General features: G+C 69.5%; 52 protein-coding genes. 21 read left to right on the top strand and 31 right to left on the bottom strand.

All coding sequences use genetic code 11. The features are described 5' to 3' along the window. The 6 genes from kdpB to ACTICP_RS07875 all read left to right on the top strand — a co-directional run. The coding region (gene kdpB / locus ACTICP_RS07900) for a potassium-transporting ATPase subunit KdpB (RefSeq protein WP_441891128.1) at positions 1–1,279 on the top strand (1,279 nt) is incomplete at its 5' end. A gap of 18 nt (positions 1,280–1,297) precedes the next feature. Beyond that, positions 1,298–1,912 carry a potassium-transporting ATPase subunit KdpC gene (gene kdpC / locus ACTICP_RS07895; RefSeq protein ID WP_070500673.1) on the top strand — a complete coding sequence of 205 codons (615 nt, stop codon included), beginning with the start codon at positions 1,298–1,300 and terminating at the stop codon, positions 1,910–1,912. A gap of 2 nt (positions 1,913–1,914) precedes the next feature. Continuing rightward, complete coding sequence (locus ACTICP_RS07890; RefSeq protein ID WP_441891126.1) at positions 1,915–4,416, top strand: DUF4118 domain-containing protein; 2,502 nt, start codon at positions 1,915–1,917, stop codon at positions 4,414–4,416. Beyond that, on the top strand, positions 4,413–5,144 hold the full coding sequence (locus ACTICP_RS07885; protein ID WP_070500215.1) for a response regulator: 732 nt from the start codon (positions 4,413–4,415) through the stop codon (positions 5,142–5,144). Before ACTICP_RS07890 ends, ACTICP_RS07885 begins: the two co-directional genes overlap by 4 nt. Before the next feature lie 217 nt (positions 5,145–5,361). Then, the gene (locus ACTICP_RS07880; RefSeq protein ID WP_441891124.1) at positions 5,362–6,198 is read left to right on the top strand and encodes a hypothetical protein; all 837 of its coding nucleotides are present in this window, start codon (positions 5,362–5,364) and stop codon (positions 6,196–6,198) included. Positions 6,199–6,250: 52 nt separating this feature from the next. After that, a complete protein-coding gene (locus tag ACTICP_RS07875; protein ID WP_168165390.1) occupies positions 6,251–6,817 on the top strand; it encodes a TetR family transcriptional regulator in 567 nt (188 codons plus the stop codon). 705 nt (positions 6,818–7,522) lie between these two features. Here the strand turns inward: ACTICP_RS07875 and ACTICP_RS07870 are convergent. From ACTICP_RS07870 to ACTICP_RS07790, 17 genes are all read right to left on the bottom strand, one after another. Continuing rightward, positions 7,523–8,221: a hypothetical protein gene (locus ACTICP_RS07870; protein ID WP_070500220.1), complete on the bottom strand. Its 699-nt coding sequence runs from the start codon at positions 8,219–8,221 to the stop codon at positions 7,523–7,525. Positions 8,222–8,227: 6 nt separating this feature from the next. Beyond that, a complete protein-coding gene (locus ACTICP_RS07865) occupies positions 8,228–8,761 on the bottom strand; it encodes a thermonuclease family protein (protein ID WP_070500223.1) in 534 nt (177 codons plus the stop codon). Between the two features lie 82 nt (positions 8,762–8,843). Beyond that, on the bottom strand, positions 8,844–9,509 hold the full coding sequence (locus tag ACTICP_RS07860) for a DNA-processing protein DprA (RefSeq protein ID WP_070500225.1): 666 nt from the start codon (positions 9,507–9,509) through the stop codon (positions 8,844–8,846). Between the two features lie 23 nt (positions 9,510–9,532). Next, the gene (locus ACTICP_RS07855; protein WP_157998685.1) at positions 9,533–9,679 is read right to left on the bottom strand and encodes a hypothetical protein; all 147 of its coding nucleotides are present in this window, start codon (positions 9,677–9,679) and stop codon (positions 9,533–9,535) included. Between the two features lie 407 nt (positions 9,680–10,086). Next, positions 10,087–10,422 (bottom strand): hypothetical protein, encoded by a 336-nt coding sequence (locus tag ACTICP_RS07850; protein ID WP_070500226.1) that lies wholly within the window; start codon positions 10,420–10,422, stop codon positions 10,087–10,089. Between the two features lie 548 nt (positions 10,423–10,970). Continuing rightward, positions 10,971–12,014 (bottom strand): hypothetical protein, encoded by a 1,044-nt coding sequence (locus ACTICP_RS07845; protein WP_441891121.1) that lies wholly within the window; start codon positions 12,012–12,014, stop codon positions 10,971–10,973. Further along, complete coding sequence (locus ACTICP_RS07840) at positions 11,995–13,029, bottom strand: IS30 family transposase (protein ID WP_441891119.1); 1,035 nt, start codon at positions 13,027–13,029, stop codon at positions 11,995–11,997. The genes ACTICP_RS07845 and ACTICP_RS07840 overlap by 20 nt, the downstream gene beginning before the upstream one ends. 16 nt (positions 13,030–13,045) lie before the next feature. After that, a complete protein-coding gene (locus ACTICP_RS07835) occupies positions 13,046–13,390 on the bottom strand; it encodes a ParB N-terminal domain-containing protein (RefSeq protein WP_441891117.1) in 345 nt (114 codons plus the stop codon). A 435-nt stretch (positions 13,391–13,825) separates the two neighbouring features. Further along, on the bottom strand, positions 13,826–14,248 hold the full coding sequence (locus ACTICP_RS07830; RefSeq protein ID WP_070500672.1) for a hypothetical protein: 423 nt from the start codon (positions 14,246–14,248) through the stop codon (positions 13,826–13,828). Positions 14,249–14,818: 570 nt separating this feature from the next. Beyond that, a complete protein-coding gene (locus ACTICP_RS07825) occupies positions 14,819–15,742 on the bottom strand; it encodes a hypothetical protein (protein WP_070499109.1) in 924 nt (307 codons plus the stop codon). Between the two features lie 515 nt (positions 15,743–16,257). Beyond that, on the bottom strand, positions 16,258–16,401 hold the full coding sequence (locus ACTICP_RS07820) for a hypothetical protein (protein ID WP_168165356.1): 144 nt from the start codon (positions 16,399–16,401) through the stop codon (positions 16,258–16,260). Then, positions 16,398–16,997, bottom strand: a complete 600-nt coding sequence (locus ACTICP_RS07815) for a hypothetical protein (RefSeq protein ID WP_441891114.1) — start codon at positions 16,995–16,997, stop codon at positions 16,398–16,400. Before ACTICP_RS07815 ends, ACTICP_RS07820 begins: the two co-directional genes overlap by 4 nt. Further along, positions 16,997–17,767: a ParA family protein gene (locus tag ACTICP_RS07810; protein ID WP_070499111.1), complete on the bottom strand. Its 771-nt coding sequence runs from the start codon at positions 17,765–17,767 to the stop codon at positions 16,997–16,999. The genes ACTICP_RS07815 and ACTICP_RS07810 overlap by 1 nt, the downstream gene beginning before the upstream one ends. 155 nt (positions 17,768–17,922) lie before the next feature. Then, on the bottom strand, positions 17,923–18,489 hold the full coding sequence (locus ACTICP_RS07805) for a hypothetical protein (RefSeq protein WP_070499112.1): 567 nt from the start codon (positions 18,487–18,489) through the stop codon (positions 17,923–17,925). 111 nt (positions 18,490–18,600) lie between these two features. After that, on the bottom strand, positions 18,601–20,583 hold the full coding sequence (locus ACTICP_RS07800; RefSeq protein WP_441891111.1) for a hypothetical protein: 1,983 nt from the start codon (positions 20,581–20,583) through the stop codon (positions 18,601–18,603). 108 nt (positions 20,584–20,691) lie between these two features. Further along, positions 20,692–20,934, bottom strand: a complete 243-nt coding sequence (locus ACTICP_RS07795; protein ID WP_141748008.1) for a hypothetical protein — start codon at positions 20,932–20,934, stop codon at positions 20,692–20,694. A 56-nt stretch (positions 20,935–20,990) separates the two neighbouring features. Further along, positions 20,991–21,344, bottom strand: coding sequence for a hypothetical protein (locus ACTICP_RS07790; protein WP_070499114.1), 354 nt, complete (start codon positions 21,342–21,344; stop codon positions 20,991–20,993). 338 nt (positions 21,345–21,682) lie between these two features. Between ACTICP_RS07790 and ACTICP_RS07785 the strand changes: the two genes are divergently transcribed. Next, a complete protein-coding gene (locus ACTICP_RS07785; RefSeq protein ID WP_070499594.1) occupies positions 21,683–21,916 on the top strand; it encodes a glutaredoxin domain-containing protein in 234 nt (77 codons plus the stop codon). Between the two features lie 62 nt (positions 21,917–21,978). Here ACTICP_RS07785 and ACTICP_RS07780 read toward each other — a convergent pair whose 3' ends face one another. From ACTICP_RS07780 to ACTICP_RS07765, 4 genes are read right to left on the bottom strand one after another with little or no spacing between them, the layout of a single operon-like run. Continuing rightward, complete coding sequence (locus ACTICP_RS07780) at positions 21,979–23,697, bottom strand: MinD/ParA family ATP-binding protein (RefSeq protein WP_070499595.1); 1,719 nt, start codon at positions 23,695–23,697, stop codon at positions 21,979–21,981. A gap of 16 nt (positions 23,698–23,713) precedes the next feature. Next, positions 23,714–24,256, bottom strand: a complete 543-nt coding sequence (locus ACTICP_RS07775) for a hypothetical protein (protein WP_070499596.1) — start codon at positions 24,254–24,256, stop codon at positions 23,714–23,716. Beyond that, complete coding sequence (locus tag ACTICP_RS07770) at positions 24,253–25,404, bottom strand: C40 family peptidase (protein WP_070499597.1); 1,152 nt, start codon at positions 25,402–25,404, stop codon at positions 24,253–24,255. The genes ACTICP_RS07775 and ACTICP_RS07770 overlap by 4 nt, the downstream gene beginning before the upstream one ends. Before the next feature lie 7 nt (positions 25,405–25,411). Further along, complete coding sequence (locus ACTICP_RS07765) at positions 25,412–25,657, bottom strand: hypothetical protein (protein WP_141748040.1); 246 nt, start codon at positions 25,655–25,657, stop codon at positions 25,412–25,414. Between the two features lie 273 nt (positions 25,658–25,930). Here ACTICP_RS07765 and ACTICP_RS07760 point away from each other — a divergent pair, with 273 nt between their 5' ends. The 9 genes from ACTICP_RS07760 (at position 25,931) to ACTICP_RS07720 (ending at position 35,950) form a co-directional block, all read left to right on the top strand. Next, complete coding sequence (locus ACTICP_RS07760) at positions 25,931–26,932, top strand: MinD/ParA family ATP-binding protein (protein ID WP_441891107.1); 1,002 nt, start codon at positions 25,931–25,933, stop codon at positions 26,930–26,932. A 1-nt stretch (position 26,933) separates the two neighbouring features. After that, positions 26,934–27,224 carry a hypothetical protein gene (locus tag ACTICP_RS07755; protein WP_010552463.1) on the top strand — a complete coding sequence of 97 codons (291 nt, stop codon included), beginning with the start codon at positions 26,934–26,936 and terminating at the stop codon, positions 27,222–27,224. Next, positions 27,224–27,994 (top strand): hypothetical protein, encoded by a 771-nt coding sequence (locus ACTICP_RS07750; RefSeq protein ID WP_070499600.1) that lies wholly within the window; start codon positions 27,224–27,226, stop codon positions 27,992–27,994. Before ACTICP_RS07755 ends, ACTICP_RS07750 begins: the two co-directional genes overlap by 1 nt. After that, on the top strand, positions 27,978–29,723 hold the full coding sequence (locus ACTICP_RS07745; protein ID WP_441891105.1) for a hypothetical protein: 1,746 nt from the start codon (positions 27,978–27,980) through the stop codon (positions 29,721–29,723). Before ACTICP_RS07750 ends, ACTICP_RS07745 begins: the two co-directional genes overlap by 17 nt. Beyond that, entirely contained in the window at positions 29,723–31,294 is a 1,572-nt protein-coding gene (locus tag ACTICP_RS07740; protein WP_441891103.1) for an SCO6880 family protein, read from the top strand. The genes ACTICP_RS07745 and ACTICP_RS07740 overlap by 1 nt, the downstream gene beginning before the upstream one ends. 67 nt (positions 31,295–31,361) lie before the next feature. Beyond that, on the top strand, positions 31,362–32,861 hold the full coding sequence (locus tag ACTICP_RS07735; RefSeq protein ID WP_441891101.1) for an ATP-binding protein: 1,500 nt from the start codon (positions 31,362–31,364) through the stop codon (positions 32,859–32,861). Then, positions 32,858–33,487 carry a hypothetical protein gene (locus ACTICP_RS07730; protein ID WP_070501154.1) on the top strand — a complete coding sequence of 210 codons (630 nt, stop codon included), beginning with the start codon at positions 32,858–32,860 and terminating at the stop codon, positions 33,485–33,487. Before ACTICP_RS07735 ends, ACTICP_RS07730 begins: the two co-directional genes overlap by 4 nt. Continuing rightward, entirely contained in the window at positions 33,487–35,295 is a 1,809-nt protein-coding gene (locus tag ACTICP_RS07725) for a type IV secretory system conjugative DNA transfer family protein (RefSeq protein WP_441891099.1), read from the top strand. Before ACTICP_RS07730 ends, ACTICP_RS07725 begins: the two co-directional genes overlap by 1 nt. A 13-nt stretch (positions 35,296–35,308) precedes the next feature. Then, positions 35,309–35,950, top strand: a complete 642-nt coding sequence (locus ACTICP_RS07720) for a hypothetical protein (protein WP_441891097.1) — start codon at positions 35,309–35,311, stop codon at positions 35,948–35,950. A gap of 77 nt (positions 35,951–36,027) precedes the next feature. Here the strand turns inward: ACTICP_RS07720 and ACTICP_RS07715 are convergent, their stop codons facing one another. After that, entirely contained in the window at positions 36,028–37,755 is a 1,728-nt protein-coding gene (locus ACTICP_RS07715; RefSeq protein ID WP_070501151.1) for a helix-turn-helix domain-containing protein, read from the bottom strand. A 544-nt stretch (positions 37,756–38,299) separates the two neighbouring features. On the opposite strand from ACTICP_RS07715, the gene ACTICP_RS07710 reads away from it, so the two are divergent. Next, on the top strand, positions 38,300–39,469 hold the full coding sequence (locus ACTICP_RS07710; RefSeq protein ID WP_441891132.1) for an IS30 family transposase: 1,170 nt from the start codon (positions 38,300–38,302) through the stop codon (positions 39,467–39,469). Positions 39,470–39,472: 3 nt separating this feature from the next. On the opposite strand, the gene ACTICP_RS07705 is transcribed toward ACTICP_RS07710, so the two are convergent. Next, positions 39,473–40,417, bottom strand: a complete 945-nt coding sequence (locus ACTICP_RS07705) for a hypothetical protein (protein WP_441891095.1) — start codon at positions 40,415–40,417, stop codon at positions 39,473–39,475. Then, positions 40,414–44,859: a MobF family relaxase gene (mobF, locus tag ACTICP_RS07700; RefSeq protein WP_070501149.1), complete on the bottom strand. Its 4,446-nt coding sequence runs from the start codon at positions 44,857–44,859 to the stop codon at positions 40,414–40,416. Before mobF ends, ACTICP_RS07705 begins: the two co-directional genes overlap by 4 nt. 418 nt (positions 44,860–45,277) lie before the next feature. Between mobF and ACTICP_RS07695 the strand changes: the two genes are divergently transcribed. The 3 genes from ACTICP_RS07695 (at position 45,278) to ACTICP_RS07685 (ending at position 46,992) form a co-directional block, all read left to right on the top strand. Continuing rightward, positions 45,278–45,442 (top strand): hypothetical protein, encoded by a 165-nt coding sequence (locus tag ACTICP_RS07695; protein ID WP_168165427.1) that lies wholly within the window; start codon positions 45,278–45,280, stop codon positions 45,440–45,442. A 516-nt stretch (positions 45,443–45,958) separates the two neighbouring features. Next, entirely contained in the window at positions 45,959–46,522 is a 564-nt protein-coding gene (locus tag ACTICP_RS07690; RefSeq protein ID WP_070501148.1) for a hypothetical protein, read from the top strand. Between the two features lie 11 nt (positions 46,523–46,533). Beyond that, positions 46,534–46,992 carry a hypothetical protein gene (locus ACTICP_RS07685; protein ID WP_441891092.1) on the top strand — a complete coding sequence of 153 codons (459 nt, stop codon included), beginning with the start codon at positions 46,534–46,536 and terminating at the stop codon, positions 46,990–46,992. A gap of 52 nt (positions 46,993–47,044) precedes the next feature. Here ACTICP_RS07685 and ACTICP_RS07680 read toward each other — a convergent pair whose 3' ends face one another. The 4 genes from ACTICP_RS07680 to ACTICP_RS07665 form a co-directional block, all read right to left on the bottom strand. Beyond that, entirely contained in the window at positions 47,045–47,476 is a 432-nt protein-coding gene (locus ACTICP_RS07680; RefSeq protein ID WP_070501146.1) for a single-stranded DNA-binding protein, read from the bottom strand. 113 nt (positions 47,477–47,589) lie between these two features. Beyond that, a complete protein-coding gene (gene nrdH, locus ACTICP_RS07675) occupies positions 47,590–47,808 on the bottom strand; it encodes a glutaredoxin-like protein NrdH (RefSeq protein WP_070501145.1) in 219 nt (72 codons plus the stop codon). A gap of 453 nt (positions 47,809–48,261) precedes the next feature. Then, positions 48,262–48,669 (bottom strand): hypothetical protein, encoded by a 408-nt coding sequence (locus ACTICP_RS07670; RefSeq protein ID WP_070500691.1) that lies wholly within the window; start codon positions 48,667–48,669, stop codon positions 48,262–48,264. Between the two features lie 45 nt (positions 48,670–48,714). Then, a complete protein-coding gene (locus ACTICP_RS07665; protein WP_441891089.1) occupies positions 48,715–49,377 on the bottom strand; it encodes an SOS response-associated peptidase in 663 nt (220 codons plus the stop codon). Positions 49,378–49,576: 199 nt separating this feature from the next. On the opposite strand from ACTICP_RS07665, the gene ACTICP_RS07660 reads away from it, so the two are divergent. After that, positions 49,577–50,257: a metal-dependent transcriptional regulator gene (locus ACTICP_RS07660; protein ID WP_441891087.1), complete on the top strand. Its 681-nt coding sequence runs from the start codon at positions 49,577–49,579 to the stop codon at positions 50,255–50,257. On the opposite strand, the gene ACTICP_RS07655 is transcribed toward ACTICP_RS07660, so the two are convergent. The 3 genes from ACTICP_RS07655 to ACTICP_RS07645 are packed head-to-tail and all read right to left on the bottom strand — an operon-like array spanning position 50,233 to position 52,804. Beyond that, entirely contained in the window at positions 50,233–51,135 is a 903-nt protein-coding gene (locus ACTICP_RS07655; protein ID WP_441891085.1) for a metal ABC transporter permease, read from the bottom strand. The genes ACTICP_RS07660 and ACTICP_RS07655 overlap by 25 nt on opposite strands. Continuing rightward, positions 51,132–51,875 (bottom strand): metal ABC transporter ATP-binding protein, encoded by a 744-nt coding sequence (locus ACTICP_RS07650; protein ID WP_102237453.1) that lies wholly within the window; start codon positions 51,873–51,875, stop codon positions 51,132–51,134. The genes ACTICP_RS07655 and ACTICP_RS07650 overlap by 4 nt, the downstream gene beginning before the upstream one ends. Beyond that, on the bottom strand, positions 51,872–52,804 hold the full coding sequence (locus tag ACTICP_RS07645) for a metal ABC transporter substrate-binding protein (RefSeq protein ID WP_441891130.1): 933 nt from the start codon (positions 52,802–52,804) through the stop codon (positions 51,872–51,874). Before ACTICP_RS07645 ends, ACTICP_RS07650 begins: the two co-directional genes overlap by 4 nt. Positions 52,805–53,139 lie beyond the last annotated feature (335 nt).

Below are 53,139 nucleotides of genomic sequence, written 5' to 3'. Positions count from 1 at the left end.
CACCACCATCGGCGCCCTGCTCTCCGCGATCGGCATCGCGGGGATGGACCGGCTCGTCCAGCGGAACGTCCTGGCCATATCCGGGCGCGCGGTGGAGGCGGCGGGCGACGTGACCACCCTGCTGCTGGACAAGACCGGCACCATCACCTACGGCAACCGACGGGCGACGGACTTCGTCCGCGTCGGTGACGCGGGGATGCAGGAGCTCGTGGAGGCGGCTGCGCTGTCCTCCCTCGCCGACCCCACGCCCGAGGGCAGCTCCGTTCTCGAGCTCGCTCGGGAACGGGGCGTCGACGTCGGCACCGCGCCGCGGGGCGAGGTCGTGCCCTTCACCGCTCAGTCCCGCATGTCGGGCCTGGACCTGCCGGGCGGCGTCCGTCTCCGCAAGGGAGCGGGCTCCGCGATCCTCGCCTGGCTCGAGTCCGAGGGGGCCCTGCCCTCGGCGACCGACCGGGCGACGCTCGAGGAGCACGTCGAGCGCATGTCGTCCTCGGGCGGCACTCCGCTGGTCGTGGCCCGCGTTGCCGGGACCGGGGACGGGGCCGTGCTCGGCGTCATCCACCTCAAGGACGTCGTCAAGGAAGGACTTTCCGCCCGCTTCGCCGAGCTGCGCGCCATGGGCATCCGGACCGTGATGGTCACCGGCGACAACCCGCTGACCGCCGCGGCGATCGCGAAGGAGGCGGGGGTCGATGACTTCCTCGCCGAGGCCACGCCCGAGCAGAAGCTCGAGTACATCCGTGCGGAGCAGGAGGGCGGGCGACTCGTCGCGATGACCGGAGACGGCACGAACGATGCACCGGCCCTCGCCCAGGCCGACGTCGGCGTCGCGATGAACACCGGCACCTCCGCCGCGAAGGAGGCCGGCAACATGGTCGACCTCGACTCCGACCCGACCAAGCTCATCGACATCGTCGCGATCGGGAAGCAGCTGCTCATCACGCGCGGTGCGCTGACCACGTTCTCGATCGCGAACGACATCGCGAAGTACTTCGCGATCATTCCCGCGATCTTCATGGGCGTCTTCCCCGGGCTCTCCGCGCTGAACGTCATGGGGCTTAGCTCGCCCGCCTCGGCCGTGCTGTCCGCGGTGATCTTCAACGCGATCGTGATCATCGCCCTGGTGCCGCTGGCCCTGCGGGGCGTCGCGTACCGACCGATGATCGCCTCGAAGATCCTCGGACGCAACCTCGCGGTCTACGGGATCGGCGGGATTGTGACGCCCTTCGTTGGCATCTGGCTCATCGACCTGCTGATCCGGCTCATCCCCGGCTTCTGACCCCTGAGAGGAACACCTGTGAACACCACCCTCCGCAGCAGTCTGCGCACCCTCTCCGTCTCCGTGCGGACCCTGCTCCTGTGCACGCTCGTGCTGGGTCTGGGGTACACCCTGCTCGTCACCGGAATCGGGCAGCTGCTGATGCCCGCCCGTGCCGACGGCTCACCTCTGCGCGACGGCGACGGGCAGATCGTGGGCTCGACCCTGATCGGCCAGTCCTTCCTGGACAAGGACGGCGAACCGCTGGCCGAGTACTTCCAGTCCCGTCCCTCCGCGGCCGGCGACGGCTACGACGGCCGCTCCTCCTCCGGCACGAACCACGGGCCGGAGAACCCCGAGCTGATCGCCGCGATCAGCGAGCGCCGCACCGAGATCGCCGCCTTCAACGGCGTGCCCGAGGAGGACGTCCCGGCCGACGCCCTGACTGCCTCGGCCTCGGGACTGGACCCCCACATCAGCCCCGAGTACGCCGCGCTCCAGACGGCGCGGGTCGCCGAGGCTCGCGATCTGCCGCTGGACCGGGTGGAGGACCTCGTGGCTGAATACTCCCAGGGCCGCGATCTGGGCTACCTCGGCGAGCCGACGGTGAACGTCGCCTCGCTCAACCTGGCGCTGGACGAACTGGAGGACTGAGGATGACGGCACGGGGGCGGCTCCGGGTGCTGCTGGGGGCCGCTCCCGGCGTCGGCAAGACCTGCACCATGCTCGAGGAGGGCCACCGCCTCGCCGCCGAGGGCCGGGACGTGGTGATTGCCGTCGTGGAGGCCCACCGTCGCGCGGACACGGCGCGGCGCGTCGAGGGACTGGCCAGGCTGCCGCTGCGCCGGCACGAGCACCGCGGGGTGACTCTCGAGGAGATGGATCTCGAGGCCGTGCTCGAGCGCGCACCCGACGTCGCGCTCGTCGACGAGCTCGCCCACACCAATGCCCCCGGCGCCGCCCACGCCAAGCGCTGGCAGGACGTGGAGGATCTGCTCGCCGCCGGGATCGACGTGATCTCCACGGTGAACATCCAGCACATCGAGTCCCTCCACGACGTGGTCGAGCAGATCACCGGGGTGCCGCAGCGCGAGACCGTCCCCGACGGGTTCCTGCGCCGGGCCGATCAGATCGAGGTGATCGACCTGGCGCCGCAGGCGCTGCGGGACCGGCTCCGCAGCGGCCTGGTCTACCCCGCCGAGAGAGTGGACGCGGCGCTGTCGAACTACTTCCGCCTCGGGAACCTCACCGCACTGCGCGAGCTGGCCCTGCTGTGGCTCGCCGACGAGGTCGACCAGGCACTGAAGGACTACCGCTCCGAGCACTCGATCGACAGCCGCTGGGAGGCCCGCGAGCGGGTGGTCGTGGCGCTGACCGGCGGGTCCGAGGGGGAGGCGCTGCTGCGCCGCGGCGCCCGTGTCGCGGCGCGCTCCGCCGGTGGCGACCTGATCGCCGTGCACGTCACCAGCCAAGACGGGCTGCTGCACAGCAGCCCCGGGGCGCTCACCCGGCAGCGCGCCCTGGTCGAAGAGCTCGGCGGCACCTACCACCAGGTGGTCGGCGAGGACATTCCCACCTCCCTGGTGGGCTTCGCTCGCTCCGTCGACGCGACCCAGCTCGTGATCGGGGTGAGTCGGCGTGGTCGTCTCGCTGCCGCACTCACAGGACCCGGCATCGGGGCGACTGTGGTGCGCGAGTCCGGGGACATCGACGTGCACATCGTGACCCACTCCGCCGCTGGCGGCCGCCTCGCATTGCCGCGGATCGGAGGGGCGCTCACCCCCGCCCGCCGTCTGGCGGGTTTCGTCCTTGCGCTGCTGGGCGGTCCGTTGCTGACCGCCGCGCTGCTGGCCCTGCGCACCGAGGAGTCGATCACCTCCGACGTGCTCAGCTACCAGCTGCTCGTTGTCGTGGTCGCCCTGACCGGCGGGATTTGGCCCGCGCTCTTCGCCGCGCTGCTCTCCGGTCTCACCCTCGACTTCTTCTTCATCGACCCGCTGCACACGATCTCCATCGCCGAGCCGCATCACCTCCTCGCGCTGCTGCTGTACGTGACGATCGCGGTGCTGGTGAGCGTGGTCGTAGACCGTGCGGCACGACGCACCCGAGCCGCCCGACGGGCCGAAGCGGAGTCCGAGCTGCTCCAGACCGTGGCCGGCAGCGTGCTGCGCGGGGACGATGCGATCCAGGCACTCGTGGACCGCACCCGCGAGGCCTTCCAGCTGGACGCGGTCGAGGTCCGCGACGAGGACGGCACCGTGCACGCCTCCTCTGGCGCCCCCCTGCCGGAGTCCGGGACCACGGGCCTCCCGCTCGCCCAGGACGCCCGTCTCGTGCTGCACGGCGGGGACCTCCGGGCCTCTGAACGGCGCCTCCTCAGCGTCGTCGCCGCGCAGATCGACGCCGCGATCGAGCATCGCCGGCTCGCCGCGACCGCGGAGGAGATCATCCCGATCGCGGCCTCCGACAGGGTGCGCGGTGCGCTGCTTTCGGCGCTCAGCCACGACCTGCGCCGCCCCCTCGCCGCGGCGGCGACGGCCGTGGGCGGGCTCCGCACCGCCGACGGTCACCTCTCCCCGGAGGACACGCGGGAGCTCCTACTCACGGCCGAGGAGAGCTTGGACTCGCTCGCCGCCCTGGTGGGCGACCTGCTCGACGTCAGCCGCCTGCAGGCCGGAGTCCTGACCATCACGAGCCTCCCCACGGATCCCGCCTCGGCGATCGCCCAGGCGCTCGACGAGCTGGAGCTCGGCCCCACCGCGGTGCGTCTCGCCCTCGCCCATGACGAGCACACCGCCGAGGCCGACCCGGTGCTGCTCAAGCGGGCCCTCGTGAACCTGCTGGCCAACGCCGCCCGCTACTCTCCACCTGACCGACCGGTGACCCTTACTACCAGTACCTTCGGCTCCCGGCTGGAAATCCGGATCATCGACCACGGGCCAGGCATCCCCGAAAACCGCCACAACGATGTCTTCGTCCCCTTCCAACGCCTCGGCGACACCGACAACACCAGCGGTCTAGGCCTCGGACTCGCCCTGTCCCGCGGCTTCGTCGAGGCGATGCACGGCACTCTGAACCCTGAGGACACCCCGGGCGGTGGATTGACCATGGTCGTCTCCCTCCCTCTCTCCCCTCCGACGCCGCAGGAGACCCCATGAAGATCCTCATCGCGGACGACGATCCACAGCTCCTGCGCGCCCTGCGAATTACACTCACAGCCAAGGGATACTCCGTGGTCACCGCGAGCGACGGCGCCGACGCGATCAGCACCGCGATCGACGAGCACCCGGACCTCTATCTCCTGGACCTGGGCATGCCGCACTTCGACGGAGTCGAGGTGATCCAGGCCCTGCGCGGCTGGACGCAGGCTCCGATCCTGGTGGTCTCCGGGCGCACCGGCGCGCCCGACAAGGTCGACGCCCTGGACGCGGGCGCCGACGACTACGTGACCAAGCCGTTCTCCGTCGAGGAGCTGCTCGCCCGGATCCGCGCCCTCACCCGACGGGTCCCGCAGGACGAGGAAGTGATGGTCGTCCGCCTCGGCGACGTCACGATCGACCTCGCCGCCCGCAGCGTGGTGCGTCATCTACCCTCCGCCCGCCGCCAGATCCGACTCACACCCACCGAGTGGCAGGTGATCGATACCCTGGTCCGCCACCGCGGGAAGCTCGTCTCGCGCCGGACCCTGCTCACCCGGATCTGGGGCACCGAGCACGTCGAGGACACCGGCTACCTGCGCCTGTACATCTCGCAGCTGCGCAAGAAGCTCGAGGACGACCCGTCCAGCCCGCGCCATCTCCTCACCGAGCCCGGGATGGGATACCGCCTCGAGGATGCCGTTCTGGAACGGTCGGGAGGCATCGACGGGGCCGCATCGCCCTCCTGACCCTCTTCGCCTTCGACCCCGACGGGGAGACACCAGATTGACACGAGGCGCACCGAGCCAAGTAGCGCCGCAAGTGCCCCGCCATCAACCGTGCACATCCACAAAAAAACAGCCAATCTGACACACATCTGCTCACTCGGGTATACCCCAGAGTTGCACCTGCAGGCAGTTCGGGGAACGCCAAGTGGACCCGTGGCCGACGATGCAGACTCGGGGCATGACGATTCCCCCTTCGATCCCGGACCCCGCCGCCGCGCTTCGGTCAGCGCTCAAGAGCTTTGACCCGCTCGCCTATACGCGCAACGCGCTTAGGGGCTTCGATCCCACTGCCGCGGCCCGCGCCGTGATGTCTGACTTCGACCCGGCCGCCGCTACACAGGCGACCTTGCGGAACTTCGATCTGACGGCTGCTACGCACATCTCGGCGCAAAGCATCGACGTCACTGCCTTGACTCAAGCTGCGCTGAGAACGCTTGACCCATCGGCTGCGCTGAAGCGCGCGTTGGCCTCGTTCGCTCCGACCGCGATCGGGCAGGTGGAGCTAAGGACGATGTCGTTCCAGACAGGAGTCGACGTCCTAGGCATCCTCAAGAGGATGAGCCTGACGACCGACCAGGTGCCGGCAGTGCCGGTTCCGGGATTCGATGCGGCGGTCAGGGATGCTCTCACTTCTGCCGCGGCTGCCGTCGGGGCGAACATCGACCTCCCCGAGGGCGAGATCGAGTATGCGGCGATGCCCGACCCGGCGATCTCTCTCAGCCCTGAGTTTGAGGAGCTAGCGGCCTCCGCGGCTGAGCGACACCAAAGCGCAGATTGGCCGCAGACAGCGCGCACCACGATCACCTGGATCTCCTACATCATTCTCATCCTCAGCCTCACCCAGCAGGCCGCGCCCACGATCCACGAGAATGATCCGACAGGCATGACGGATGTTGTCGCAGAGCACTGGCCCGAGCAGGCCCAGCTCCCTGACTGGTTCGTGGATATCTACCTGCTGGCCTACGCCATCAAGTCCGCACGCCCTCGGTCGACGGAAGACTCTGAGAGCGACTGACCGAGAGCGTCCTGCCGGCCACGAGTCGTGTGCGACGGTGGGACGATGCGGTGTGGCCACGAGATCGAAGAACATGCGCGAACGGGACGCTCGAGTGGTCGCGGCTGCCTGGCGGTTGATCGCCCGCGAAGGTCTCGGTGCTCTCACCGTGAAGGCCCTTGCCGACGAGGCCGGCGTCGCGCCGAGCTCGATGCTGTACACGATGCCGAATCACGCGGTAGTCCGGGAGCGTGCCCTCGCGGCGATCGCACCGGCCATCCGGAAGCGGATCAACGCGCTGCCGGCCGAGCCGGCGGAGGGGTCTGAGCGGGCACGGATGCTGCTCGAGGCGATGCTGCCGCTCGACGCCGAGCGCCGTCTCGAGGCATCCGTCTTGCAGGTGCTCAGCGCGAGCGCGCTCACGGAGTCCGGCCTGCAGCCGATCTGGCGGGAGGTCGACGGGACGATCCGCGACGTGTGCGCCCAGGCGCTCCGCTCTCAGGGCATCCGCGGCGACGTCGTCGCCCTGGATCACCTCCACACGGTCATGACCGGGCTGATCGCCCAGCTCATGAACCGGGGCGAGTCCCGCTCGACCAGGTGGGCTCACGCGGTCCTCGAGCGAGCATTGGCCGGGTAGCTGCTCGACGCTCTCGTGGGCTCACCGGTTATGAGACTCGGCTCGGCCGCAAGGCGCGAGGGTGGCCCGCACCCTCGCCGCCGGGGGAAAGCGCTGGGGTGCGGGCCACGTCGAACACGCTACCTGGGCGTGGGCGGCGGGCCGCTGCTGGGCAGCGGCTCATCCCCGCCCGGAGCGCCGACGCGGTGCAGGCATCCGGCCGGCACTCCCGGACCTCAGCCGTCGGCGCCGGCGACCTGTCCCGTATAGCGGCAACGAGTGCTGGGCCGGTGTCGCTTGATCGGGTCACGGTCAGTGAACTGACACATGGGTGATCCTTTCCGCCCCGCCAGCCGGACGCTTCGCGTCCGATCGACCGGAGGGACATACCGCCCAGTGGGCGGGTCTCACCGTCATGTGTGCCGCACCGGCCGACGACGGCGCGGAGAGGATCTGCGACCCCTAGGGGGAGGCCGTCCGGATCGTCAGGGCTCGCGCGTAGGCTGGCGCGCCCACTCGGCGGGAGGAGGTGAGTCGGGAGATCGCGGAGGCGCTGGTCATGGCGGTGGCACTGGTGACGGCGATGCTCAATCTCGGCGCGGCTGTGCGGCGGCTGCTCGAGGCGGCGCGGGGTCGACCTCGTCGGGGTCGTGGCGGCCGGCACCGGGGGTGAGTCGGCGGGTGGGGTCGGCTGGCGAGCCGGCCCCTCCCGCTGCTGGGTCCGGGCTACGGGGCGGGGTCGCGATTCGGGACGATGTAGAAGAGCTGGCGGCCGCGGGCCGGGGTGAATCCGTGGCGCATGTACTTCGTGTGCAGCTCGGTCGTGTGAGCAACAGCGGTGACGACGACGCGAGGGGGAATGACGGTGCGAAGGAGAGTCCGGGCGAGCCGCGCTGCAGCCGGTTCGGTGTCCGGGAGCTGCGCGAGCATCATCAGGTCCCAGCGCTCCCCTGCTGGGATCTTGCGCCGGAGCGGGCGCAGCCGCTTCCTCTCTCGCCGGCTGTGCCGACTGCCGATCATCGCGTCGACGAGCAGCACGACGCAGAACGTCGCAGCGACACCGGTCCCTGCCTCGAGCACGTACCCCGGCTCGAGTCTCGATGCGAGGCTGAGGGGTACGCCGACCGTGACGAGGAACGCGACCACGGCGGTGCCTCCGGCGAGGCTGCGGAGGTTGCGGCGGGGCGCGGCTACGGCCACTCCGGTGCGGGACGGGTCGAGGTAGAGGTATCCGGGCACGGTGCTGTAGATCGCGATGAGCAGGAGGAACGGCGTGACGGCGAGGGCGTGCACCTGTGCGAGGCGTCGGGAGTGAAGACGGCGGCCGACGCGCGACTCGTTGGTGAAGGCACGCGAGAGGATCCACGCGGCGCGCGGGATGTCTCGCCACCGTGCGGGTCGGGGACCTGGTGCGTTGGCGGTCATGGCTGATCACTTGCTCTGGTCGAGGTCGGGGCAGGCTCTCCATGAGCCGGCACCGGCGTCGCGGGCGGTTGCGGTGGCTGCCTCGTAGTCTGCCGTGCGTGTTGGTGCAGGTTCGCTCGAGGGCGCCCAGGCGTAGGCGTAGCCGGCGGCGATGAGGGCGGCGCCGGTGTCGGTGCCGTCCTCCAGCTCGACGTAGCGCAGGAGTCGGCCGTAGCGGTCTTCGTCGTCAGCCTGGGGGTCGCTGATGAGCTCGATGGCGGTGCCCTCGGGGAGAAGGGCGCGCAGCTGCTCGGCGGCTGCCTCTCCCCCGCACTGGCCGGGCTCGTCGTCGTGCGGCAGCTCGGGGGTGTTGATGCCGAGGAGGCGCACGCGCTTGTTCTCACCTTCGCTGTCGGTGACCTCGATGGTGTCGCCGTCCAGGACGTAGTCGACGGCGGCGGTGTCCGTCGTCGCCTCCGTGGGGGCGAGGGGCGTGCAGGCAACTGTGAGAGGTGCGAAGGCGGCGAGAGTGAGTAGCGCTCGGAGCGGGGCGATGGCCATGGCGGGCTCCTGGTCGAAGGGGGTGTATCGAGTGTGCCGGGGGCGGGCGGGATCCGGGAGGATCCCGTCCGCCCCCGGGTGGTCATGCGGCGTGACGGCGGTGGTTGAGGAGGTCGGAGTGCTCGCCTCGGTAGGGGTGGGTGGTGTTGTTGGCGGTGGCGATGAGGTCGGCGTCGGCGGGGTCCTCGGTCCAGAGTTGGGCACCCTCGCGCAGGAGGCGGAGCGGGAATGCGCTCGCGGCGCTGGTGAGCGGGCCGGGGACGGCCCAGACGGAGGGGCAGGTGAGGGAGGCTCCGTAGGCGGTGCTGCGGTGCGCGCCCTCAACGAACAGGGCATGGTGGGCGATCGCGCCGCGGAGGGCGGCGGCGTCGAGGAGGTCCCAGCGGGTGGGGCCGGCGTCAGGGTCGGTGGCGACGGTGAGGAGGAGGCCTCCCTGGTCCTGCACGTGGTGGGCGAGGTGGGCGTTGCCGCGCGGGTAGGGGCGGTTCAGGCCTGCGGCCTGGACGAGGACGGTGCGGTCCGGGCGGGCGGCGCGGACGGCGGTGCCGTCGATGCCGTAGGCGGTGCTGGCGATGAGGATCGCTCCGCGCTGGGTGAGCATCTCGGTGGTGCTGGTGGTGACGGCCTCGCCGTAGGGGGTGCTGGCGCGGCTACCGGTGATGAGGACGCGGCCGGGGGCGACGAGGAGGTCGAGGTTGCCGCGGGCGGTGACCTGGCGGCCGTGGATGGTGAGGGTCTGGTCGGTCATGGTGTGCTCCTTGGTGGTGAGGGTCAGCGGTTGCGGAGGTCGGCGAGGGCCTCGGCGAGCTCGGGGCAGTCGGGCTGGTGCGCGGTGAGGTCGCGGCCGCCGCCGTAGAACTCGCTGAGAGCGGGGATGTCGCGGTGGCAGCTGTGGCAGCGGGTGGTGTTCTCGTCCATGGGTGTCTCCGTCGGTGTGGTGGGTGGCCCGGTCGTTTTTTCCCCGTTCCCTGGTGCTTTTGAACGGGCCCCGGAGCGAGGGAGCACACCCGGAGGGCCGGGTAGTCGAGAAGTTCTCGGCGAGATAAGCGCAGCGCGTCGGGAAGTTGTCGGCTGCCCGGACCCCGCGCAGCGGGGTTGTGTGGAGGAGCGCAGGGGTCATAGTGAGAAGCCCAGGACACGGGGAATGAGGGATGCGCCCCGCGACGGGTCGCGGGGCGTGCGCAGGGGCCGGCGGAGCCGGTCGCCGTCAGAGGGTCGCCGGTGAGGCGATGCTCGAGAGCACGGAGTGCGCTGTAGCGGCGGAGTGCCCGGCGCAGCCGGGCGCCGCTTGGGTGAGGGACCCGGGCCCTTGGCCCGGGTCCGGCTCACCGGTCGGTGCGGTTGTAGACGTCGCCCTCGATGTACTCGAGGCTCTCGCCCGTGGCGGGGTGCTGCGCGGTCCAGTAGTAGGCGGCGTTGTACTCGGTGACCTCCCATCCGGCGATGGTGAGCGAGCCCAGGAGTTCGCGGTCCATTCCGCCGTGGAAGAACCCCGAGTCGGAGCTGTCGCTGCCCAGGAGGCGAAGGACCTCGGCGCTGGTGGTGGGTGCGGCGGCCTCGATCTCGTCGAGCTGCCGGTGGATGCGGCCCCAGAACGGGTCCTGGCGCTGGCGAGCCTCCATCTCGAGGAGGCGCTCGTAGGTGCTGATCTCGGGGGTCATGGTGTGCTCCTTCGTCCTGCTGTTCGGGGGTGCTGACAAGGAGCGGGGGATGCGCTGGTGGGGGTGGTGCACCCCGAAGGGTCGAGCCGGAGGCGAGAGCCCGGGCAGCCGGCGAGGACCCAAGAAGATCCCGGCGAAATAAGCGCAGCGCGTCGGGATCTTGTTGGGGACCGTCGGCCGAGCGGAGCGAGCCGGGTGTGCGCCTCCCCCGCCAGTGCGTCAAGATCCCCCGGTCCAGCACCCCAGACAGGGCGAAGGGCCAGGCTCCGCCGATCGGGGCGCGCGGCACAGTCAGTGCAGTCAGTGCGCACGGTGCACGGAGTGCAGAACGGGAAGATCGGCCGACCCATCCACGGGTCGGCCGAGGCCGCACGCGGCCCGCGGGGCCGGCTGCCCGGTGCGGCGGCTCCGTCCGCCGGCGCCGGGCTGTTCCCCCGGCGCGTTTCGCGCCGGGAGGGGATGCTGCGCGCCGGGACGGCGCGGCCGCTGGCTCGGCGGGGCGCCGCCGAGGGCGGTCCGCCCCGCACGGGGCGGGGCGGACCGGTGAGTCACTGCTCGGCGCGGGCGTCGAGCAGGCCCTGTTCGAGGTCGCAGGGGGTGTAGCCCCAGGCGACGAGGACGGCGAGGTAGTCGAGGTCGGTGCCGGTCATGCCTCGCCACGTGTGCACGTCGGCGTAGGTGACCTCGATGCCTGCGAGGGCGATGGTGAGGGCGTAGATGCTGGCGCGCGCGGTGCTGGCAGGGGCGTTGTTCCTCCACCCCTCCCCGATCACCTCGGTGGTGATGCCCTTGCGGTCGTTCATGCCGTCGTGGACGCGGCTGGGGGCCTGGGCGAGGAGCCGTGCGAGGGTGGCGGCGGCGTCCTTCGGGGCGCTCTTGCGCTGGGTGAAGGTGCGCAGCCAGTCGCGGCGCACCTCGGTGGCCGCGCGCCACTCCTTGTTCCCCTCGATGACGCGGCGGCGCTCGGCCTTCTCGTCCTCGTCGAGGGGGCCGCTGCTCCCGGCGACGGCCTGGCGGTTCTCGTGCCCGTTGGCCTTCCAGTCGGTGCAGACCTCCTCCGTCTGGGCTTCGCCCGCCCAGGTGGCGACGACGATGACGGCGCGGCCGGGGCAGGTCGCGTGCTGCTCCTCGTCGATGCCGAGGGCGCGGAGCGGGGCGGCAGGTCCGCGACCGTCGTAGTAGTAGTCCCACGGGGCCTGGTCGAGGACCGTGGTGCCCTCGGCGGTCAGACGGTCGATCTCTGCGGCGACCGCTCGGGCTGCCTCGCGCTTCTGGCGCAGGCGGGAGGCGGTGTGGTCGAAGGTGCCGCGCTGGGAGGCCGCGACGAGAGACTCGACGGCCTCCTCGTCGTCGTCGAACTCGGCGAGGACTGCGGCCTGCTCGATGGTGAAGCCGGAAGCGAGGTGATCGCGGGCGGTCTGGCTCTGGCGCGCGGCGAGGCCGTGCTCGACGTTCTCCTTGCGGCTGTGGGTGCGCTTGGCGATCTGTGCGGCGGTGAGGCCGAGCAGGGACAGCTGCTCGTAGCCGTCGGCGCGCTCGGCGTCGGTGAAGCCGGTGCGCTGGTCTGCGATGTCAAGGCGTCGAAGCAACATGGGGCTCGCCGGCGAGCAGTCGAGCGAATGCCTCGGTGGGCGTGAGATAGCCCAGTCGGCGGCGGGGTCGATTGTTGATCTCCTCGGCGATGGTGGTGAGGTAGGGCTGGTGATCGGGGATCACCGTGCCCTTGGGCAGATACTCCCGGTAGAGCCGGTTCGTGTTCTCGTTGCTGGGCCTCTGCCAGGGCGAGTGGGGATCGGCGAAGTAGACCGGCATCGCCGTGGCCAGGGAGACCTTCGCGTGCTGGGCCATCTCGCTGCCCTGGTCCCACGCCAACGATGCCTTCATCATCTCGGGCAGGTCGTTGAAAAACTCGATGACCGCGTCAGCGGTTGGCTCGGCGTGTTTCGAGGGCAGGGCCAGCAGCCCGGTGAACCCGCTCATCCGCTCCACCAGCGTCGCCGCGCACGAGGTGCCGTTCTTCCCGATGATCAGGTCACCCTCCCAGTGCCCCGGCACCCGACGCTGGGCGGCGTCCTCACCTCGCTCCGCGATCGGGACCATACCTACGATTGGGCCACCGCGCGTCCGCCCGGTCGTACGTGGTCGGCGCTTGGTCCGCTTGGACTGCAGGAAGATGCCCTTGCGGGCGAGCTCACCCTTCGGGATTGCGTAGATGTACTGGTAGATAGCCTCACCGGAGACGGTTCGGCCGCGTGCGTCAGGAGAGTTCGCCATGCGTTCAACGGTCGGGTCTGCGGTCTCCAGACGCAACCGGCCCGCTATCTCGTTCGGCGTCCAGGACGCGGCCAGGTCGGCGTCCACCCTCGCCTGCAGCACCGGATCCCCCGCGACCTTCCGCTGCTGCGGGCGAGCCCGCCGACGCTGCGCTCTGACGTCTGCGGTCACGGCTTGGTAGCCGCGGGTCTTCGTCGAGTTCCGGTGAAGCTCCCGCGAGATCACCGACGGGCAACGCCCCAGGTGACGGGCGATCCTCCGCACCGACCAGCCCGCTTTCGAGGCCGTCGAGATCTCCGACCTGTCACTGAACGACAACCCCACCCGCGCCATCCGCACACTCCACCGATCAGACCCCCGCCGACCGGGAGTGTTGCTTCGACGCTATGGCACCACCGTCGTTCTCGACCATCTGCGTGATGATCCGTCCGGCCTCGTCCGGGGTCTCGGCGAGGTAGACGGGGATGGTCTCGCGCTGGGTCTCTACGGCGGCGAGGGTGCGGCGCTGCCCCTGCAGGACGTGCACGGCTCCGTCCTGGTCGCGGTAGCCGACGACGGGCTGCATGACGCCGTGGTCGCGGACCGAGGCGACGAAGTCCTTGTCGAGGCGGGCGTCGGTGCGGACGTTGGTGTCCAGCACGATGGTGGTGGGGTCGACGTGCACGAGCGTGCGCGTGGTGTCGGTGGTGGTCATGGTGTGCTCCTTTCGGCCAGTGGCCGGGATCGTTTTTTCCCCGTCCTCCTGGTGCTTGTGAACGGGCCCCGGAGCCGCGGCACGCACCCGTAGGGCGGTGGGGCCGAGAAGTTCCCGGCGAAATAAGCGCAGCGCGTCGGGGGGTTCTCGGTCTCCGCCGACCCCGCGGAGCGGGGTTGCGTGCAGTGGCGGAGGGGTCATAGTGGAAAGCCCAGGAGGACGGGGAACATGAAGGGCCGATCCGGGGCGGGCCCCGGGTCGGTGAGGGCCGGCGGAGCCGGCGGCCGTCAGGGTGCTGCCCGCTGGGCAGTGCCCCGAACTGCACGGAGTGCATGCGTGGCACGGAGTGCGGTGTGGACACGGCACGAGCGCAGCGAGTTCCGATTGGGCGGCACGGGCCGCCCGCACAGGGTGGTGGGGCGGCCCGTGCGGTGGTCAGCTACCACAGGGGGTTCCGGCTGCCGCTTCGGCGTCGGCTGCCCAGGCGGCGGCCTCGTCGGCGTCGAGGGCCATACCGGTGTTGGGCCAGTTGTCGCTGACGGTACGTGCGGCCCGGGCGCAGAGGGAGGCGTAGCGAGCGAGGCGGGTGGCTCGGTACGGGTCTGCTCCGTCGATCTGCTGCGCGGCGTCCCTTGCGCGGTGCGCGTAGTCGGAGGTCCAGCGCACGGTGCGGTGCAGGGTCTGGGTGGCGATGGAGTCATGACCGACGTTCTCGAGGTAGTACGTCTCCCCTCCGCTGCGCACGGTCACGCGCGCGTAGCGCTCTCCCCCGGGCTCGGCCATGGTCACCACCGCCCCGCGCAGGAAGTCGATGGAGCCGGTGTAGGTGCGGCGGGTGACGGTGAACTCGCGGGTCATGGTGCGCTCCTTGGTGGTGTGGGACCGGGATCGTTTTTCCCCGTCCTCCTGGTGCTTGTGAACGGGCCCCGGAGCCGCGGAGCGCACCCGGAGGGCGGCGGCGCCGAGAAGTTCCCGGCGGAGTAAGCGCAGCGCGTCGGGAAGTTCTCGGCGGCTGCCGACCCCGCGGAGCGGGGTTGCGCGCCGTGGCGAAGGGGTCATAGTGGAAAGCCCAGGAGGACGGGAAATCTATGGGCCTCGAGGCGGGCGGGCCCGTCTCGAGGTGAGTGGCCGACGACGTCGGCCTCCATCAGTCGGCAGCGACAGCTGGTGACAAGTGGTTCAGATGGTGCACGCAGTGCATTGAGTGAGGACGAGCGGATGCGAGTGCGTTGGGAGGGGCGGCCAGGGATGTCCGCAGCGGCAGCTCGCAGGCGCGGAGCGTCTGCGCATAATGCTCGCAAGGCAGCCCGGGTCGCCCCTCCCCCATCGCGCGAAGCGCGCTCCCGTGCGCAGCACGGGAAGGCCCGCGCCCTTTCGGGGCGCGGGCCGAGTGGGGCGGGCGGTAGCGCCCGCCCCACTGTGGCCGTGTCAGCCGACGAACCAGGTCGGGTAGGTCAGCTTGGTGACGACGGCGAAGGCCGTGTTGGCGAGTGAGCACGAGCGATCGTGCAGCAGCGCCGTCTCGGCGGCGTGGAGCGCCGCGCGGGCCCGGGCCTCGCTCCACAGTAGGAGGCTGGCGATCGCGTAGAGCACCGCGGACGCCGACGCGTCAGTGGTGTGTGCGCCGACGTACTGCGCGACGAGCGCGGCGCGGGTGAGCTGGCCGCCCTGCGGCCGGCTGCGGGTTCCGAGCAGCGCAGCAAGCACATCCCTGTCGCCGCTCGCGTCGTCCAGCTCGGCGAAGCCGAGGCGGACGGCGGCGAGCAGGAGGCGGTCCCGTGCCGTGCCGTCGGCGATCGCTGCGGCGATCTCCGCGACGAGCTTCTCGTCGGGTCGGCGACCGGTGACCACGGCGTGGATCCACGGCTCGAGGAGCTCGTCGAGGTCGACCTCGTCGGTGGCGGGGTCCACCGGCTCGAAGTCTCGCGAGCGAGTGCGTGCCCAGACCTCGAGCTCGGTCGGTCGGCCGAGCTCGGCGGGGAGCGAGGCGATCGCGGCAGCGAGCGTTGTGCGCTTCTCCCCCGGCAGCTCCATCAGGTAGTCGCCGGAGCAGAGGACGACGGCCGCGAAGTGCAGGCCGGCGAGTCGGCGGAGCACGGTGTGTGCGTCGTGAGCGGCGAGCTCGAGGCCGTGGTCGTGGACCACCGTGAGGACGACGTCCTGCGTGGAGAGAGGCTGGAACGCTGCGGCGGAGAGGTCCAGCGGGTAGTCGGCGTCGGGGTCGACGCCGAACGTTGCCGACATGCCGTTCTCGCCGGTGCCGGCGAGGATGAATCCTCGCGGCAGCGGCTCGGCGAGAGAGGTCAGCGTGTACGCAGCGAACTGCGCGGCGGTCAGCTGAGTGATGTCCATGGTGTGCTCCTTCGGGTTGGGCGCGCGAGCGCCTGGCGACCCCGCTGTTGCGGGACCTTCCCTTTGGGGACTCTGCAGCGGGGTGGGCTGCAACCCCGAAGAGCGGAGGGTTAGGGGGACTTTTTCGCCTGAGCTTGCGAAGGTAAAAAGTCCCTCTGACCTGGAGCGTGGGTTGCAGCTCGGGGCCCCCCGCGGAGTAGAATGAGAGGTCCTGCAGCAGCAGCTAGGTGACCACGCTGGAAGCCAGGGCGTGGCGGCCGTGCGGAGCGCAGCGGAGCCTTGGACGCCGCACAGCTCAAGCCCGCGTAGCGGGGCCTCAGCAGATGAACGAGCACGGTGCGTGCGATAGTGGCGAAGCCGCTCGCGCCGTTCCATGGAGCACGTCGTGCTCCAGGAGCAGCACGAGCATCGCGAGTTCCGCGGTGAAGGCCTCAGAGCACCGGCAGTGCGCCTAATGCAGGTAGTGCACACAGTGGATAAGAGGCCCGCCCGGGCGGGAGCCCAGGCGCGAGCGGTCAGCGCAGCTCGTCCGGGATCTCCCCGAAGTCCAAGCGCGCCACGTCGAGTTTCGCCTCCTCCTGCTCAGGGTCGAGCAGGAGGAGGGTCAGGGCGTCCTCGACAGTGCTTCGTGCTCCGCTGTGCGAGTCGGAAGGGCTCATCGCAGATCCAGACGAGGGAGGCGGGCCGGAGGCTCGGGCAGCGCCGTCATGCCGGCGCGGCGAGCAGCCTGCTGGGCCTGCCAGCGCAGCGCGTAGCTGTAGAACACGCTGCGGGAGCGGTCGACGACGCCGGCGAGCCGGTCCTGACGCATGGCGTCCCCGACAGCGTCCGCGACGTCGTCGGGGACGAGGAGCTGCTGTGAGCGGTTTGCGCCGGCGCCGGCGGGGCCGAGGCTCTCTCGAACGGCCTGGCGCCCTTCGACGGTGAGGGCGGCGAGCTCGCCGATGGCGCCGGCGGCCCAGAGGCCGAAGCTTCCCGGCGAGCCGGGCCGGTGGTCGAAGTCGACGATGTACGCCGAGCGCACGTCACGCAGGTCATCCGGCGTGAGGTAAACGCTGCTGCGGCGGGTGGGCTCCTCGGAGGCCGGGGGCGCGGGACTCGCGGCGGCGGGGCGCTCTGCCGGAGTCGATGCGGGCTGCTGGGGCGTGGGGGTCTGCTCCGCTCCCCCCTCCTCACGGGTTGACGCGTCGTCGACAACGCCGGCGATCGCCTCGGCGTTGCGCTCGGAGAGGCTGCGTCGCTTGGGCTTGGCCATCAGTGGGCTCCCATCGTGAGGGTGAGTAGGTGATCGGTCGCGGCGCGGTAGTCGGCCGCGACCGCACTGTCGGGGTCGTAGACGCTCACGCCCATGCCTGCGGTGTAGGCGTCGCGCACGGCGACGGCCTGCCGCACGGGCGGCGTGACGCGATCGCCGTAGCGCTGCGCGAGGAGCTCGAGGATCTCCCGATCGAGCAGGCGGCGAGAGTCGACCATGGCCGGGACGACGGCGCTGATCTGCAGCCCGGGGCGGATGCGACGCGTCAGGCGCTCGGCGATCACGGCCTCGAGGCGGTCGAGCTGGTCGTATGCCTCGGTGGCAGCCTGCAGGCTGACGATCACATGATCGGCGGCCGCGAGTCCTGCCATGGTCAGAGCGCCAACGTTCGGAGGTGTGTCGATGACGACGTGGTCCCACCGCTCCCCCACCGTCGGCAGCATGTCGCGCAGGCTGGTGACCAGGTCGGGCGGCGGCTGCTCCTCGAGGGCGGTGAGGTCGTGGGCTCCGACGATCACGTCGACGCCCTGCGCGGTCGGCGCCGGCTCGGCCGCTTCCCGCAGGGTGGCGGAGGCGTCCAGCACCTCGGCGGCGGTGGCTTCGATCGGGGTCTCCTGGGTGATCCCCAGGCGGGTTGACAGGTTGCCCTGCTGGTCGAGGTCGATGGCGAGGACGCGGAAGCCGCGGCGAGCCAGGGCCAGGGCGATCTCGACTCCGGTGCTGGTCTTGGTGGACCCACCCTTGGGCAGGGCGCATGTGTAGACGGCCATGGGGCTCCTCTCGGTGGAAACAGGTTATAGCACTGTGTGCACTAGTGCGAACCGTGCAGTCGGTGCACAGTGTGCCCGAGCAGGTGGGGCGCGATGCACTCGCCTTAGACAGTGCGTGTAATGCACATGGCACGATTGGTGCATTAGCGGGATGACTAGTCGGCGACCTGGTACTGACGGGGCCGCTGCGCGGCGTAGCGGAGGCGTCGCGCCCACTGGTCGAGCTCGGGCACGATCTCGACATCGGGGCGCACCAGAAGCGCGTTGGATCCTGCGGTGGCGGCGGTCAAGATCGGGCCGGGCACGCAGGCGATGCGTGGCGAGTGGGGGAGGGCGGAGTGGGCCTGCTCGATGACGAGCGCCGCGTCGGCGAGATGTGCGAGGAGGAGGCTGGCGGGCCCCTCAAGCACCAGGGCCCCGCTCGAGGCGAGCGTCTCGTGCCACTGCGTGACGCCGCGCCGGGCAATCACGACTGCGCGGTCGGGCGCGCTCAGGGTGAGCGCGTCGAGCGCGGCCCCGGCGATGCCGGGGCCGTCGTGGAGCAGCACGCAGCTATCGCTGTGCTCGACAACGGCCAGCGCCGCGTGCTCGGCGACGCGTGTGCCGTGAGGGGTGGGGTCCAGGGATCCGAGGATGTGGACCAGTCGGGTCTCGAGGAGGTCGAGGCGGCCGTAGGCGCGAACGGCGAGTCCGTCGATCGCGAGTCGCGTGGGGATGGACATGGGTCCTCCTGTCGAGGAAAAACACTCGTTGCACTATCTGCACTCGGCACTCTATATGCACTAGTGCATACAGTGCAAGTAATGGCGAGAGTGCGAGTAGTGCAGGTGGTGTTAGCTCGCTTCCCGGGCCTCGCCCGGTGGCTCTTCGAGCGAGTCCAGGTACATCTGGGCGAGGGTCTCCTCGACCTCGGGATCGGTCTCGTCGACGTCGCGGACGACGCGGATCCAGGGCCGTTCGCGACGGAGCTGCTCGAGCTTGGCCCAGTAGTCGGCTCGCTCACGGCGGTGCTGGTGGATGCGGCGTACGCGGGCCTCGATGGCGCCGAGCTGCTGCGCCAGGCGCTCGAGGCGGGCGTCGTCGGCCGCGAGCTCGTACCCGTCGCGGTCGTTGCCGGCGATCAGGCCGTAGGCGAGGGCGGTGTCGCGGGCGTCGCGATAGGCGTCGTCGCTCAGGCCGGTGACCAGGGCGATGCGTGCGCGCGAGGTGGCTCCACGCTCGACGGCCTCGAAGAAGAGCCCGGTGGCCTTGCCGAGCACGGTGAAAAGGGGGCGGACGGCCTGGGTCTTCCCGGGTCGCCACTGCAGCTCGTCGACGAGGGCGGCGTGGCGGTCGGGGATGCGCAGCTCGTACTGATCGGCGTAGATCCCGCGACCGCGGGCGACGAGAACCACCCACGGGTCGTCCTCGGCCGCGAGGGCGCGCAGAACGGCGGCAGCACCGGTGCGAGAGTCACCGACGGCCACGGAGTGCCAGCGGACTCCCATCGCGGTGACGGTGGAGCCGACTGTGCTGGCGGCCTGGCCGAGGGCGCGCAGTGCCATCTGGTAATCCCAGCCTCGAGCCCCGGGGTACTCGCTGGCGGCGTAGCGCTCGACGAGCGTGATCCATGAGCGGATCACGCCGTACGTGTCGTGCACCGAAGGAGAATCCCCCCCGCCCCGGGTGTGTGTAGTGGCGCTAGTGTCAGAACTGACGGCAGTATCGTCCCTGGTCACGATGACCCGGCCGCTTTTCTGGCGCTCGCGGCGGGCGATCTCGGCGGCCGCGCGGGCGTACTCGTCGCGGAGGCGGTCGCCATGCTTGTGCTCGAGGAGGGAGCGCAGGCCGGGCCACTGGGGCTCCTCGCCGAGCATCCGGGCGCGGACGTCGGTCTCGGTGAGGCCGGTGGCGATCGCAGACATGAGGACCGCGCGCCGGGCTTCGGACGCGCTGGGGTAGCCGTGGGCTCGCCAGTCGCCGCGCTGGGCGAGGTCGGTGCACGCGGTGCTCATGTGGCGGCCGATGCCGCGCACGAGCACGGCGCGGATCTCCTCGTCGGGGATCGCGTCGGCGATCGGATCGCTCGAGCCGGCCTCACGCGCCCGTGTGCGGCGCTCTGCGCCGCGTTCACGGTCCTCCTCGAGAAGTGCCCGCAGCTCGTCCGCCAGGGCCGTACGGAGGCGCGTGAGGGCTCTGGTGGGGGAGTGGGGGCCGGCGGCGATCGCGCGTGCCGCGTCGGCGTCGTGTGCGAGCTCCCGGTGGCCGCCTCGCTTGTGGGCGCTGCCGGGGATGGTGATCAGCCCGTCGCTGACGTTGCTGGTGGGCTTGAGGTCGAGCGTGGAGAGGCGCCGGCCGAGGGCGAGGACGAGCGAGTGCGCCTCCTGGGCGCCGAGGGGCTCCTCGAGCAGGACGTAGATGTGCGCGCCGCCGTGGGCCCGGTCCATGAGGTAGTTGAAGCCGCACTCGTCCAGCAGCGCGGCCGCGGTGGCGACGTCGTCCTCGACGGCGGCGATCTGGTCCTCGGTGCGGTCGTGAGCGTCGAAGTCCAGCGGCAGGAACCGGGTGCGGCCCTGGGCGTCGTAGACGTGGACCGCGACGGGCTGCGAGGGCGGCGCCTCGGTGAAGCGCTCGACCCTTCGGCCGAGACGTCGCGGGAAGGCGACGCTCGTGCTGCGGCGCTCCGCCAGGCGGATCAGCGGTCGCTGGTTCAGCAGCTCGAGGCACAGTCGCCACGTGTCGGTGGGGGAGAGGGTGGCGTCGGAGGCGGCGCGAGACACACCGGTGGTGTCGTACTTGCCTACGACGACGCGACCCCCGTACTCTTGGGGGTACAACTTGATGAACCTCCTTGCTGGTTCTCCCCGGGTCGTCAGCTGCAACTGACTCCCGAAGACTTCTGAATCGCCCTCGCACCTGCGCCAACAGGTTCGGGGGCGAAGTCTTTATGCGGTCCTCTCGCTCTCGTCAAGGTCCATGCGAGGCTGAGCTGCTCCAACCTCGTAGATTGCCGGGTCGAGCTCGTCAACGTGGCGCTCAAGCACTTCGATGACGATCTCGCCCATGGTCTTGCCTGTCAGCTCCTTGATCCGCGCGATGCGATCGGCGAGAGGCATAGGAACAGGCACACCGATGGTGCGGCGTGGCCCCTTCGAAGGCCGTCCCACTTTGGCGTGCTTGTTCTCCATAGGGGCAACACTACACAGATTTCGCGAAACAGCGACGTGGTTGAGGCGTGTCGCGGTCATGATTCGGCCTCCCAGGGGGTGTGGGTGGTGATCGTGCCGTCGGTGATGCGTCCGTAGTAGGTGGCGTCGCTGGCGATGGTGGTTAGAGCGATCCAGTCAGCGGGCCATCCGGGGACGCCTCGAACGAGCGCGTCGCGGTAGACGTGGCCGTTGTAGTAACCGGGGACGCCATCGATGACGCGGAAGAGCTTGTCGGAGTGCCGGGGGACGAGCAGGCTCTCGCTCTGGCTCAGGGTCACGCTCCAGTCGGCGATGTCCGGGTGCTCGGCGCGTGCGTGCTCGAGCAGGGCGTCGACGAGCTCGTGAACGGTGGCGCGGTGGCCGTCGTGTACTCGGTCCTGGGGGTCCATGCTCAATGCCTGTTCATGCCGCTGCTGCGGAGTGGGTGACTTGGGGTCCGTGCGGGGATGGGCGATTGCGATGTGCGGGCACCTGCCAGGGCTTGGGCGGTGAGCAGACCACGCTGCCACCTCGGGCGGTTCCGCAACCCGGCTCGCTGCGCTCGACCCGCGGCGGGCGAGAACTTCTCCGACGCGGTCGCAAGCTCCCTTGTTTCGCCGGAGAACTTCTCTCCCTTGGGGCTGCCCGGGTCCTCCGCTGCGCTGCGGCCCTGCGGGTGCTCCACCGCCTGATCGAGGCGGCGTCTGTGTCCTGTCACCACCCGGACAGCCCAGGCAGGAGAGCCACCATGAACAGCGAGATCGTCACCATCTACACCCGTCCCCTCTGCGGTCCGTGCACCGCGACGAAGCGCGCACTGGCGAAGGCTGGCATCGCCTTCGTGGAGGTGTCCCTCGAGGACGTGACCGACGATCAGCGGGCCGCTTTCCAGGCTGCGGGCTTCATGGAGGCTCCGGTGGTGCTGACTCCGGGCGGGGACGCCTGGGCGGGGTTCCGGCCGGATCGGATCAAGCAGCAGTGACGCTGCGGGGTCCGTCCCCTCGGGGGCGGGCCCCGTGCCTCGCGCGCAGCCAAGGGCCATCGTCAGCCCTCCTTGGTGCCAGCGAGGCCGTGGGCGATTGCGGCGGTGGCTTCCTGGTAGGCGGCGCGGGTGGGTGCCTGCAGCGCGTCGAAGTCGATCTCGTCGCCGCTGTCGAGTGCGGGGTCGAAGGGGATCGGGATGATGGCCCGGACGCGTTGCTGGAACTTGGCGGCGATCCCGGTGGCGTCGCCGCGGCGAGTCGCAGAGTCGTTGAGCAGGACGACGGCGTTCTCGACCAGGTCCCCGTGACCGAGGCTCTCGAACGAGTCGAGCATGGCCTCGGCGGCGTGGGCGCCGTCGGCGCCGGCCGAAACGGGGACGACGAGCTGATCGGCGGCCTCGAGCGCGGCCTTGAAGTGCGAGACGCGGTGATTGTTGCCGGTGTCGATGAGGATCAGGGAGTAGAACCGGCCGAGGATCTCGTGGACCTTCTCGAAGGCGTCTGCGTCGACGAGGTCCTGGCGGTCGCGGGACTCGTCGGAGGCGAGGACGGTGAAGAGGTTGTCACCCTGGGAGCGGGTGAAGCGTGCGAGGGTGGAGCGCTTGCTGCCCTCGACGGTGGTGAAGTCGTCGGCGGCTTCCTCGAGCAGGTCGACGACGCTGCGGGCGGTGGGGGCCTTCTTGGCGCGGAAGCCGAGGTTGCCCTGAGTCTCGTTCGCGTCCCAGGCGATGACGTCGCCGCCGCGGATCCGGCCGGCGGTGGCGCCGATGCCGTAGGTGACGGTGGTCTTGCCCTGCCCGCCCTTGTAGTTGGCGATGATGACCTTCTTGGGCTCCTCGAACGGGGTCTGGATGATGGCGCGCTCGGCGCGGTCCTTCTCCGCGGCCGCGCGTTCGCGGATGGCACGGCGGGTCTCCCGCGCCGCCTCCTCCTGGGCGAGCTGCTCATCGGCGCGACGCGCCTCCTCCTCGCGCGCGATCTCCTGACGCAGGCTCTCGCGGCGCACGGCGAGCTCCTCGTCGGTGGGGGCGAGCTTGAGCCCCATGCCGTTGAGGGTGCCTCGGAAGCCGTGCGCGGCGGGCTGCTGCGAGATGTCGGACCAGCGGGGGTCGGCGTCGACGGCGTCGGGAGCGGCCGGCGGATCAACGACCGCCGGGCCAGTGTCGGGGCCCGGCGCGTGCTGGCTCTCGTTCTGCTGGGTCGGGGCCACGGAGGAGTGGACGTCGGATTGCACCTCGCGGAAGGTGTGCAGCTCGTCGACGGGGGAGCCCTGATCGACGGCAGGGGAAGGGGTCTGCGGCGCCGGAGCGGAGTGCCGTGGTGCTGCGGGAGGCTCGGTGGCGATCGCGCGGGGGCGCGTGGCCTCGAGGTCGTCCTGCGCTCCGGGGACCTCGCTGATGATGGGGTCGGTGGCCGGCTGCTCCCAGGAGGGCGCGGGCTGACCCGTGACGGGGCGGGAGCGCGTCACGTCGAGGTCCGCCTGGGCGTCGGGGATCTCGACGGACGGTGCACTGACGGTGGACGGCCGCGCGGCTGCAGCGTCCTCCTGGGGGCGTGGGGTGACGGTGCCGTCGGTCCCGATGAGCAGGGGCCAGGTGCGGCCGCTCTCGGTGGCGGTCGCAGGGAGTGGTCGGCCGAGCTCGGCCGCGCGCTTAGCGATGCGCGCGGTAGCCTCCTGGCGCGCCTCGACGGCTCCCGAGGCCGCGAGCGTCGTGGTCTCGCCGTCGACGGTGACGGATCCGGTGCCGTCGTGGTTGATGGTGATCTGGGCGTCGGTCATGGCGTGTCTCCTGGGGTCACTGCTCGGTGGTGGCGGGCTCGATGCCGCTGGTGAGCCATTGGTCGGTGGGGGTGGGACGGGTGACGGTGAGGGTGAGGTCGCCGGCGTTGGTGGGGATCGTGACGGTGGCGCTGGCCATCGTTGCGGCGACGATCTCGGGCTCACCGGTGATCTCGGTTTCGGCAACTCGGTAACCCCACCAGCGGTCTCGGTACGAGTCCTGCGCGATCGGGGTCAGCGTCTCCATGAGCCGTTCCTGCCACTCACGCTGTTCGAGGGTCGCGCCCTGGACCCAGACCTCGGCGGTGATGGTCGCTGCGGCAGCCGCGCCATCTCGTGCGTCCTGGTCGGCCTCTTCGTCGATGAGGCTGTCGTCCGGGATGTCGTCGGGGCCGTCGCTGGTCGGGGAGGGCGTGCTGTAGGTCCAGTCCGGTTCCTCCGGGGTGGACTCCGTGGGCGCCGGCGGGGGCGTCGTCGGGGCCGGCTCGGACGGGGTGCAGCCGGCGGCGAGCACAACGAGCGCGGCGGCGGCGACGTACGGGAGGCGTCGGTGGATCATGCGGGCTCCTCGGTGGTGCTCGGGAGACGGCGCACGTCGACGAAGCCGCGGCCGTCCTCGACCTGGGCGTCGATCTCCTGGACGCCGGGCTCGGTGCCGCCGTTGTAGCGCGTGGACTCGATCATCTTGCCGTCGCCGGAGTAGATCGCGACGTGGCTGATGGCGTCGGGAGAGCCGACGGCGCCGGTGCGGCCCTTGGCGTAGAAGATCAGGTCGCCGGGCTGGATCTGGTCGGGCGGGACGCTGGTGGAGGCGAGGCTGTCGAACTGGGCCTGGGCCGTGCGGCCGATCTCGTTGGAGTCGAGCCCGAAGGCGAAGAGCACGAAGCCGCTGCAGTCAATGCCGGTGTCAGGTCCGTGCGTGCCCCCGCCGCCGAACTCGTAGGGCGTCCCGAGCAGGGTCCGGCCCCGCGCGAGGGCCTCGGCAGCGTCTCCGGTGGCCTCAACGGTGGGGGCGGCGCAGTGGTCCCCGCCGCTGTCGCTGGCTCCGCCGGCGTCGCTGGTGCTAGCGCTGTCGACGCTGACGTTCGCGTTCGCCAGTCCCGCGAGGATTGCTTCGGCCTCGTCGAGGTGCTCGGCGTAGGCGTCGGGATGGGCGGAGCGCTGCACCGCCTGGGCTGCTGCGGCAGGTTCCATGGATTCCCAGCCGGAGATGTCCGTGAGGCCGGGGATGTGGCCGTAGCCAGCGCCTCCGCCGGCCGTGCCGTAGTCGCCCTCGCTCTCGGCGGTGACGCCGTTGTAGAAGGCTGTGGCGGCGTAGGTGATGTCGTTGACGTCCTCGAGGGAGCCGTACCAGCCGTCCAGCTGTCGCTGCTGGAACACGCCGGCGTCGCCGTTCTCGTCGGGGCTGGCGGTGCTGGGGTGGTTGCCGAGCTGGCTTTCCTGCATCGCGGTGATGAGCGCGACGAGCTGTCCCTGTTTCCCGAAGCCTTGCTCCTGGCCGACCTGGGCGATGACCGCGGCGTTGCGGAGCGCGTCGCCGCTGTGGCCGGCGATCTCCTCGGGGAGGCCGTCGACGCTGACGGTGACGGCTGCGCCGCCCGGGAGGCACATGGCTGCGCTGTCCTGGTCGTCGAGCACGGCTGCGCCGACAACGGTCACTCCCAGGAGTAGGACGCCTCCGACACCGAGTGCGAGGACCTTCTTCATGGCTCCATCACTCCTGAGTGCTGGGGCTCTGGCGAGGGTCGAGCTGCGCGAAGACGATCTCGCGGGGGATCAGGACGGTCGACTTCGGGGCGTCCGAGAGCGTCAACGCCCCCGTGAGCTGCCCCTCCTTGATCCAAGTCAGGATCGTGAGCTTCGTCCACCCGGTGAACTCAGCGATGTCGGTCGCATCCATCATCATCGGCCAGTCGCGGCGCATCGCCCGATCGAACTGAGGTTGTGCAAGTTTCCGCATGCTTGCATGCTACGGGAACATGCGAGACTATGGAAGCATGATGAGACGTAACCACAGGGGGCTGCAGTGAACGACTGGCAGGGCGGGAGCTACGAACGCCGGCAGAGCGCTGCCCATGAGCTTCTTCAACAGTCCGGTCACCTCCCTGGGGCGGCTACCCCCGCGGAGGCGGAGACGGCAGAGTCCCGGGAGGACCGAGCGGATACGAAGAAGGGACCTGCTTCCCCCCTGATTCCCCCGAATCGTTCAGGCGTCACGCAGACTTCCACAGACGTGAGTGACCTCACAAATCGGCCGTCATATGACGATCTCGCGGTGGCCTCTCCCGGCGACCATCGCCTGGTGGCGTCGGAGGGGTGGCGTCGCCGCCTCGCCCGGGCCACCCTCGGTCTGGTGAAGCTGCGTCCGGGCAAGGAGGAGCTGTCCCGGCTCGATGACGAGCGGGACGCGGGCCTGCAGCTCTCACGCCCCATGACGGTCGCGGTCGCGAACCACAAGGGCTCGGCCGGAAAGACTCCCGTGGTGGCGCTGCTCGCCGCGATCCTCGGTGAGCATCGCGGCGGCGGGGTCGTCGCCTGGGACAACAACGAGAACCAGGGCACGCTGGGGCTGCGCACCGCAGTAGGGCGGTTCCCCACCACGGCGGTCGACCTCCTGGACAGCGCGGAGCTCTTCGAGACGGGGCGCGGGGGGACAGGCGATCTGGGCCGGTTCCTGCGCCACCAGCAGGTGGGCAAGTTCGACGTCCTCGCCTCTGCGGAGGACTCCCGCAGCATGCGGATGATCGGCCACGACGAGTTCATGAGGCTGCACGCGATCCTCTCGCGCTTCTATCAGCTGATCGTGGTCGACACCGGCAACTCACTGCTGGCCCCGAACTGGACCGCAGCCGCCGACACCGCCGACGTGCTGGTGATCCCCCTGCGCTGGTCGTACGACCACGTTCGCTCCGCGCAGCAGATGATCGTGCAGCTGCACGAGATGGGCCGCGACGACCTGGTCCGCAACGCGGTCACGGTCATCTCCCACGTGCGCGGCGCCGCGGTCGATCGCGAGAACGCGCCGAAGTGGCGGGAATGGTTCGAGGAGAACACCGCCGAAGTGCTCGAGATCCCGTACGACCCGCACATCGACGCCGGCTCACGGCTGTCCTTCGACCGTCTCGCTGCTCCCACGCAGCGAGCATTCCTGCGCCTGGGAGCGACCGTCTCCCGGACGCTGGCGGACATCGACAACCCCTACCTGACCGCATCACCCACCACGGAAGGAAACTGACATGAACCCGTTTGAGGGAGTTGCTCCCAGCCTGGATATCTTCGGCGCAGAGGTGAACAGCCTTGTCGCCCTGGTCCTCGGGGGCCTGTGGGCCCTGGCCTTCGTGGCGTGCGCGATCGGCGCGCTCATCGGCACGGGGAAGTGGGCCGTCGCGCGGCACTCCAACCGCAGCGAAGAGATGACCGAGGCTGCCGGACAGCTCAAGGTCGCGCTCATCGCGTTCGGTGCCTGCGCGGCACTCGGCATCATCTTCGCCGCCATCCTGTTCATCGTGGGCTCGGTGCAGGGCTGATGTCGGACCTCCGCGACGAGCAGCAGGACCGGCGCCGGCTCCGCCGGGGGCCGGTCATCGCGGTGCTCTCGGTGGCCGTTCTGGTGCTACTCACACTGTCGGGCGTGCTCGGCGCGCAGCTGCTGTTCTCCGACGACGAGGAGCCGCGGGAGGGCGGGGCGACGACGTCGTCCGCGCCCCCGTCGAGTCAGCCCGTGATTCGGGACGACCTCAAGGTCACGGTCGGGGAAGGCGGCTCGGCAGCTTCCGAGCATGATCCCTCCGTGCCCGTGGGGTACGAGCCAACCTGCAAGGGAGCGGTCGAGGCCGCGACCAACTACCTCGTCGGACTGGACTACACGAAGGCCACCTCCGGAGAGCTGAGCCAAGAGGAATACGTTGCGCTCACCGAGGAGCTGACCACCGGCGAGTACCAGGAAAGTTCAGTCCAGAGCACGCGAGAGATGCTCGAAGAGTTTGGTGACGCAGAGAGCCCCCGCGGTTCGATCCGTCCCGACTGGGGCGGTTTCACCGTTGCTGAGTGCACGGAGGAAGAGTCGGCCACCGTGCAGATCGTGCACGCCTACGACTACTGGGGAGAGGGCGAGTTCTATTACGCCACCTCCTCGACGACGCTGGCCTGGGTGGATGGTGACTGGAAGATCAGCGGAACTGGCCAGGCGGAGGCCCCGACCACGTTGCCTGAGGAGCCTGTTACCGAGCCGGACGATGAGGTGTCGACCCTGGTGGGAACGCACACCCAGTGGGAGAACTATGAAGACGCGAGCTGAGCACTCCCGCCGTCTTTTGGTGGCGGCGTTAACTCTGTTTCTGGTGGTCATGATCGGTGGAGGTCCTGCCCTCGCTGAACCGTCTGCGGAGGACGAGGAAGCGGCTCGCGCCGCCGGCAACACCGCCGCGGCAGAGTTCGCGTGCGACCTGTTGCCGACCGGCGGCGGGGATCTCCTGGAGAAGTGTGTCGAGCTGGCTGAGGGGGCGATCGCGCAGGCTCCGTCGTTCGAGGAGATTCAGCCTCAGATCATGTGCGGCGCGCTACTGCCGCTCGGCCCCGTTCCTACGGTGGGCTGTGTCGGCCTGGTGACTGCCAACGTCGGTGGCCTGCGAGATGCCGCGCAGACGGCCTATGACGCGACGATCGGCCAGGCCGAGGAGGTCATCGACACCGCCAAGAAGGCGAAAGCGTTCATCGACGATCCGCAGAGCGCGTTCGAGGACATCGTGAACATGCTCAAGGAAGGCGCGGTCGACTTCCTGAACAAGGTCATGGGCGAACTGGTGAACATCGGAAACGCCGATTTCAGCGCCGAGTGGTGGCGGAACGCCTACGCCGCTGCCGGTGGGATCGGGCTGTTCGTCGCGGCGGTCATGATGATCATGGTGCTCAAGGACGCGGCCCGTGACCGTATCTCGGCGCACCAGTTGGGCGAGAGCTTCCAGTACCTCATGGGCGGGATCATCTCGATGGTCTGGGCGCCGGTGCTGGCCTACGTCGTCCAGAACATGATCGCGGCGTTCAACCGGGGGATCATTGCCTGGGGTGGCGAGGATATCTACGAGACGGTGCTCGAGGGGGCGATCTTCTCGGTCACCGCGAACTTGATGCCGGGCGGTGTGTTGATGGGCCTGGTGTTCTGGTTCATCCTGTTCATCGGCGCCGTCTTGGTGTTCGTGATGTTCATTGCGCAGGGCATGGCGGTCTACATGACGTCGGTGGGGATGGCGATCGCGTTCGGGATGCTCGCCCATCCGCGGTGGAGGTCGAAGGCGCTGCGCGTCCCCATGCTGGTCCTCGGGATCATGCTCGCCAAGCCGACGCTGCTGTTCGTGATCACGGTGCTGTTCATGATGATCCAGTCGTTCAAGCCGCTGAATCTGCTGGGGCAGGACGCGCTGCAGACCCTCGGTGAGGGCTGCATGATCATTCTGGCGCTTCTCGCGGTGGGGCTGGCGCCGTGGGTGGCGTTCAAGTTCATCCCGCTCCTGCCGGACGGCTCGGAGGTCGACGGCGGCGGGTTCAACCCGGCGTCGGCCGCTGCCGGTGCGGCGGGCGGAATGATGATGACCGTCGGGATGCGCCGTATGCAGACGTCCGGCGGCGGTGCCGGTGGCGGAGGAGGCGGAGGAGCCCCGCCCACTGGCCAGGGATCCTCGTCCTCCTCCATGCCGTCAGCACCGGCTGCGCCCCAGCCCGGCGGGGGCGTATCCGGTGGCAGTACGAACAAGCTGGGTTCTTTGAGCACATCAGGTGGCGGCGGGAACGCCGCCGCGGCGGGTGCCGGCAAGGCAGGTGCTGCCGGTGCCGCGGGCAAGGCCGGTGTGGCTGCGGGCGGTGCGGCCACGGGCGGCGCACTGATCCTGGCGGCCATGGCCGCCAGGGGCACGCAGACCGCTGCCGCGACCGCGAAGACGGCCGCGGAGAGCGCGGCACCGCCTTCGCAGGGCCCGTCGCAGGAAGAGCAGCAGAGCTCGTTGCATGATCGACGGAAGTGGAGCGAGTGATGGCCGTGACGCATGTGCAGCTCGGTGGCGAGCTGCAGGGCCGCTCGATCTTCGGCAGCAGCCGCAACCGCCTCGAGCGGATCGGTATGTGGTCGACCCTGGCCGTGCTGGTGGTCGCTCAGCTGATGGTGATGCGCTGGTCGTGGACCGTCCTGCTGGGCGCTGTTCTGCTGGCCACGACCGTGTTCGTGTGGTCACCGAGGCCGAGCTTCGGCCACAAGTCCGTGGTCGGGATGCTCGCGATTCCCCTGCGTCGGCGCTGGAACCGCCGGATGAAGACGCTGGACACGGTCGGGGGAGAGGCGGCCGAGGCCGCTGAGGGGAATGTCCCTCACCTGCCGGCTGCCGTCGGGACGTTGCGTGGGTTCGAGATCGAGCTGTGGCCGGGGGCGGAGCATCCTGGACGTGTGGCTGTGCTTCGTCAGCGGATCCACGACCAGACCCAGTTCACGATGGTGCTCGAGTTCCGGGCACAGCAGTCTGGTGTGGTCGACGGGCTTGAGGGGCTGCGGAACCACGCGGGGTGGGCGAAGTTCCAGGCCGTGATGGCGCGTCAGGGTTCGCTGGCGAGGCATCTGCAGCCGGTGGCGCGGATCGTGCCGTTCGACCCGGCCGATCACGTGCAGTGGCTCATCGATGCGCTGCCGGACAACGCACCGGAGATCCTCGTGCGTTCGTACGCCGAGCTCGTGGACGGAGTGATCAGCGAGCAGGAGCAGAACCGTACCTGGCTGGCGATCGGTGTGCCGGCGAGTCGCGAGTTCTACGCGGCGGCCGATCGCGTGGTCCTCCCGGACGACATGGCCGAGGCCAGTGACCGGGAGCGGGCCGATGCCCGCACGGCCGTGGTCCTGGCCACCGAGCTGCGCCGGATCATCTCCGCTGGCCGAGCCAACGGGTTCTCGTTCCGGGAGCTCGACGAGCGACGGCTCGCCGCGGTGACGCGCAGCCTGCAGGATCCCGATCAGCCGTTGGATCGCCTCGAGGGCGCTGACCGGTTCTCGATGTGGCTGCCGTGGATCGGCTCGGAGTCCTCCCGGTACTTGGTGATCGAGGGGAGCCAGAAGCGGTGGTACACCCGCACGGCCGTGGTGCCGCGCGACGGGTTCGCGGCGGGAGAGCTGCCGGTCGACATGCTGGTGCCTCTCCTGACGGGCGTGAACCCGGCAGTGGTACGCACCGTGAGTACCCACGTGACGGTGGTGCCGGCGACGACCGCCCGGGCCGAGGCGCGGGATGACCTGACGATGGACCGTTCGGCGGTGCAGCAGAAGGCCAAGGAGGTCTCGGACGGGACGAGCGAGGCCCAGCTGACAGCGTCGCAGCGCCGACTGCAGGACCTGCAGCCGGGATCGGGCGTCCACGGGGCGGAGTGGGCGCTGGCCGTGACGATCCAGGCTCCCGATCTCGAGGAGCTCGAGCGGGCGGTCAACGCGATCGAGGAGGCCGCTGCCGAGTCGCACATCTCGAACCTCGACTGGCAGGACCACGCGCACCACCTGGCGATGCCGCTGACGCTGCCGTTGGCTACCGGAGTGCGGCGGCGTAAGAAGAAGTGGTTGCCGACGTGATCGTCAGCGCAGCAAGCCCACAGGCCCCCGCCGCCACTTGCGAGCGGCATAGACGAGGAGAGCACCGATGAAGGTGAAGCAGCGGAAGAAGCGAAAGGGCGGCACCCCGCCCTCCTCTGCAGAGACGAAGCTTCCCGAGCCGTGGCTGCAGGAGGCTCGCCGGAAGGGGTGGCTCGACTTCCTGGGAGCCTATGACCAGCAGGTCACCATGCTGCGGTCGACGACGTCGCAGACCTCGGCGCTGCATCTCGCAGTGGCCGGGGCGCCGACATCATCGTTCGGCCTCTACGCCGGAGACGACCTGATCACCGGCTGGCCGGTCTTCCACGATCCGATCGAGGGCTACCGGTCCAAGGTCATCGGCTCTCCGAACTGCGTCTCGATCGGCGATGTCGGCTACGGCAAGTCCTCGTTCTCCAAGACCTGGGTCACGATGCGCAACCTCATGCTGGGACGACGCGTCGTGATCGTGGACAAGAAGATGCAGTCGGCCGGAGATGAAGACTCCGAGCACGAGGGCGAGTACGCCTCACTGGCCCGCGCCCTCGGCGTGGAGCCCATCCGCTTCACCGGCGAAGAGGGCGGGCTGAGGATCAACCCGCTGGATCCCGTGATCACGGGATCCGACCGACTCACGGCGAACCACACCGACCTGCTCAAGGCGATCCTCGAAGAGGTGATCGGCGAGGTCCTCAGCGCGGACGAGCGCAAGGCCCTGCGGGTCGCGCGGGACGCCGCGGTCACGCGGGCGCGGGAGCGCGGCGCGGTCGCGACGATCCACGACGTCACCAGGTACCTCCTGGAGCCGGACGAGGAGATCGTCGAGGCGCAGCTGGGACGCTACGGAGTCGACGACTACGCAACCTGGGGTCGTCGCGTCGGGTTCGCGCTCGAGGAGTGCATCGAAGGCGAGCTCGCCGGGCTGATCGACGGGGAGACCAGTGAGGAGATCCGTGTCCACGCGGGGCTGACGGTCTTCGATATCTCGGCGCTGCCGGATAGCGGCCCGGCGGTGCCGGTGGTCATGGCGATCATCAACACGTGGCTGCGGGCCACCCTCCTGCGGCAGAAGTCGGCGGTCCCGACGTTCTTCGTGATCGAGGAGGGTTGGCACCTGGTGGACGGGTCCTTCGCCAAGGTGTCCCAGCAGAACACGAAGAAGTCTCGCGGACTCGCCCTGTCGACCGTGACCAACTACCAGCATCTCTCCGATGTGCCGGCGAACTCGCCGGCCATCGCCACGATCAAGGAGGCCGGCACCATCGCGATGTTCCGCCAGGCACGCCGAGAGGACGCCGAGGCGTGCCAACGACTGTTCGGCATGCCCCCGTCGTCGATCGACCTGCTGATGAACCTCGAGCAGGGCTGCTGCCTGCTCAAGATCGGCAACAAGCCCGCCGTGCTCATGCGCGCGTCGCGCTCGAGCATTGAGGCGCAGCTGGCTGACACCGATGGTGCGCTGCTGTCGCAGGCGCGCGTCGGGCTGCAGGGTGACGACTTCACGGCCGGTGCGCAGGACGACGCCGAGGATCTCGCCCTGGCGGGTGCGGGGAGTGATGTCGCATGAGCGCCGCCGAAGTTGTGTCCTCGACCCGAATCCCGACGGTCACCTCGACTTACCTTGATCCGACCTCCGAGTCGGGTCGCACCCCGCTGTACATCGCGCGGCGCGGCCGCCTGGATGGGGTGATGCTGCGCCTGGACGTGTGGGAGCAGCTCCGGGACGAGGCGACGCGCTCACTGGACCTGCGTGAGCGCGACGAGCTGCAGGACCGCCTGAGTGCCGGTGTGCTGCTCGAGGGGTCTCTGGGGGAGGTCGCAGCGCCTCTGCGGCCACCGGCCGTCCTGGCGTCGCTGCCGATTCGGTACGTCGCGCATGCCGCCTCGGACATCCTCACGGCCTCGCGCCGAACGGAGAACCCCCGGAACCTCGCCGGCTTCCTTGCGCACTGGACACGCGGGTACCTGCGCGGGTCGGCGGTCACCGACCCCGACCGCCCAGGCCCCGTGATTGAGCGGGAAGTGGCGCCTGCCTACCACGATGACCAGGTGCCGTTCCGGATCGTCTGGGCGCGGGCGGGGGAACACCGCGAGCACCGGACGCTGCTGGCGGTGCGACCGCTCGAGGGCGTGCTCGCCCGGGCGTGGACGTTCCCGCCCCCGATGGATGCCACAACCGAGGGAGATTCCTGATGGCTCAGCGAGGTCGCTACGACAAGACTCCCTCGACGCTCTTGCTGCTGGTCGCCGACTACTGGTGGGCGTTCCTGCTGATCCTCGTCGCCGGCCTGCTGGGGGTGTGGCACACCGCAGTGGTGCTGTCCACGCCCGCGGAGTGGGGCGACTTCGAGGTGAGCATGACCGGGCTCGTGGGCGTGGTCCGTGGGCAGGGCCTGGCAGAGGTCCCCGGCGGCGGCACCTGGACCTACGTGCTCCTGGGCCTTCTCCTCGCGCTGATCGCCGTCGTGATCGTGGCCGTCTCGGCACTGCTGACGAAGTGGCGGCTGCGCGCACCGGGCAAGGGCATGGCCACGAAGGCTGACGTGAAGAAGGTGCTCGGCCGCGATGCGATCCTCTCCGAGGATCGTGACGGCCGGCTGTGGCCCGCCGACTCGCGGGTCCCCGCGAAGGAGCGGACGTTCTGCGTGGGCACCGCGGCGTTCGCGCGCGGTGCCGTCGAGGCGCATCTCGGCCAGGAGCAGCATCTCGGGGTCGTTGCGCCGACCGGGGGCGGCAAGACGTTTCGCGTCCTGAGCCGGGCGGCGCTGAACGCGCCCGGTGCGCTCGTGGTGACGTCGACGAAGGCGGATCTGCTGGATGTGATCGCGGAACCTCGTGCGAAGAAGGGCAAGGTGTGGGTGTTCGACCTGCTGAACCTCGTGTCCTGGCCCGAGGCGATGCGATGGAACATCCTGCGCGGCTGCGAGGACACGGTCGTGGCTCGAGCTCGCGCGGGACAGCTGGTCAAGGGAGGCAAGAAGGACTCCCACACTGCTGGCGGTGGTGACTCCAACTCTGAGTTCTTCCTCGGGCGTGCCCGGACGGTGCTGCAGTCGTACCTGCACGCGGCCGCGCTGGGCGGCCACTCGATCGCCGACGTGCTGAAGTGGGCGGCTGAGCTCGAGACCGACGACACCGCGCTGAAGATCCTCGACAAGCACCCGGGCGCCGACCCGTTGCTCGCACGCCGCCTGCGTTCGGCAGTCACCGGCGCCTCGGACACCGTCTCTTCGATCCGCCAGACGCTCGACGACGCTCTCGACGCTCTCTCGCTGCAGAAGATCAACCAGCAGTTCGTCGAGGACGAGCAGATCCCCACCTTCGATCCCGACGAGTTCGTGCGGTCCACCGACACGCTGGCGATCATCGCGGACGACAACGACCCCACCGACGTGACCACGCTGGTCGCGGTGCTGGTGGACTCGGTGTTCCAGGCGGCCAAGACGGCGGCCCGGCGCACGGAGTCGGGCCGGCTGAGCCCTCCGCTGCGCGCGGTGCTCGATGAGGTCGCGAACATCTGCCCGCTCCCGGATTTCCCCAAGATGCTCTCGGATCTGCGCGGCTACGGGGTCCAGATCATCTACGGCCTGCAGGGACGTGCGCAGACCAGGAAGACCTGGGGTCCCGAAGGCTCCCAGATGATCGTGGATAACTCGTTCGCGCTGCTGATCCTCGGGGGGATCAAGGATGCGGAGCAGCTCGAGGATCTCTCCAAGCTGACCGGCATGGTCGAGGTGAAGGGGCTCTCCACGCAGGTCCGTGACCACGGCATGTCCCGGGGCAATCAGACGGTGAGTGATCAGGAGAAGCGGATCCTGCGTCCTGAGGAGATCGGGCGGCTCGAGGTAGGGGAGGGGATGCTCCTGACCGGAGTCGTTCCCGCCGTCGTGGTCAGCTTGCCTGGCTGGACGCAGCTGCCCGACGGCGACGAGCTCAAGAAGTCCGCCCAGCGCACCGCGAAGTCCCGCGTCGCTGCGGGACGAAGCAGCGCTGCGGCATGAGGAGGAGACGATGATGACCGAGGATGCGACGCCGGCCCCCGGCGACACCGACTTCACCTACCTCACGGAGATCGAGCAGCACTACCTCAACGAGCTCGGCGAGGCGGTCGCTGATCACGAGGTGCGCCTCGAGCGGCTCGAGGCGAAGGAGAAGGAGCCGCCCGTCCCGCGGGACTGGATCGCGCGGCACCAGAGCGTGCAGGCCTGGAACGAGCTCGCGGACTGGGTGGACTGGCTCAACGCGAACTACTCCATGCCCCACGCGCGCCGCGTGCAGGAGTGCTGGCCGGCCCACCCGGGGCTGGTGCACGTCCTGGCGGGGCTCCGCTCCGCGTGGCGTGCGTCGGTGCTCTCCGATGAGCAGAGCAAGGAGCAGGGCAACGCGATGGCGGCGTTCCACGACTACCACCTGTTCCCGTTCTTCCAGCGCCTCGAGGACACCAAGCTGTTCAAGTGCTCGAACGGTCACAAGGCTGACGACGAGCACGCCGCGACTGACCGTGACCGGTTCCCGGAAGGGCTGGTCGGGGAGGATGAGGTGGCCGATGCGAGCCCGGCCCCATCCGTGGAGCCGGAGGGCCCGGAGGTTGTTGCCCTGCCAGCCCAGGAGGGTGCAGGGGATCTCGAGGATGACAGCGAGTGGTGGCGAGGCTAACGCGACCCCAGGCTGAGCGCGGAGGCCCGTCCGGTCCATGCCGGAGGGGCCTCCGGCATGTCCGGGATCGGTGGAGGTCAGGCGATCAGGTCGGCGACATGGATGTCGGTCTCCCGCACGGCGCCGTCGATCGCGCGCAGGAGCTGCTCGTCCACGTCGTTCCTCAGCGGCAGTTGAGAGGTGGTCAGTGCATGGCGGACGGCTCGCAGCGCGTTGCCGGGGCCCGAGCCTCCGTATCCGAAGGCGAAGCCGGGAGAGCGGAACGGGTCGGGCAGAGGCCCGAGGGGGTCACCGTCCGGGGTGCAGATGAACAGTGGCGTGTCTCCGGAGAGCATCGTTCCGGCACGCAGGCGCGTCTCCGCATCCAGGCGTGCGGGAATCGTCGATTCCCGGACCACGAACTCCGGGTTCCCGTACGACGTGGTCCCGCGCAGGACGGGGTTGCCGAGCCGGTCCCGGGAGAACTCAGTGTCGGTGACGCCTGAGGAGGCGCGAGCCAGCAGGTGGTTGCGCTCGTAGTCGTGCAGCTCGGCCGTGAGGTCTAGGGATGCGAAGTACGCCTCGGCAACGGGATCTCCCACGGACGTGCCGTAGTGGCGTGCGTGGTGGCGCGGGTATCCCGGAACGCCTTCGAGCGGGTCGGGGTTCCACTTCAACAGCTCCCTGTGGAGCTGTCCCATCGACCAGAGGGCCGCGGGCAACACTCCGGGAAGAGCGGCGGGGTGATGCGCATCGTGTTCGTCGGCGAGCTCGGCTAGTGCACCCTTCATGGTTCGGGCCACCTCGTGGTCGGTTGGGTCGAAGGCAGGCGCTGCATTCTCCTGCTCGAGCCACTGCGCGAAGTCGGTGGGGATGGGCGCTGCGGTGACTCGGGAGCCTTGCGGAGGCCAGGGGTAGAGACCCCAGTCGGCCTCCCGGAACCCGTCGCGCTCACGGGACTCGGGAGCGAGGTGCTGGCCGCGCTCGAGAACCTTCATACCCTCTCGGTAGACCATCGCCCGGACGGCGTCCGCAGCGATGCCCTCGAGGGGACGCACGGCGCGCCAGTGCGATGCGGTCTCCCCGATCCGCTCTCCGTCGTACGGGTAGCGGACCTGCGTGTTCGTGCGGTGGTACTCCTCGATGGTGGCGAGCGTGTAGGCGTCGCGGTGGTAGAGCACGGGCTGGCTTCCCAGTGCGCGTTCGAGGTCGCCGAAGACCAGGTCCTGGATCCCTTCGGTGACCCGTAGATCGTGCTCCGAACGCAATGGGAGCATGCCGTGCGCCCATGTGCCCTGCAGGGCCCAGACATGGAGTGTGCTGATGCGTTCACGGTAGAGCTCGACCAGGGCGGTGCGGTTGAAGTCAAGTGAGATCCCCCGGGCGGCGGTGATCTCCTGCAGAGTGGCCAGGGTGCGGTGCAGGGTGCGGGTATCGAGGAGGTCTGCGTCCTGGTTGCCGGGGACTCCGAGGAGGACGATGCGGTACTCGTCCTCGCCGCCCCAGATCCGCACGTGCACGTAGGGCCCGGAGTCCTCCATCCGCTCGACGGATTCGAGAAGCAGGGGTCGCGGCGCGGCCGCAGCAGGAATGCGGCTCAGGGGGAGGGTGGTGAACGTGCGCTCGTCGAGCTGCTTGCGCCGGGCCTCGCGCTCGCGCTCGAACGCGAACTGCTCGACGTCGGCCGCCCGGATGAGCAGCACGCGGCCGGTCGAGAGGGGATGTCGCGGGAGGGTGCCCTCGTCGACGAGCTGGCGGATGCGTTCGCGGGTGAGGCCGGTGAGCTGCGCGGCACCCTCGGTGGTGTACGGGGTGATGCGGGGCATGAGGACTCCTCGTGGTCGACCGTGGGCGCCGTGACACACTAAACGATAACGACTTGGCGAGACAATAATATAGCAGGAGAGGAGGGTGGCCAGACTCTGATCGCTCGCGCCTGGCCCTTGTATAGCCGCCTCGGGCGGCTATACTGGGGGTGCGGCAACTGCCTGGAGCTCACGCAAGTGGGTGAACCCAGGAGGCCGGGGGGGTTGTGCGGGACGGATGAGCCCGCCGAACCCCGGTGCCGCCCAGCTTCTCCCCTAGAGGGAGCGTGAAGGCCCCTCCGACCCCCGCGGGTTCTAGCGATCCCCGCAACACCCTGTTCTTCAGGGGGTTGCGGGGATCGTGTCGTTCGTGGAGTTGAAGGAAGCGTTCTTCGAGGCGCTGGGCCGTGTGGATGGCAGCATCTCAGCTGCTGCTCGCGCGGTCGGCGTCAGCCGGAACACGGCGTATGGATGGGCGCGCAAGGCAGGAGTCCGCGGTCGCGGCAAGACAGGCACGGGGCCTCATCCGAGGCGGGGTGAGTATGACCGGTTGCGTGCTGGTGGGATGCGTCGGCGCGAGGCTGCCGGGCACGTCGGTATCAACATCCGCACGGCCGAAGACTGGGATCGAGGGATTCGGAAGATCGGCGACTCCCGGCTCTATCCGGACGGTCGACGCAGCGACTACACAACAGGCATGACCACTCTCGTGGAAGTTCCTGCCCTGCCTGCGTTGGAGGCTGTGCTCCATCCCCGGTATCTCACGCTCACGGAGCGGGAGAAGATCGCTGACCTGCGGCGGAGCGGGGCGAGCCTGCGGGCGATCGGCAGGGTGCTGGGCAGGCCGGCCTCGACGATCAAGCGCGAACTCGACGCCCGCTCCGAGGACGGGCGCTATCAGCCCTATGCCGCCCAACGTGCCTGGGCGACGTCGCGGCCGAGGCCGAAGACGTCCAAGCTCGTCACCGAGGGGCGGCTGCGGGAGTTCGTGCAGGAGAAGCTGTCGGTGAGATGGTCGCCGGAGCAGATCAGCCACACTCTGCTCAAGGAGTTTCCCGACGACGAGAGCATGAGAGTGAGCCCGGAGACGATCTACCAGGCGTTATATGTCCAAGCCCGAGGCGGGATGCGACGCGAGGTCGCTGCGGCGCTGCGGACCGGCAGGACGCGCCGGAAGCCGCACAAGCATCCTGACCAGCGCACGCCCAGGTTCGTGGACGAGATGGTGATGATCTCCGAACGGCCGGCCGAGGTCGAGGACCGGGCCGTGCCCGGACATTGGGAAGGCGATCTGATCGTCGGGCCGGGCAGCGCTTCGGCGATCGTGACGCTGGTGGAGCGGACCACCCGCTACGTGTTGCTGGGTCACCTCCCCGGCGGGCACACGGCCGAGGAGGTCCGGGACGTGCTCACCGCGCTGATCGGCACGCTGCCTGCGCATCTGCGGGGGTCGCTGACCTGGGACCAGGGCACCGAGATGGCTGCTCACAAGCAGTTCAGCATCGCGACCGGGGTGCCGGTGTTCTTCTGCGACCCGCACTCACCCTGGCAGCGAGGCAGCAACGAGAACACCAACGGGCTCCTGCGCCAGTACTTCCCCAAGAGCACCGACCTGCGCCCCTACGGGCCCGCCGATCTCGAGCACGTCGCCCAGGAACTCAACGGCCGCCCACGCAAGACGCTCGACTGGGATACCCCAGCCGAGCGTCTGCGTGATCTACTGACGACCACTTAGCCATCAGGTGTTGCGAGGACCCCTAGAAACCGCCCCCTGGACCGGAGGGGCCTTCGGCGTGTCCAGGCGCGGCGCCGCCGCGGGCCTGGGCACCGGTGAGCTGCCCTGGGCGCGGAGCTGCTGGACGCGTTGCGCGAGGGAGTGGATGGGGGCGCGACGTTCTCGCTGCCCCGCACGGCCCACCAGGTCGGCTCTCACTGCCGTCCGTAGTTCCCGCTTCTTCCCGGTCAGCGCGTGCACCTCCTGCAGGCGCCCGCTGAGGGGGGCAATGTGCTGGGAGTCCCTCGCCTTCGTCCCGAAGTGGTGGCGCTGCACGGACCAGGCCACGGTGTCGGCGCTCCACAGCGCGTGCTCTTCGCTCATCCGCCCGTGGTGCATCCACATCTGCTCGCTGACCTCGCCCCTCTCGCGGAGCTCGTGGACGATCGCCTGGTCGAGACGGACATTGCGCTGCTGGGCCTGCGGGAAGTTGTCCAGGACGACGTCGGTGATTCCCTGCTCGTCGAGTGTTCTGAGCGCACCTCGGAGGCAGACATCTCGCACGGCACGCTCCTGCGCCTCGGTGATCTCGTGGTCGCGGACGTCGAAGACGACCACGGGCATCGCGGTCTTCGCGGCGATGTACTCGTTCATGTCGCCGATTCGGCCGCGGAGCCGCTGGTCCTTGACGGCCTCCTTGGAGTGCCAGAACGTGCCGCCGGCGATCTCCTCGAGGTCGCGCCGGATCTCCGGCAGGTCGTCCGCGTGGAAGACCACGGCGCTGAGGCCGTAGTACCCGACCTGACCGCCCTCAGTTGCGCGATGGGTTTCGTCGACGAACGCGACGAGATCCTGCCGGGTCGTGTACCGCTCTAGGAGGGTGTCGTCCCACAGGCCGCTATCGCGGTGGCGGGCGCGCAGTTCCTCGCGCCGGAGATGCTCGTCGATGCCGTCCTCGACCTCGCTCATCGCTGGACCGGTCCCTTCCCCTGCTCTCGCTCGCGCGCCTGCTGCGCGAGGCGCTGTCGCATCTGCTCGTCGGCGCGCTTCTGCCCGTCGGAGAGCCTAGAGGCCCCCTCGGCCGCGCGCTGGGCGGCCACCCGATCCTTGAGGGAGGGGAGGGGAACATCCCGGGTCCTCGCGGGTGCAGTGGCCGGAGGCGGTGCGAGCCGGGAGCGGAGCTGCTCGAGGTCCGCGCGGTCCTGCGCCGCCACCTCGGAAAGCTCCGGCAAGGCCCGGGTCTCGACGGCGTAGTCGTGCAGCTGCCGCCAGGCCTTGACCTGGCCGGCGGTCTCTTCCCACCGCGCGCGCTGTGCCGTGCCGTCGGCGGGGGTGGGGCCGAGCTCGCGGGTCCAGGGCTCTCGCTGCAGCGCGAGCGTGCGACCGTCCGCGCGCAGCCGGGCGGCGAGGAACTGTCGGCGCTGGGCGAGGTGGTCGCGCCATGCGGGGGAGAGCGCTGGGTCGTCCATCCCTCGGTCGGGGGCGAGCCAGCGCGGTAGCCCGTCGGCCGGCGCCGGCACGGGGCGATCGGGCTCGACCTCGCGTCGGCGCTGCTCGGCGCGGATCGTCCGGTCCAGCGTCGATTCGCGCTCGAGGACGCGGTGAGCCTCCTCGAGGTCCAGGACGTGGCCGGCGCGGGCGTGGATGTGCTCGGCGTCGGTGTGCTCGTGGCGCCTCTGAGCGTCTCGCTGCACGTTCTCGAGGACCCAGCTGCGCGTGGGCATCGCCCGACGCATGCCCTGTTCGCGGCGCAGTTCGGTGAGGTCGGTGTGCCCCGCGCGCAGTTTCTCGCGCAGCGCGGAGACGGTCTCCTCGACGTGTTGGATTCGTGCCGCGGTGATCTCCATGCGCGGATCTCGGAGGCTGACCTCGGCGCGCCTGTACGTGGTCCACTCGCGCTGCAGCTCGCGGAGCTCGCGGCGCGCGTCGGTCAGCTGGTGCTGGTCCTCGGACGCGACGACGCGCGCCACTGCGACCATGTCCGAGAGCTCTCCCGCGGTGAGGCTGCCGTGAGCTCGGTCCGTCCAGGCGGGGATCGTCCGGTCTTTGAGGTCGATGGGCTTCGCGTCGAGCGAGTGGCGGGCCTCTGCGATGTTGACGGCCTCCCGCGCAGCCGCGCGACGGTCAGCCGACTCGGCGCTGAGCTCGACGAGCCGCTCGCGGGGCATCTCGCGCAGGGGCCGGTGCTCGGCCGAGGTCGCCTGCTCGGACCCGCGGCGCAGGTCGTTGCGCAGTCGCCAGGCGAGGAGCTTGCCGGGGTCCTCTGCCTTCTCCGGCTCGAGGACGTCGCTGTGCCGGTGCAGGAGACGGTCGATGTCGTAGCCGGCGTCCTCGGCGCTGCGCAGCGCGGCGTCGACGGCGGAGCGGGCGTCGGAGGTGACCACGCGCTCGGCGCCGGCGCCGAGCGAGTCGCGGAGGTGGACGCTGTACCGCTGCTCGTCGGCGCGGCTGGTGACGTCCTGGTGCTGTCGGCCGAGCTCGGCGGGGGAGTCCACGCGCTCGGCCTCGGTGAGCATCGCGTCGCGGGCGGCGACGTCGCGCCGATCGGAGCGGGTGATCCTCGAGAGGATCACGTCACGGGGCTGGTCGTCGGTGCCGACGAAGAGCTCGTTGGAGTGGCGCCCGCGGGTCATGGCCACGTAGAGGCCCTCGCGGCTGGTGGCGGTGGTGGCCAACGCTCGCGCGACGTCGACGGTGCGGCCTTGGGCGCGGTGCACGGTGCTCGCGTAGCCCAGCTCGGTCGACTCGCGCACGTACTCGGCCGGTAGGTGGACGGGGCGCTGGTCCGTGAGCCGGGTGGCGGTGATCGAGCCGTCGGCGTGGATGCGCTGCACTGTCCAGGCGTCGCCGTTCTTCACGCAGTCGCGGGTGCCGTTGACGGTGAGGGTGCGGTCCACGCGGCGAGTCACGACGACGTCCCCGGTCCCAGCATCGTGGCCGTCGCGGAGGGCCGTGCTGGTGGTGAGGTCGACCTGCCCGCGTGCGATCCGGCGTTCCTGGGCGAGACCGTTCAGCTCGGCGACCCGCACGTTGGTGTCGGCCATCATGAGCGATTCGCGTCCGGCGGCGTCGTCGGCGTCCCAGGCGCGAACGATCTGGTCGACGAGGTCTTCGTGTCGGCCGGAGTGGACTCGGCCGGCGGACTCGTACCAGCTGATGTCGCCCTGTCGGAGGGCGAGGGACGCCTCTGCCTCGGCGTCGTTCCGGGTCCCGTCGGTGTGGCGGAAGCGGTGCAGCTGGGTGAGCTCGACGGCGCCGACCTCGGAGGCGATCATGCGCAGCGCGCCCCCGGACTCGACCGCCTGCAGTTGACGGTCATCGCCGATGAGGCGGACGTGGGCACCGACGGTCCGGGCGTCGCTCACGAGCTGCTCGAGGTTCAGGGTGCCAGCCATCCCGGCCTCGTCGACGAGGACGACGTCGCCGCTGCGGAGCGCGAAGCGCTCGGGGACGGTGTCGCCCTCGCGGGCGCGGCCGCGCCAGTGCAACCACTGGGCGAGGGTGGTGGATTCCGCGCCCGTGGCGTCCTCGAGCTGTGCGGCTGCGGTGGCGGCGACGGACAGGCCGACGACGCGGCCGCCGCCGGCCTGGATCGTCTCGACGGCGAGCTTCATGGCGGTGGTCTTGCCGGCGCCAGCGGGACCGATGCCGACGGCGAGCACGTTCTCACCGCAGGCGAAGGCTCGTGCGAGCTCGATCTGTCCGTCGTCGAGGGGGACGTCCTGGCGCGCGAGGATCTCGTCGAAGGTGGCGGGGGCGGCTGCCGGGATGGCCTCCTCGCGGGCGGCGTCGAGCAGCGTGTACTCGGCGTCGATCATCCGTGCGGAGGTGTAGATATTCCGGTCGCGCGGCTCGTAGATGGACGTGCCGTCGGCACGGGTCAGGTCCGCGAGGACCGGGGCCTCGGAGCGGGGGGTGAGGTTGACGCTGCCGACGTCGCGGGCGTACTGGGCGATCGCCTCGCGCTGGAACCCGCTGAGCATCCAGCCGTCGTTCCGTGCCGCCCAGCGGTCGACCTCGGCGCGGATGTCGCGCTCTGCCCATGTCGAGCGACGGGTGGAGAGTTCGGCGATCACGTTCTCGCCGGCGCCGATGATGTCCAGGCCGTCGCGCACGGCGATGGCCCTGTCTCGGGAACCTGCCGCGGCCTGGCGGGCGATGTCGGCGATGTTCTCCACGTCGGTGTTGCCGACGATCTCTGCTGCCTCGGTGCGCCACTGCTCGCGCATCTCGGCCAGGGACCGGTGGGGGCCCTTGGGGGTGCGGGTCTCGAGCGTTGCCTGCTGGCGCAGCTGGTGCATGAGCTTCGTGTCGGGCTCTCGTCCGTGCTCACGGACGTAGGAGGCGACGAGTTCGCGAGTGCGTGCTCGGATCGCGGCCGAGCGCTTCGCGGACTGCGACATGAGGCGCGGGTCGACGCCGTCGACCTCCATCACGGGGCGCTTGCCCGGGCCGGTGGAGCGGGGCGAGAAGCTGAATCCGCGCGCGGACAGATGGGCGACGAGGCGCTGGTTGTAGTGCTCGCTGGCGGAGACCGCCGAGCGGTACAGCGCGGCACCGTCGAGAGTCCTCCACCGGTCGCTCTGCGGGTCGTAGACCTTGTTCGCAACGACGACGTGATCGTGGAGCTGCGGATCGCCGTCACGGGAGTCGTGGTGACGGAAGCGGGTGGCGATCATTCCGGTGACGTCGAGCTGGGCGACCCCGCCGGCGCCGGCGCGGGTGCCGATGGCGTGCTCCTCGAGGTACTCCACGGCGTCGTCGATAGCAGCTTCATGAGCTGCAGCCACGGCCTCGGCGGTGTCCTTGTCGGCGAGTCCCCAGAGGACCGAGACACTCTTGGGTGGCGAGAAGGTCAGGTCGTAGCCGGCCACGGAGTTCGACCCCTTGGACAGCTCCTTGGACAGGAAGGTGGCGAGCTCCTTGTCGTCCACCGGCCGGTGGGAGAAGCGCTCCTCGTAGACCTCGGAGGCGACGCGCATCCGCGTCTGGCGGATCTCGTCCACGGAGAGCTCCCGGCCCAGCCGGGTCTCTTGATCGTCACGGGCAGACTGGATCCGCTGCCCGATCTCGCTCGTCGACGAGTCGTACTTGTACGGCCGCCGACCGAGTCGGGACGCCCGCTCGGCCTCCTTCGCCGAGCCGCCACCGGCGATCACCGAGGCCTCGATCGCATCGGCGTTGGGGTGCCGGCCCTCCCCGAACAGGGCTGTCATCTGCTGCTCCGAGACCGCACCGGAGACGCCTAGGGCGGCGGTGCCCTTGCCGATCCATTGGCCTTCGGGAGCGCCGGAGTCGAGGTAGTAGTCCGTGAGGTCCTGGCCGTCCTGGCGGCGCTGATCGCCGGAGGCAGTCATCGCCGAGTAGTAGGCATAGCCGTCCCCATGGGACAGCTTGCTCACGGACATCATGCGCTGATACTAGCCCCCACTCCGCGTCAGCGACACCGAGGACATTCATAATGCAAGAGGTGTGACGTTGCTGTGGTTCTGATCGGCCGTGAGCGTAGCGAACCTTGGGGAGACGCGAAGCGTCCTCTGGATCGAGCTTGCTCGATCTGCCGATCAGGTCCTAGAGCATCGGCAGATGCTGTGCATGCTCGCTGTCCACACGTAGTGTGGTCAGCGATGAGCAGTGAGCTGCGCTGTGGACTGTGGGCTGGGATGGTGTTAGGGGAAATCCGCAGTCCACGGGGAGCAGCGCAGCTCACCCGGCCCGACGGCGCGGAGCGACAGAGGGGAGCGACGCCGTTGAGTCCGAGGCCTCGCGCGCGAGGGTGCACGCAAGTACACTCGGATCAGGAGGCCCTCATGAGCACCCCCACAGTGGATGAGCCAGCCCGGCAGCAGACACAGTCCGAACATCCCAGACGAGCGGTCGACGCTGACCGCCTTCGCCAGGGAGCGGCGGCGGTGCGCCGAGCTCGACCGCACCCTGACCGATCACCAGAAGCGCACGCTGAGTCTCGCAGCACTGCGGCACGCCAACGCGTGATCCCGCTTCGTGATCTGAGAGAGGACGAGACCAGCGCTCGTCGGACCCTGAACCCGAAGACAGGCAAAGCTCCGCACCGACGGGAGCTCGAGAGTGTGCAGGAGCGAGCGGATCGCGTCCGCGCTGAGAGGGCGCTCGCACAAGTTCGAGACCCTCGATGGTGGGACCGCGCGAGCGCCGGCGATCTCGAGCAGGCGCGCCTCGCAGCGAGCGCCTCGGGAGTCGCGCCAGGGAACCGGGCGGCGATCAGGAACGAGATGCGGGAGGTCGCGCAGCGCCGGTACGGGACGAGCGTCGACGGCGCGATCCTCTACGAGCGCGAGAACCCTCGCCAGCCACCACCGGACAGGTGCTTTGTCGGTGGCCGAGCGTTGACCTAAGCCGAGACCGATGAGCGAGAGGAAGACGATGGGAGGCGACGCTCCGTGGACGCGTGCCGCCAGCTGACCGCCGCTCGCGGGTAACGACGGACCACGCACAGCACATGACTCGGAAGATGTGAAGGAGACAGCAGGAGTGGCACGGAAGAGCACGAAGGCGGCCGAAGCCCGAGAGCGGGCGCGAGAGCGCGCGAATCGGTTCCTCGAGCGCGAGCAGGAGCTGCTGCGTATCGCGGAACGGTTCGAAGAGGCACAGCTCGAGATCGAGGGCGTCGACGCCGCGACCGAGGCGAAGGTCGCCAAGATCCGCGAGCAAGCCGAGGTGAGAATCGCCGAGGCTCGCGAACAGGCGAAGCAAGACGCGGCCGAGGCACACAGGCGCGCCGAGAAGCTGCAGCGAGAGATGCTCGCTCTCGGGATCAACCGCCGGGAGGTCGGGGAGAGGCTGGGGATCCAGACGCGAAGCGTGGTGCGGACGGAAGGGAAGAAGCCGGCGAAGAAGCTGAGTGGCGAAGAGGTCGAGGCCGAGGCAGCGGCGATCGTCCGCGAGGGTGTGATGATCCAGCTGGACGGGGACGTCCACCGACAGCTGTCCCCGGCTTCCGCCGACGGCACCGAGCTGCACGGCATGCTGTACCAGGGCGGAGAGGAGCAGGGTGAGACCACTGTCGACCTCGCCACCGCCGAGTGGAGTCGGTGAGAGGCCCTCTCATGCTCGATGTCGTCGCGGCTGCGGCCGATCCAGCCATCCGGGACCGGTACTTCGAGAAGGTCCGCCGGACCGAGGGTGGATGCTGGCTGTGGACCGGGGCGATCTCAGGAAGGGGCCACGGTCGGTTCTGGATCCGCGACGGCCTGGTGGTGATCGCCCACCGCTTCGCTTGGACGATCGCCCATCCGGGAGCCGAGCTGCCGCCCGTCGTCGCCCACGGGGACTGCGACAACCCGCTGTGCCAGAACCCGGCCCACCTCTCAGCGAGCACCAGCGGCGAGAACCGCCGCGAGTGGGCGGCCCGGCGACACCGGCTCGGGAGCCCGCTGCGCGACGTGCGCGGCGCCCGCGGCCGCGCGCGGGAGCTGCGAGACGCAGCGCGCGAGGGTGCCGACATCGAGGGGGTGGTGGCGGATGGTGTTAGGCCGATCGACCGAGATCAACTCCCGCTGTGGTGACAGCAGAACGCCCCCGACCGGAGCACGGGTCGGGGGCGTTCTGGGTCTGGGGTCAGCCTGCGTAGCCGGAGCCGGGCTGCGTGGCCTCGGGCCACGGCGGGGCGCTCTCCTTGGAGGGAGCGGGGGCCTCGGAGGCCTGGGGGGAGGACTTGCGGAATCGCCAGGACTCGCCGACGGCCGCGACCGCGAGGTACTCGGCGGTGCGGCGGTTGCCGTCCTTGTCGGTGTACTCGCGGGTCTTGAGCGTCCCCCAGACGAGGAGGCGTGTGCCCTTCTTGGCGTTCGCGGCGATGCTGCGTGCGAACGGGTCACGGGCGACGCAGGACTGGCCGACGGGCGTCTCCTTGATGACCTCGCCGGTGCGGCGGTCGGTGCGGGTGGGGTTGTTGATCAGGCGGAAGCGCACGGAGGCGTTCCCGTCCTCGAACTCCTTGAGCTCGGGATCTGCGGTGAGGTTCCCCTCGAAGGCGGTGAAGCGGTCCATGCTGTCCTCCCTGGTCGGTGGTGATGTGAGCCTATCGGACTAGTGCATATAATGCACGTAGTGCAGACAGTGGGAAGAGTGTGGGCGGGAGGGGTTGCCTCCCGCCCTTGGAGTTAGAGGGCCTTGATCTTGTCGGGCCGGTAGCCGGACCAGTGGTCCTCGCTGGTGACGACCACCGGCGCCTGCGCGTACCCGAGAGCCTTGACCTGCTCAAGGGCGAGCTCGTCCTCGGTGAGGTCGACGAGGTCGTAGTCGAAGCCGAGCTTGTTGAGAGCTCGCTTGGTGGCGTCGCACTGGACGCAGCGGGGCTTGGTGTAGACGGTGATGCTCATGGTGTGCTCCTCTGTTCCGCTGTTCGGGGGGTGCTGACAAGGAGCGGGGGATGCGCTGGTGGGGGTGGTGCACCCGGAGGGCGAGCCGGAGGCGAGAGCCCGGGCAGCCGGCGAGGACCCGAGAAGTTCCCGGCGAAACAAGGGAGCTTGCGACCGCGTCGGGAACTTGTCGGGGACCGTCGGCCGAGCGCAGCGAGCCGGGCTTGCCCCGCCCCCACCAGTGCGTCAAGATCCCCCGGTCCAGCACCCCCAGCGGAGCCGAGATGGGGTCACGGTGATCAACGGCGACCCGCCCACCGCTCTCGTCGAAGCGTCCAGGACCCGAGCCAGCCACGCACCCCGACCCGCAGCACCAGCACTCGACTGCAGCGCCAGGCGGCGTTCTGCCGTCGCGCGACCCCGCGGCGCTCGGCACCGGAGGTGCCACGCGCGCCAGGCGACCCCGGTGTCGCCTCAGCGGCGCCCAGGGTTCGCGCGGCGTACCGCCTCGTGCCAGTACGGCTCCCCGCTGCCGCGGTCGGTGCCGTGCTTGGCGCCCTCGAGGTGGACCCGGGCGGAGACCCAGGACATCACGTAGGACTCGGCGACCTCGATGCGGTCCAGCCACTCCTCGACGGTGAGGAGCAGCCGCTCGTCACCGATGCTGACCTGGACGGACTCGTCGGGAAGATCGGGGTCCCGCCAGCTGTGGGTCATGGACACCGGGGTGCCGCCGACGACAGCGCGGTGGTAGCCGGCGATGACCGACTCGGCCGCGCCGAGCAGGTCCCTCTGCGCGTAGTACCGCGGGTACCTCGCGCGCATCTCGTCCGACCGGCCGGAGGGCCGAGGGGGATAGGGCGTGAAGGGCTGGGCGCGCATGGGCTCAGTGTGCGCTCTGGCCCGGACAGCCCGGCGCCGGCGGGCTCAGTCGGCGTCGAGCGGTGAGGGATCCGTGCGGTCGAGGGTGCGGACGTTGTTGACCTGGCGGTCCACCGGCACGGTCACCAGCTCGGCGGCCATGGCGGTAGAGACCTGGTCGAGCTGCGCCAGCAGAGGGTCCTTCTGCTCGGGCTCGAGCTTCCCCGGGGCGAGCCAGTCGGCGACGGCATCCTCGGAGAGGAAAACCGGCATGCGGTCATGGACCTCGCCGCCGGCGTCCCGCGCCTCGCGCGTGACGACGGTGAAGGTGACGTCCCAGCCGTCACCTTCCTCAGCCTTGCGAGCGGCGGTGAGACCGGCGGCGTGCAGCAGCTCACCGTCGGGGTGGTGGATGAAGAACGGGTCCTTGCCGCCGTCATCAGCCTCGACCCACTCGAAGTAGCCGGTCATCGGCACGACGGCGCGGCCACTCGAGAACGGTCCGCGGAACATGCCGTTAGTCGCGACCGTCTCCAGGCGCGCGTTGATCGGGCGGGGACCCTTGTCCTTCGCCCACGCGGGGTGCAGCCCCCAACGCGCGAGCTCGAGGCTGCGCTGCACCTCACCGTCGTCGTCGAGGTATTCGCGCACCACCGGCGCTTCGGTGCGTGGGGCGATGCTGTAGACGGCCTCCCACTGCGCCGCACGGGTCCTGGCCTGTGGCCGCATAGCGGTGCAGCAGCCCATCTCCATTGCCGGGGGAGAGATCCATTCGGCTGAGCATTGTTCTCAGGGTTCTGCGCCAGTGCCGGATGAGGCGCGGGCCCGGGGCGCACCTCATGGTCGATGCCTACTACGTGAGTCCCTGGGGCTCCGAAGCTTTGAGTTGTAGATAGCGAAGTTGAAGCTTCGAGGCTATCGTCGTGCCATGTCCGTCGATGAGCTGTCTGCGAGTGCCCAGAACTATCTGAAGGCGATCTGGGGGTTGTCCGAGTGGAGTGACGAGCCAGTGACGTTGAAGCTCATCGCGCAGCGGACCGGTGTTGCCCTGTCGTCCGCTTCGGATGCGGTGCGGAAACTGACTGAGCAGGGTCTTCTGTCTCACGCGAGGTATGGCTCGGTCGAGTTGACGGAGGTCGGTCGTTCGTACGCGCTGGTGATGGTGCGGCGGCATCGCTTGATCGAGACGTTTCTGGTGGAGACCCTCGGGTACCGGTGGGACGAGGTCCACGAGGAAGCCGAGAGTCTCGAGCACGCCGTCTCGGACTTCATGGTGGAGAGGATCGATGACGTGCTGGGCCGCCCTCAGCGCGATCCGCACGGCGATCCGATCCCTGCAGCAGACGGGACGGTGACCCTTCCTGATGCGCGGCGTCTCACCGATGTCGGAGTGGAGGGCAGGTTCGTGGTCGAGCGGATCTCGGACACGGACCCGTCGATGCTGCAGTTTTTCGAGTCCCAGGGCATCGGAGTCGGGGCCACGCTTGTGGTCGGGGCGGGAGCCCCGTTCTCCGATGCGCTGGAAGTTCGTTCTGGAGAATCGGGCTCTCCAACGTTACTGGGGCGCTCTGCGACAGATGCCCTCTACGTCTCGGCGGATCCGACCTGATCCTCACGCCCGTGCGCCATCTCGCGCCGATACCGGCGAGCTCCGACCTTCTTGCTGAGCAGACCGTGCTTCGGACTGATGAGGTAGACGAGTGCGAAGGCGCATCCCTGGGTGAGGACGACGAGGCCGCCGGGTGAGGCGTCGACCCAGTAGCTGATGTAGATCCCGACCACGGAACAGAGTGACGAGAGGGCCGGCGCGATCACGAGCATCCGCCCGAAGCGGTCGGTGAGCAGATAGGCCGTCGCTCCGGGAATGATGAGCATCGCGACGACGAGCACCACTCCCACGACCTGGAGAGCGGCAACTGCGGTCAGCGCCAGAAGACCCAGCAACAGCGCGCCGAGGAATCGGGGAGACAGGCCGATCGCGTGGGCGTGTGTCGGGTCGAAGGCGTAGAGCGTGAGGTCGCGGCGTTTGAACACCAGGGTGACAAGAGCCACGGTAGCCAGGATCGCGATCTGGACGAGGTCTGCGCGGGAGACGCCGAGGATGTTGCCGAAGATGATGTGGTTGAGGTCGGTCTGGCTGGGTGTGACCGAGATCAGAACCAGCCCGAGGGCGAAGAGAGTGGTGAAGACGATGCCGATGGCGGCGTCCTCCTTCACGCGGCTCGTCCCGCGGACGAGCCCGATCATGCCGACCGCCAGGAACCCGAAGACGACCGCGCCGATGGCGAACGGGACACCGAGGATGTAGGCAATGACGACTCCGGGGAGGACGGCGTGAGAGACGGCGTCCCCCATGAGCGACCAGCCGATGAGCACCAGCCAGCACGACAGCAGTGCGCACACCACGGCAGCGATCACGGTCGTGACGAGCGCACGGGTCATGAAGTCGTAGGAGAGCGGCTCGAGGAGCCAGTCGAGCGGGGTCATGCGGCACCCTCCTGCTGCAGAACGTCCAGGCCGAAGGCGAGAGCGAGCCTCTCGGGTGTGAGGGCCTCTTTCACCGGGCCGTGGAAGAGGATGGTTCGCAGCAGCAGCACGGCGTCGTCGGCGAGCTGCGGCAGAGCATGGAGGTCGTGGGTGGAGACCAGGACGGTACGGCCGTCGTCAGCGAGTGCGCGGAGAAGATCGACGATGGTGGCTTCGCTGCGCTTGTCCACGCCGGCGAAGGGCTCATCCAGCAGCATGATCCGAGCGTCCTGGGCGATCCCGCGGGCGACGAAGGCGCGCTTCTTCTGCCCGCCGGAGAGCTGGCCGATCTGTCGATCGGCGTACTCCGTGAGCTCCACCCTCTCCAAGGCTTCGTCCACAGCGATGCGGTCAGCGGGCCGAACTCGGCGCGTGGCGCCCTGGTGGCCGTACCTTCCCATCATCACGACGTCTCGGACAGAGACGGGGAAAGCCCAGTCGACGTCCTCGCTCTGGGGGACGTAGCCGACGAGTCCTCGCCGCCTGGCCGGCGCCGGCTGCGCGCCATTCAGCAGGACGCTGCCTGCGTCAGGCCGGACCATGCCGGTGATCGCCTTGAACAAGGTGGACTTCCCGGAGCCGTTCATTCCGATCAACCCCGTCACCGCACCCGCCCGCACCGCAACAGATACGTCGTCGAGGGCGAGTACATCGCCGTAGCGGACGGTGACACCTTTGACATCGATCGCCGCTGTCGTCATGAGTCCTCTCCGGTGAGTCCCGCAGTGATGGTGTCCGCATCGTGGCGGATCAGATCCAGGTACGTGGGCACCGGGCCGCCTTCCTCGGAGAGCGAGTCCACGAACAGCGTTCCTCCGAAGCGTGCATTCGTAGCACCCACAACCTGCTGCATGGGGTCGTCGGAGACCGTCGACTCGCAGAACACGGCGGGGACCTCGTTCTCGTCGACGAACTCGATCGCGGAGGTGATCTGCTGCGGGGTCGCCTGCTGCTCGGCGTTGACGGGCCAGATGTACTTCTCGGTCAGCCCGGCATCTCGGGCGAGGTAGGAGAATGCGCCCTCGCAGGTCACCAGCGCTCTCTGGCTGGTCGGAAGACTTTCGAGCTCGCCCGTCAGGTCATCTTGGACCTGCTGGAGCTGCTGCTTGTAGGTCTCCCCGTTCCTCTCGTAGTCCTCAGCGTGTTCCGGGTCGAGATCGCTGAACGCCGCGACCATGTTGTCGACGTACACCTGCACGTTCTTCGGGCTCATCCAGGCGTGCGGGTTGGGCTTGCCCGCGTAAGCATCCCCTGCGATGTCGATGGGATCGATCCCCTCCGAGACCACGACATGGGGCACATCGACTTCCTCGACGAACTGGCCGAACCACACCTCCAAGTTCAAGCCGTTGTCCAGGATCAGGTCGGCATCCGACGCCTTCCGGATGTCTCCCGGCGTCGGTTCGTACCCGTGGATCTCCGCGCCCGGCTTCGTGATCGACTCGACCACGAGATGGTCGCCACCGACGTTCTGGGCGATGTCCTCCAACACGGTGAACGTCGTCAACACCACCGGCTTCCCAGCGTCGGCAGCATCCTGCCCGGCTCCACCGGAGCAACCGGTGAGCACCAGTGCCGCACTCGCAACGACTGCGCCGAGCGCAGCCTTCCATCGCCCTCGCACGTGCATCGGTGACCTCTCTTCACTCACGACCACAGGCGTGGCCACTTCCGGACCCTCAGATCCTAAGGTTCGTCATGTCGAAGTTACAAACCCGGCGTGGCGTACGCTTGACGGTCGCTGGACTTGATACCACTACATGTGGCACCTCAGTGAGGGGCGGGCCCAACATCTAGTAGTTCGAAGTCGGGTCGAGTGTGACGACGACGAAGGAGGGATCGATGACGGCAGGCATCGAGCGCGCAGCACGGGGACTCGGAACACGTGACCTGACGCCACAGGAGTCAGTAGATCTCGTGTTCTTCTCCAGCGTCTCCGAGAACACGCTGCGCTTCGTGGAGAGG

It is taken from the genome of Microbacterium sp. (assembly GCF_052102115.1).
GTDB lineage: Bacteria > Actinomycetota > Actinomycetes > Actinomycetales > Microbacteriaceae > Microbacterium.
Note: the sequence above shows the minus strand (reverse complement) of the source record. Positions and strands in the feature narration are given on the sequence as shown.

Excerpts from the sequence above, each read along its gene's own strand:
- ACTICP_RS07890 (WP_441891126.1), top strand. The coding sequence starts at position 1,915 with ATGACGGCACGGGGGCGGCTCCGGGTGCTGCTGGGGGCCGCTCCCGGC.
- ACTICP_RS07885 (WP_070500215.1), top strand. The coding sequence starts at position 4,413 with ATGAAGATCCTCATCGCGGACGACGATCCACAGCTCCTGCGCGCCCTG.
- ACTICP_RS07880 (WP_441891124.1), top strand. The coding sequence starts at position 5,362 with ATGACGATTCCCCCTTCGATCCCGGACCCCGCCGCCGCGCTTCGGTCA.
- ACTICP_RS07870 (WP_070500220.1), bottom strand. The coding sequence starts at position 8,221 with ATGACCGCCAACGCACCAGGTCCCCGACCCGCACGGTGGCGAGACATC.
- ACTICP_RS07865 (WP_070500223.1), bottom strand. The coding sequence starts at position 8,761 with ATGGCCATCGCCCCGCTCCGAGCGCTACTCACTCTCGCCGCCTTCGCA.
- ACTICP_RS07860 (WP_070500225.1), bottom strand. The coding sequence starts at position 9,509 with ATGACCGACCAGACCCTCACCATCCACGGCCGCCAGGTCACCGCCCGC.
- ACTICP_RS07855 (WP_157998685.1), bottom strand. The coding sequence starts at position 9,679 with ATGGACGAGAACACCACCCGCTGCCACAGCTGCCACCGCGACATCCCC.
- ACTICP_RS07850 (WP_070500226.1), bottom strand. The coding sequence starts at position 10,422 with ATGACCCCCGAGATCAGCACCTACGAGCGCCTCCTCGAGATGGAGGCT.
- ACTICP_RS07845 (WP_441891121.1), bottom strand. The coding sequence starts at position 12,014 with ATGTTGCTTCGACGCCTTGACATCGCAGACCAGCGCACCGGCTTCACC.
- ACTICP_RS07840 (WP_441891119.1), bottom strand. The coding sequence starts at position 13,029 with ATGGCGCGGGTGGGGTTGTCGTTCAGTGACAGGTCGGAGATCTCGACG.
- ACTICP_RS07835 (WP_441891117.1), bottom strand. The coding sequence starts at position 13,390 with ATGACCACCACCGACACCACGCGCACGCTCGTGCACGTCGACCCCACC.
- ACTICP_RS07830 (WP_070500672.1), bottom strand. The coding sequence starts at position 14,248 with ATGACCCGCGAGTTCACCGTCACCCGCCGCACCTACACCGGCTCCATC.
- ACTICP_RS07825 (WP_070499109.1), bottom strand. The coding sequence starts at position 15,742 with ATGGACATCACTCAGCTGACCGCCGCGCAGTTCGCTGCGTACACGCTG.
- ACTICP_RS07820 (WP_168165356.1), bottom strand. The coding sequence starts at position 16,401 with ATGAGCCCTTCCGACTCGCACAGCGGAGCACGAAGCACTGTCGAGGAC.
- ACTICP_RS07815 (WP_441891114.1), bottom strand. The coding sequence starts at position 16,997 with ATGGCCAAGCCCAAGCGACGCAGCCTCTCCGAGCGCAACGCCGAGGCG.
- ACTICP_RS07810 (WP_070499111.1), bottom strand. The coding sequence starts at position 17,767 with ATGGCCGTCTACACATGCGCCCTGCCCAAGGGTGGGTCCACCAAGACC.
- ACTICP_RS07805 (WP_070499112.1), bottom strand. The coding sequence starts at position 18,489 with ATGTCCATCCCCACGCGACTCGCGATCGACGGACTCGCCGTTCGCGCC.
- ACTICP_RS07795 (WP_141748008.1), bottom strand. The coding sequence starts at position 20,934 with ATGGAGAACAAGCACGCCAAAGTGGGACGGCCTTCGAAGGGGCCACGC.
- ACTICP_RS07790 (WP_070499114.1), bottom strand. The coding sequence starts at position 21,344 with ATGGACCCCCAGGACCGAGTACACGACGGCCACCGCGCCACCGTTCAC.
- ACTICP_RS07785 (WP_070499594.1), top strand. The coding sequence starts at position 21,683 with ATGAACAGCGAGATCGTCACCATCTACACCCGTCCCCTCTGCGGTCCG.
- ACTICP_RS07780 (WP_070499595.1), bottom strand. The coding sequence starts at position 23,697 with ATGACCGACGCCCAGATCACCATCAACCACGACGGCACCGGATCCGTC.
- ACTICP_RS07775 (WP_070499596.1), bottom strand. The coding sequence starts at position 24,256 with ATGATCCACCGACGCCTCCCGTACGTCGCCGCCGCCGCGCTCGTTGTG.
- ACTICP_RS07770 (WP_070499597.1), bottom strand. The coding sequence starts at position 25,404 with ATGAAGAAGGTCCTCGCACTCGGTGTCGGAGGCGTCCTACTCCTGGGA.
- ACTICP_RS07765 (WP_141748040.1), bottom strand. The coding sequence starts at position 25,657 with ATGCGGAAACTTGCACAACCTCAGTTCGATCGGGCGATGCGCCGCGAC.
- ACTICP_RS07755 (WP_010552463.1), top strand. The coding sequence starts at position 26,934 with ATGAACCCGTTTGAGGGAGTTGCTCCCAGCCTGGATATCTTCGGCGCA.
- ACTICP_RS07750 (WP_070499600.1), top strand. The coding sequence starts at position 27,224 with ATGTCGGACCTCCGCGACGAGCAGCAGGACCGGCGCCGGCTCCGCCGG.
- ACTICP_RS07745 (WP_441891105.1), top strand. The coding sequence starts at position 27,978 with ATGAAGACGCGAGCTGAGCACTCCCGCCGTCTTTTGGTGGCGGCGTTA.
- ACTICP_RS07740 (WP_441891103.1), top strand. The coding sequence starts at position 29,723 with ATGGCCGTGACGCATGTGCAGCTCGGTGGCGAGCTGCAGGGCCGCTCG.
- ACTICP_RS07735 (WP_441891101.1), top strand. The coding sequence starts at position 31,362 with ATGAAGGTGAAGCAGCGGAAGAAGCGAAAGGGCGGCACCCCGCCCTCC.
- ACTICP_RS07730 (WP_070501154.1), top strand. The coding sequence starts at position 32,858 with ATGAGCGCCGCCGAAGTTGTGTCCTCGACCCGAATCCCGACGGTCACC.
- ACTICP_RS07725 (WP_441891099.1), top strand. The coding sequence starts at position 33,487 with ATGGCTCAGCGAGGTCGCTACGACAAGACTCCCTCGACGCTCTTGCTG.
- ACTICP_RS07720 (WP_441891097.1), top strand. The coding sequence starts at position 35,309 with ATGACCGAGGATGCGACGCCGGCCCCCGGCGACACCGACTTCACCTAC.
- ACTICP_RS07715 (WP_070501151.1), bottom strand. The coding sequence starts at position 37,755 with ATGCCCCGCATCACCCCGTACACCACCGAGGGTGCCGCGCAGCTCACC.
- ACTICP_RS07710 (WP_441891132.1), top strand. The coding sequence starts at position 38,300 with ATGCGTCGGCGCGAGGCTGCCGGGCACGTCGGTATCAACATCCGCACG.
- ACTICP_RS07705 (WP_441891095.1), bottom strand. The coding sequence starts at position 40,417 with ATGAGCGAGGTCGAGGACGGCATCGACGAGCATCTCCGGCGCGAGGAA.
- mobF (WP_070501149.1), bottom strand. The coding sequence starts at position 44,859 with ATGATGTCCGTGAGCAAGCTGTCCCATGGGGACGGCTATGCCTACTAC.
- ACTICP_RS07695 (WP_168165427.1), top strand. The coding sequence starts at position 45,278 with ATGAGCCAGCCCGGCAGCAGACACAGTCCGAACATCCCAGACGAGCGG.
- ACTICP_RS07685 (WP_441891092.1), top strand. The coding sequence starts at position 46,534 with ATGCTCGATGTCGTCGCGGCTGCGGCCGATCCAGCCATCCGGGACCGG.
- ACTICP_RS07680 (WP_070501146.1), bottom strand. The coding sequence starts at position 47,476 with ATGGACCGCTTCACCGCCTTCGAGGGGAACCTCACCGCAGATCCCGAG.
- nrdH (WP_070501145.1), bottom strand. The coding sequence starts at position 47,808 with ATGAGCATCACCGTCTACACCAAGCCCCGCTGCGTCCAGTGCGACGCC.
- ACTICP_RS07670 (WP_070500691.1), bottom strand. The coding sequence starts at position 48,669 with ATGCGCGCCCAGCCCTTCACGCCCTATCCCCCTCGGCCCTCCGGCCGG.
- ACTICP_RS07665 (WP_441891089.1), bottom strand. The coding sequence starts at position 49,377 with ATGCGGCCACAGGCCAGGACCCGTGCGGCGCAGTGGGAGGCCGTCTAC.
- ACTICP_RS07660 (WP_441891087.1), top strand. The coding sequence starts at position 49,577 with ATGTCCGTCGATGAGCTGTCTGCGAGTGCCCAGAACTATCTGAAGGCG.
- ACTICP_RS07655 (WP_441891085.1), bottom strand. The coding sequence starts at position 51,135 with ATGACCCCGCTCGACTGGCTCCTCGAGCCGCTCTCCTACGACTTCATG.
- ACTICP_RS07650 (WP_102237453.1), bottom strand. The coding sequence starts at position 51,875 with ATGACGACAGCGGCGATCGATGTCAAAGGTGTCACCGTCCGCTACGGC.
- ACTICP_RS07645 (WP_441891130.1), bottom strand. The coding sequence starts at position 52,804 with ATGCACGTGCGAGGGCGATGGAAGGCTGCGCTCGGCGCAGTCGTTGCG.